General features: G+C 61.9%; 38 protein-coding genes and 1 tRNA gene. 19 read left to right on the top strand and 20 right to left on the bottom strand.

The genetic code is table 11. The features are described from left to right. Positions 1-238 precede the first annotated feature (238 nt). Positions 239-418, top strand: a complete 180-nt coding sequence (locus PP1Y_RS25570) for a DUF1289 domain-containing protein (protein WP_232512752.1) — start codon at positions 239-241, stop codon at positions 416-418. Positions 419-456: 38 nt separating this feature from the next. Here PP1Y_RS25570 and PP1Y_RS24135 read toward each other — a convergent pair whose 3' ends face one another. Together PP1Y_RS24135 and PP1Y_RS24130 are read right to left on the bottom strand one after the other, a co-directional pair. Beyond that, the gene (locus PP1Y_RS24135; protein WP_013834504.1) at positions 457-957 is read right to left on the bottom strand and encodes an MmcB family DNA repair protein; all 501 of its coding nucleotides are present in this window, start codon (positions 955-957) and stop codon (positions 457-459) included. Between the two features lie 62 nt (positions 958-1,019). Next, a complete protein-coding gene (locus tag PP1Y_RS24130; protein WP_013834503.1) occupies positions 1,020-1,460 on the bottom strand; it encodes a hypothetical protein in 441 nt (146 codons plus the stop codon). Positions 1,461-1,636: 176 nt separating this feature from the next. Here PP1Y_RS24130 and PP1Y_RS24125 point away from each other — a divergent pair. The 3 genes from PP1Y_RS24125 to PP1Y_RS24110 all read left to right on the top strand — a co-directional run bounded on the left by PP1Y_RS24125 (position 1,637) and on the right by PP1Y_RS24110 (position 6,735). Next, positions 1,637-1,713: transfer RNA gene (locus PP1Y_RS24125), tRNA-Arg, on the top strand. A 141-nt stretch (positions 1,714-1,854) separates the two neighbouring features. Further along, entirely contained in the window at positions 1,855-2,799 is a 945-nt protein-coding gene (locus tag PP1Y_RS24120; protein WP_041559157.1) for an AtpZ/AtpI family protein, read from the top strand. A gap of 780 nt (positions 2,800-3,579) precedes the next feature. Beyond that, on the top strand, positions 3,580-6,735 hold the full coding sequence (locus PP1Y_RS24110) for a type ISP restriction/modification enzyme (protein ID WP_013834501.1): 3,156 nt from the start codon (positions 3,580-3,582) through the stop codon (positions 6,733-6,735). 23 nt (positions 6,736-6,758) lie between these two features. Here PP1Y_RS24110 and PP1Y_RS24105 read toward each other — a convergent pair whose 3' ends face one another. The 5 genes from PP1Y_RS24105 to PP1Y_RS24085 form a co-directional block, all read right to left on the bottom strand. Then, positions 6,759-8,210, bottom strand: coding sequence for a hypothetical protein (locus PP1Y_RS24105; protein ID WP_013834500.1), 1,452 nt, complete (start codon positions 8,208-8,210; stop codon positions 6,759-6,761). A gap of 180 nt (positions 8,211-8,390) precedes the next feature. Continuing rightward, complete coding sequence (locus tag PP1Y_RS24815; protein WP_148275065.1) at positions 8,391-8,780, bottom strand: hypothetical protein; 390 nt, start codon at positions 8,778-8,780, stop codon at positions 8,391-8,393. A gap of 609 nt (positions 8,781-9,389) precedes the next feature. Then, complete coding sequence (locus tag PP1Y_RS24090) at positions 9,390-9,581, bottom strand: AlpA family transcriptional regulator (protein WP_158511875.1); 192 nt, start codon at positions 9,579-9,581, stop codon at positions 9,390-9,392. Between the two features lie 87 nt (positions 9,582-9,668). Continuing rightward, positions 9,669-10,787 carry a hypothetical protein gene (locus PP1Y_RS25925; RefSeq protein ID WP_013834496.1) on the bottom strand — a complete coding sequence of 373 codons (1,119 nt, stop codon included), beginning with the start codon at positions 10,785-10,787 and terminating at the stop codon, positions 9,669-9,671. Then, positions 10,784-11,944, bottom strand: coding sequence for a tyrosine-type recombinase/integrase (locus PP1Y_RS24085; protein ID WP_041559524.1), 1,161 nt, complete (start codon positions 11,942-11,944; stop codon positions 10,784-10,786). The genes PP1Y_RS25925 and PP1Y_RS24085 overlap by 4 nt, the downstream gene beginning before the upstream one ends. Positions 11,945-12,577: 633 nt before the next feature. Here PP1Y_RS24085 and PP1Y_RS24075 point away from each other — a divergent pair. After that, complete coding sequence (locus PP1Y_RS24075; RefSeq protein ID WP_013834494.1) at positions 12,578-13,321, top strand: enoyl-CoA hydratase-related protein; 744 nt, start codon at positions 12,578-12,580, stop codon at positions 13,319-13,321. Between the two features lie 4 nt (positions 13,322-13,325). Here the strand turns inward: PP1Y_RS24075 and PP1Y_RS24070 are convergent, their stop codons facing one another. The 11 genes from PP1Y_RS24070 to PP1Y_RS24020 form a co-directional block, all read right to left on the bottom strand. Continuing rightward, the gene (locus PP1Y_RS24070) at positions 13,326-14,066 is read right to left on the bottom strand and encodes a helix-turn-helix transcriptional regulator (protein WP_232512556.1); all 741 of its coding nucleotides are present in this window, start codon (positions 14,064-14,066) and stop codon (positions 13,326-13,328) included. Positions 14,067-14,172: 106 nt separating this feature from the next. Beyond that, positions 14,173-15,075 (bottom strand): nuclear transport factor 2 family protein, encoded by a 903-nt coding sequence (locus PP1Y_RS24065; protein WP_013834492.1) that lies wholly within the window; start codon positions 15,073-15,075, stop codon positions 14,173-14,175. An 8-nt stretch (positions 15,076-15,083) separates the two neighbouring features. Next, entirely contained in the window at positions 15,084-17,483 is a 2,400-nt protein-coding gene (locus tag PP1Y_RS24060; protein WP_158511874.1) for a TonB-dependent receptor, read from the bottom strand. Positions 17,484-17,969: 486 nt separating this feature from the next. Next, positions 17,970-18,428: a nuclear transport factor 2 family protein gene (locus tag PP1Y_RS24055; RefSeq protein ID WP_013834490.1), complete on the bottom strand. Its 459-nt coding sequence runs from the start codon at positions 18,426-18,428 to the stop codon at positions 17,970-17,972. Between the two features lie 47 nt (positions 18,429-18,475). Further along, positions 18,476-19,267 carry an SDR family NAD(P)-dependent oxidoreductase gene (locus tag PP1Y_RS24050; RefSeq protein ID WP_041559155.1) on the bottom strand — a complete coding sequence of 264 codons (792 nt, stop codon included), beginning with the start codon at positions 19,265-19,267 and terminating at the stop codon, positions 18,476-18,478. Next, entirely contained in the window at positions 19,264-20,031 is a 768-nt protein-coding gene (locus PP1Y_RS24045) for a ThuA domain-containing protein (protein WP_083835247.1), read from the bottom strand. Before PP1Y_RS24045 ends, PP1Y_RS24050 begins: the two co-directional genes overlap by 4 nt. Positions 20,032-20,054: 23 nt before the next feature. Further along, positions 20,055-21,392 carry an aromatic ring-hydroxylating dioxygenase subunit alpha gene (locus PP1Y_RS24040; protein ID WP_013834488.1) on the bottom strand — a complete coding sequence of 446 codons (1,338 nt, stop codon included), beginning with the start codon at positions 21,390-21,392 and terminating at the stop codon, positions 20,055-20,057. A gap of 127 nt (positions 21,393-21,519) precedes the next feature. Further along, the gene (locus PP1Y_RS24035; protein WP_041559154.1) at positions 21,520-23,955 is read right to left on the bottom strand and encodes a LuxR C-terminal-related transcriptional regulator; all 2,436 of its coding nucleotides are present in this window, start codon (positions 23,953-23,955) and stop codon (positions 21,520-21,522) included. A 973-nt stretch (positions 23,956-24,928) separates the two neighbouring features. Next, the gene (locus PP1Y_RS24030) at positions 24,929-25,840 is read right to left on the bottom strand and encodes an ROK family protein (RefSeq protein WP_013834486.1); all 912 of its coding nucleotides are present in this window, start codon (positions 25,838-25,840) and stop codon (positions 24,929-24,931) included. Further along, a complete protein-coding gene (locus PP1Y_RS24025) occupies positions 25,837-26,970 on the bottom strand; it encodes a glycoside hydrolase family 68 protein (RefSeq protein ID WP_013834485.1) in 1,134 nt (377 codons plus the stop codon). Before PP1Y_RS24025 ends, PP1Y_RS24030 begins: the two co-directional genes overlap by 4 nt. Positions 26,971-27,067: 97 nt before the next feature. After that, positions 27,068-29,512 carry a TonB-dependent receptor gene (locus tag PP1Y_RS24020; RefSeq protein WP_013834484.1) on the bottom strand — a complete coding sequence of 815 codons (2,445 nt, stop codon included), beginning with the start codon at positions 29,510-29,512 and terminating at the stop codon, positions 27,068-27,070. Between the two features lie 158 nt (positions 29,513-29,670). Here PP1Y_RS24020 and PP1Y_RS24015 point away from each other — a divergent pair, with 158 nt between their 5' ends. The 7 genes from PP1Y_RS24015 to PP1Y_RS23985 all read left to right on the top strand — a co-directional run bounded on the left by PP1Y_RS24015 (position 29,671) and on the right by PP1Y_RS23985 (position 39,839). Further along, positions 29,671-31,017 carry an MFS transporter gene (locus PP1Y_RS24015; RefSeq protein ID WP_013834483.1) on the top strand — a complete coding sequence of 449 codons (1,347 nt, stop codon included), beginning with the start codon at positions 29,671-29,673 and terminating at the stop codon, positions 31,015-31,017. 44 nt (positions 31,018-31,061) lie between these two features. Beyond that, positions 31,062-32,129 (top strand): LacI family DNA-binding transcriptional regulator, encoded by a 1,068-nt coding sequence (locus PP1Y_RS24010; protein ID WP_013834482.1) that lies wholly within the window; start codon positions 31,062-31,064, stop codon positions 32,127-32,129. A gap of 242 nt (positions 32,130-32,371) precedes the next feature. Further along, complete coding sequence (locus PP1Y_RS24005) at positions 32,372-32,884, top strand: RNA polymerase sigma factor (protein WP_013834481.1); 513 nt, start codon at positions 32,372-32,374, stop codon at positions 32,882-32,884. Next, positions 32,878-33,921 carry a FecR domain-containing protein gene (locus PP1Y_RS24000; RefSeq protein ID WP_013834480.1) on the top strand — a complete coding sequence of 348 codons (1,044 nt, stop codon included), beginning with the start codon at positions 32,878-32,880 and terminating at the stop codon, positions 33,919-33,921. The genes PP1Y_RS24005 and PP1Y_RS24000 overlap by 7 nt, the downstream gene beginning before the upstream one ends. Positions 33,922-34,055: 134 nt before the next feature. Further along, positions 34,056-36,932 carry a TonB-dependent receptor gene (locus PP1Y_RS23995; RefSeq protein ID WP_013834479.1) on the top strand — a complete coding sequence of 959 codons (2,877 nt, stop codon included), beginning with the start codon at positions 34,056-34,058 and terminating at the stop codon, positions 36,930-36,932. A 107-nt stretch (positions 36,933-37,039) separates the two neighbouring features. Then, the gene (locus PP1Y_RS23990) at positions 37,040-38,479 is read left to right on the top strand and encodes a phosphoesterase (RefSeq protein ID WP_013834478.1); all 1,440 of its coding nucleotides are present in this window, start codon (positions 37,040-37,042) and stop codon (positions 38,477-38,479) included. A 202-nt stretch (positions 38,480-38,681) separates the two neighbouring features. Continuing rightward, the gene (locus tag PP1Y_RS23985) at positions 38,682-39,839 is read left to right on the top strand and encodes a glycoside hydrolase family 6 protein (protein WP_232512555.1); all 1,158 of its coding nucleotides are present in this window, start codon (positions 38,682-38,684) and stop codon (positions 39,837-39,839) included. 26 nt (positions 39,840-39,865) lie between these two features. On the opposite strand, the gene PP1Y_RS23980 is transcribed toward PP1Y_RS23985, so the two are convergent. Further along, positions 39,866-40,843 carry a LacI family DNA-binding transcriptional regulator gene (locus PP1Y_RS23980; RefSeq protein WP_065762440.1) on the bottom strand — a complete coding sequence of 326 codons (978 nt, stop codon included), beginning with the start codon at positions 40,841-40,843 and terminating at the stop codon, positions 39,866-39,868. A gap of 200 nt (positions 40,844-41,043) precedes the next feature. On the opposite strand from PP1Y_RS23980, the gene PP1Y_RS23975 reads away from it, so the two are divergent. From PP1Y_RS23975 to PP1Y_RS23945, 7 genes are all read left to right on the top strand, one after another. Next, positions 41,044-43,557 (top strand): exo 1,3/1,4-beta-D-glucan glucohydrolase, encoded by a 2,514-nt coding sequence (locus PP1Y_RS23975; RefSeq protein ID WP_013834475.1) that lies wholly within the window; start codon positions 41,044-41,046, stop codon positions 43,555-43,557. A 20-nt stretch (positions 43,558-43,577) separates the two neighbouring features. Continuing rightward, positions 43,578-46,205: a TonB-dependent receptor gene (locus PP1Y_RS23970; RefSeq protein ID WP_013834474.1), complete on the top strand. Its 2,628-nt coding sequence runs from the start codon at positions 43,578-43,580 to the stop codon at positions 46,203-46,205. A gap of 556 nt (positions 46,206-46,761) precedes the next feature. Then, entirely contained in the window at positions 46,762-48,006 is a 1,245-nt protein-coding gene (locus PP1Y_RS23965; RefSeq protein ID WP_232512553.1) for a TolC family protein, read from the top strand. Next, positions 47,999-49,180, top strand: a complete 1,182-nt coding sequence (locus PP1Y_RS23960; RefSeq protein ID WP_013834472.1) for an efflux RND transporter periplasmic adaptor subunit — start codon at positions 47,999-48,001, stop codon at positions 49,178-49,180. Before PP1Y_RS23965 ends, PP1Y_RS23960 begins: the two co-directional genes overlap by 8 nt. A gap of 200 nt (positions 49,181-49,380) precedes the next feature. After that, a complete protein-coding gene (locus tag PP1Y_RS23955; protein ID WP_013834471.1) occupies positions 49,381-50,814 on the top strand; it encodes a glucan biosynthesis protein in 1,434 nt (477 codons plus the stop codon). Then, positions 50,811-52,643 (top strand): glucans biosynthesis glucosyltransferase MdoH, encoded by a 1,833-nt coding sequence (gene mdoH, locus PP1Y_RS23950; protein WP_013834470.1) that lies wholly within the window; start codon positions 50,811-50,813, stop codon positions 52,641-52,643. The genes PP1Y_RS23955 and mdoH overlap by 4 nt, the downstream gene beginning before the upstream one ends. 113 nt (positions 52,644-52,756) lie before the next feature. Next, a complete protein-coding gene (locus PP1Y_RS23945; RefSeq protein WP_013834469.1) occupies positions 52,757-54,784 on the top strand; it encodes a M3 family metallopeptidase in 2,028 nt (675 codons plus the stop codon). 85 nt (positions 54,785-54,869) lie between these two features. Here PP1Y_RS23945 and PP1Y_RS23940 read toward each other — a convergent pair whose 3' ends face one another. Further along, on the bottom strand, positions 54,870-57,341 hold the full coding sequence (locus PP1Y_RS23940) for a PhoX family phosphatase (protein WP_013834468.1): 2,472 nt from the start codon (positions 57,339-57,341) through the stop codon (positions 54,870-54,872). Between the last annotated feature and the right edge of the window lie 330 nt (positions 57,342-57,671).

Raw genomic sequence — 57,671 nt, 5'->3', positions numbered from 1 at the left:
GAACACAGCAAGGGTTCGTTTCGGGCGACCCTGCGTGAAGAAGGAAGCTTGGTTCAAAGGCAACCGCTCGGCCGGGGCTGGTCTTCGCGCGGTAGACGCGCAACGACCTCACGCTGCTCTCGGACTGCGGCGGGATTGGTCCCGCGCGCCGGTTACGGCGGGTCCTTTAGGGTGCATTGCAACAAATCGCAAGAAAATTGCGCTTGCCGCTTATCGCGCCACCTGCTCAAGCGCACCCATGACTTGCGTGCCATCCCCTTGCACCGGTGTGTGTCGGCTCGATCCGGGCTCCGGCCTGTGCCTTGGGTGCAAGCGCACGATGGAGGAAATCGCAGACTGGCCGATGCTGCCGGTCAAAGGCAAGCGGGCGATTATTGCGCGGCTCGCGGGCAGGGCGGTTCCTCCGATAAGACATTGATCTAATTACATTTCACCCTTTAGCAGGGCTGGCGGCGATCACCCGCCCCACTGCGAGGTATGCGTGTCGCCGATGTTGACCAGCCGGCGCAGCGATGCGCGAGCCAGGCGCTCGACTTCCACCTTGCGGCGCGCGGCGGCAAGCTGGCGCAAGGGGGCTGGCCGAAGGATTTCTGCGTCGTAGCCGTCGGCGACGATGACCCCGCACTTGTCGGGCAGGAAGGCTTCCCCTTCCAGCGGCGAGCGATCGAGCGATGGGGGCAGGCCCCAGTAGAATCGGTCGCAGTAGTCGAGATAGTCGGTCCACTTGCCGTCGCCCAGCAGGTCAGCCCGACTGACCTTGATCTCGACGATCACGACATGCCCCTTGGCGTCTATGCCCATGAGGTCGGCCCGCCGCCCGCAGCGCAGCGGCATTTCGGTCAGGCACCAGATATCGTTGCGGGCAAAGAGACGCCCGATGCCGCGAACGACATCGGGGGCGGCGAAGGAACCGGGGTCTGATTGCGGGATCACCCCGGATGAATCGGTATTGGCCATCCGACAATAATAGGAACATAATAAGAACTGGCAAGCCGGACAGAACCGGGTCCGGATCGGTCTCAGGCCGTGCGGCGTCCCATGTGCCGGTTGGGCGGCAGGAGTTCGAGAAGGGCATTGCGCGCCTCGATGTACTCATTCCACAGCGCGAGTGCCGCAGCCTGTGGGTTCGCCCCGCGCGCCAGGGCTGCAAGCAGTGCGGTCAGTCCCGGTTCCATGATCGAGGTCAGGTCCTCGATCCCCTGCTCGGCATGCCGGAGCCGCCACCCGCCTGCCTCGCGGATGGCCAGCGGGAAATGCCTGACTTCCTCGACGGCTATTTCGGGCGCTCCGCCAGCAATCGTGGCCACCGCGTTCGCGGCATCTTGCAGCGCCGCCCATTTCAGACCGAGCGTGTTGCCGGTGCTCTTGCCGAAATTCGATCGACCGGGCCGCAGCTTCTGTCTGCCTTGCGCGCCGCCATTCGTACCGTCGATGCCGCGCGCGTTGGAAGTCCTGTCCATTTCCGGCCTAATACCGCTTCGCCGCTTGCCAATTTCCTAACCTGCGATCCAGATCCAGGATGCCTGCTAATCCGGCATCGCCGGCAAGCGAATAGGGGATAGAGTACCATGGTCCCGCCAAATTCGTGATTTGGCGCTGGAAACCGCCTGCGGCCTCTGCTACTCGCCCGTCCACTGCACCCGTAGCTCAGCTGGATAGAGCGCTGCCCTCCGAAGGCAGAGGCCACAGGTTCGAATCCTGTCGGGTGCGCCAGCTTTTCAATGACTTAGCGAAGTGCTGTTCGTTCCGTATGGAATGAGTATGGAAAACATGGGTCTTAATTCTCCTCTCAATAATGCCTGACATTGGCCAAGCAGCCTTGGCAAATTCTGCTCGTTGCGGTTTGAGTGGGCGATGAGCAAAGCCGATTCCGATTCAAATAAAGATCAGTCACCGCTCGCGACCGAGGCCAAGTTCCGGCGCGCAGTTCAGTCGCAAAATCGCTTGGTCAATTTCTTAGCGATCCTAGCAGGCCCAACTGCACTTGCAGTGTGGCTTGGCGTCTTCGATGCCACAAAAGTCGGCACCGGCTGGTTTTGGACCGTCACTTGCCTAATCGTCGCCTTCCAGGCGGCCCTGTATTACGTGACCACCCGATACTCTGAGACGGTCCCCGCACTTCATCTTTCAAATTCGGTTTTGGCGGAGGCTTACGAAGACGCGCTCAACGATCTGGACATTCTCGTTGAAGAAAGGACTTGGCTACAAACCGCCAATCGACTCGGCTCCTACTGGTCAACTTTTCAGGGTCTCATCGAGGAGAAGGCGCCCACGAATGATGAGGATTTCGCAGAGTCCTGTGGCCTCGCTATAAAGCCCATGATCGATGCTGCGGGCATTCTCTTCGGTTTTGGTTTTGACGACATCTGGTCTGTGACCGTTTACTCTTATGATAGAGATACCGAACGACTGATACCAATTTGGTATAAGCGAACAGAAGACCATCCTTCCACAGGGGCGCCGCGAGCCTGGAGGCAGGGGGATGGCCACGTAGGATCCGCGTTCATGCAAAACCGAATTCTCTACACCATTGATATGGCTGATGGTGATGCATCGATGCTTTTGCAGCCGAGCGCAGAGAATGGCCGAGAATATGACGAGAACGTCTATCGGTCTTTCGTGTCAGCACCGATAACATTGGACCTTAATTCTGGACCGGCTCAGTTTGGCGTGCTGGTCGTGACAAGCAATGTCATCGGTCGGTTTGATGATGAGAATCGCGGGATCGTAGGCCACGCCGCCCAAGTCCTCGCGCATCTTTTTGACTGGCGATCCCGCTTGCAGCCGGAATCCAAGTAGATTACATTCTCCACATGAGCAGAGCGAGAACCCATCTAAGCCGCTCCAGCAAGTCTGGCCGCATCGTCGAAGTGCATGTCACCTCTAGCGAACGGCTGCTGCCGAAAGTGAGTTCGGCCTACATCTTGAAGGGCGGTACGGGACAGTCGGCTTATGCCTTAGCCCAAGCTATCGAGCGCCCCGCGCATGTTGCCAAGACCGAACAACGCGGCAAGATAACTCAGAAGGCTTCCTGACTGATCAGGCTTTTGTTGGCCAACCTCCAATGTCACATTCGCGGGTCCTACCCACCGAATGCACCTGCATGAAGCGCTAGCTGACCGCTTTTTCTCCGACTGAGATGCTTTCAGGCAATAGGTTCAGTTAGAAGTTACAGTTTGAGCGAGGGCGGCTGGGCTACTTGAGCTGGGCGAATTCCATGGATCGCAGACAACTCGCGCACATCGGCGATTTTCAATATCCGTTTCAGAGCCTTATGTCTGCGTGAGTTGGCTACGGCTCGGTGCAAACCCGCTCAACTCGTAGGCGGGTGACTTTCGCCCAAACCACTATTCTTCAAAGTTTAGAGAGACTTATGTCCCGAAATCGCGGGGTACGGTGTGCTTGTCAAATTCCCAGATTGCGAGGTGTAGACCGGGGTGACCGCGCTGTTGATCTATAGAGCCCAACATCATGGTTATCAGTGGAGCGTGAGCAACCTTCATCCTGCAAGTCCAAGATACTTGGCGCTGTATCTGGTTGTCGCTAAGTCTCGCGAAGGCAGTAGGGGCGCAAGCGCAAATGGACGTTCAAGGTTATCTATCTGAAATTCGTGCGCTCTACGCCAGTGGCCAGACAACCGAACACAGTTTCCGCCCAGCCTTGGCGAAGCTGTTCGCATCGATCGATCCCGCCATTACTGTCATCAATGAGCCCAAGCATATTACCGATGTCGGCGCGCCTGATTTCGTGTTCCAGCGCGGGGATGTCGCCATCGGCTGGTGCGAGGCGAAGGACATCGGCAAGGACGTTCGAAAGTTCGCCGCCAATGACTACAGCAAGGGCCAGAAGGAGCGATACCGCAAGGGTCTGCCCAATCTGATCTACACGAACGGGCTGGACTTCGAATTCATTCGGCATGGCGAGGCGGTGGATTTCATCACCATTGCCGACCTGATCCCGACCATGCCCGCAAGGCCGGACAGCTTTGCGCTCTTGGAAAACCGGTTACGCGACTTTGCTCACGTTACGCCACTCAGCATCACGTCATCCAAGCGGCTGGCGGAAATGATGGCGGGCAAGGCTGCCATCATCAAAGACATCATGGGCCGCGCTCTGGTGGCCGATATGAAGGCAAAGGAGGCAGGCCAGCCAGCTTCCGACCTGATTGGGCAATATGAGGCATTCAAGGCAAACCTGATCCACGACATCACGGTTGATGAGTTTGCAGACATCTACGCCGAGACAATTGCCTATGGGCTTTTCGCGGCGCGCTTACATGATGACACGCCGGCCACGTTCACACGAGGCGAAGCGCTGGATCTCTTGCCCAAGTCCAACCCGTTCCTGCGCGAACTGTTTATCTACATCGCGGGGCCGAATCTGGACGAGCGCCTGCGCCGTGTGATCGATGAACTGTGCGACGTCTTCTGCGCCACGAACATGGAGCAAGTGCTTCGCCACTTCGGGAAGGTGACGGCGCGGCAAGACCCGTTCTTGCATTTCTACGAAGTGTTCCTGGCCGAATACAATCCGGCCAAGCGCAAGGCACGAGGCGTTTGGTACACGCCTGAGCCGGTCGTGAATTTCATCGTTCGTGCGGTCGACGAAGTGCTGAAATCTGAGTTTGGTCTAGCGGACGGGCTTGCCGATACCAGCCGCATTTCGATTGATTGGGACACAGGCCAAGCGGACAAGAAGGGCAAGCCTGCAACCATCAAGAAAGAGGTGCATCGCGTCCAGATTCTCGACCCGGCGACCGGCACCGGCACCTTTCTTGCCGAAGTCGTGAAGCTCGTTTCTGAGCGGGTAAAGGGCATCGCGCCTGGCCAATGGTCGAACTATGTCGAGCAAGACCTGATCCCGCGCATTCACGGCTTCGAATTGCTCATGGCAAGCTATGCCATGTGCCACATGAAGCTGGACATGATCCTGACCGGGTTAGGTTACAAGCCATCGAACAAGCCGCCCCGGCTGGGCGTCTATCTCACCAATTCGTTGGAAGAAGGCGAGCGTGTGGATCAAACGCTTTTCGGCCTATCTCGCGCCATTGCCGAGGAAGCGAAAGCCGCAAGCGACATCAAACGCCAAGCGCCAATCATGTGCGTGATCGGCAACCCGCCGTATTCTAGCTCCTCACAGAACATGAGTCCCTTCGCTCGCGGACTAGTTGAACCTTACAAGCGCGGGTTGTCAGAGCGAAAAATCAATTTGGATGATGACTACATCAAATTCGTCAGACTAGCTGAGACCTTTATCGTGAGAAATGGACTAGGTATCGCTGCGCTAATCACGAATAATTCTTATCTCGACGGAACAACCCTGAGGGGTATGCGGCAGCACTTGCTTTCCACTTTCGATAGCGTCCACGTATTGAACCTCTTTGGCGACACGCGCTCAGGTGAATCGTCGCTTGATGAAAACGTGTTCGACATCATGCAAGGCGTTGCCATCGTGGTGATGGTTAAAGGCGGTAGCGGAAAGCGCGGATTGCATTACGGTGAGATCAAAGGCCGGAGAGCCGACAAATACGATGCCCTCGGTAAATTGGATTTAGGCTTCGCCGAAAAGCTAGAGACGAAAGCGCCTTATCATTTCTTCATCCCTAAGAATCTGGAACCGAAAGACGGAGAGCACTTTCTGATCGATGATCTTTTCGTAAGTTTGAGCAGTGGCATCCAAACCAAAAATGATTCTTTGACCATCCAATACGATAAGATTGAGCGCGACCAGATTATTGATGACTTCCTCACTCTTGAGGAGGCCGAGTTAAGCAAGCGCTATCGTTCCCAGAAGGTGTGGACAGTGGCCAAGGCACGCGCTGATTTGGCTGCTGGAGATTTCACAAAGTCCGCCATCTTGTATCGCCCATTCGACGTGCGCCATACGGTGCAGACAAAGAGGTCAGGCGGATTCCTGGGGCGGCCAAGGTTTGAGGTGATGCGCCACTTTCGCGCCAAGAACCTCGGTCTGATCGTGAATAAGAAATTTGTCGGCGAAGATTTCTCGCATGCAGGCGTGAGCGACATTCCGATCTGCCACGGCACGTTCTATCTCGGGAACCGGGGCCAGGACTTTCTTGCCCCCCTTTACCTCTATCCTGATGAGCAAGACTTAGACCAGTCGATCCGAGTCAACTACGATCACAAGCTCTACGGGAAAATCCGCAAGGCGGCTGGCCTGTCCGGCACGCCAGCCGCGCCCAACGGGGCAGATGCCTTTCGCCGCGCCACTGGCGATGCTCGCGCCGACGAGGTCAAGGTATTCGATTACATCTATGGCGTGCTGCATTGTCCGGCGTACCGCGAAACCTATGCCGAGTTCCTGCAAATTGAATTTCCGCGCATCCCTTTCCCGCCATCACCTGAGGTATTCCGCAAGGTGAGCGAGCAAGGCGAAGCGCTGCGCCGCCTTCACCTCATGGAAGACGCGGCTATCGGACAAGCCAAGTTCCCGTTCGAAGGCGAAGGCGATAGCGTCGTCGACAAGCCACGGTTTGAAGGCGGCAAGGTCTGGATCAACAAGGATCAGGGTTTCGCAGGCGTCCCTGCCATCGCATGGGATTTCCCAATCGGCGGCTACCACCCCGCGCAGAAATGGCTGAAAGACCGCAAAGGCCGCGCCCTGTCGTGGGATGACATTCGCCACTATCAAAAGATCATCAAAATCCTCGCCGAAACCGACCGGATCATGCAGGGCATTGAGTTGCCATTGAGCGCTGCGAACGCAAGCGACTGATTGGTTTGGCGGGCTTGCTCCCGTCAGAGCATCGTGTCGTTCCGTACGCTCGCAGAAGCCTTCCGGCGAGCATCGATCACGACGATTTCAGAAGTCCGCTCACCGCGTGCTTCAGCGTCCTGTTTCAGCTTTTCAATCTTGCGCAACTTTCGGCCCATGCCGCCAATATCCATGATGACGAAAATCGCTTGGGAGGTGGTCGCTGCCTTTTTGTATATTTCCAGCTGCGTCTTATAGTCATGCTCTACGCGCCCCTTGGAAAGCTTCATCTCGACAAGGACGCGCCCACGAAAGCCGGTGGAGAATTTGAAGTCTACCGGTCCGCCGCCTGAGTTAGTCTCTGGCGAGATGTCAACGTTGTTCACCGCGCACATGACGTTGGCGATTGCGAAGAAGAGCAGTTGACTGGCCCGTTCGTGCCTATGTGCGTTGCCGTGCCAGAGCAGCTCCCACAAGTTGTTGTCTTCGACCAGGCCTTGGAAAGTATCCACGATGGTCATGACCGTTTCGAGGAGCGTCGAAGCATCCTTTGTAGCGGGATTGCTTAGTGCTCCGACATAGGGGGTAGGGTCTTCACTGAGGATTCGCCGGAACTGAAAGTATCCGTCAAGGTCGGCTTTCTCATCATAGCTTTCAGCCGCGGCTCCCACGGCTTCGATCAGTTCGCGAAGTAGCGATTCCGACGAAAGTACGGCTCTCCGCAGCGCTGCCTTCTTCTGTGACAGGGTAGCCTTGGCGAGGTTCCCGAACATGCTGTTCACCGCGTCCCGGATTTCCTGAATTTCCATGACGACACGGCTGACATCCGACCAGTCAGCAGCGAGAGGCAAATCACGAAGAATATCGCGCGGCACCATGATAACGGGCTTGTCCGGTTGGAACGGATTTTCGGGCAGATTGCGATTGTCGTATTTCTTGCCGAAGGCGCGAACAGGGACCTTGTTGGCTGCACAAAATTCCTCAGTCACCTGACACAGAACGGGCAGAAGGAAATTCGTCGTCATGTCGCTAAGCGTGTCAGGGCCAACCCCCTCTTCAAAGAGAGGCATAAGCGGGATCATGCTTGGGTCTTTTACCCCAAGTGCAATAATCTCTTTGGCCGTTCGAAGGATTCCGTTTCTCAGCTTTGGCGGCCGGGAACTGCCGCTTGTTCCTGCACCACCATAGCCCAGCCCGGTCTCTGACCGTTCTGACAAGTCGAGCGCATTGAATGCCCTGCGCCAAGCGACATCGCCTTCCTTCGCTGAAATGGATAGCAAGCTGACCACGTTCTGAAAGCCGCCTTCAAGATCCTTCCGTCCCTGCTTTTTCATTCTCGTATTCTGACTCTTCGGGACGAGCAGAGGATCGATGAAGAGCTTTGTGTCGCTATTGAGCACCGGATCGAGCAACTTGGCTTTGGCGAGCGCTGTGGTGCTCACGCCGAAGTGCTTTGAGAAAAGCACCGGGTTCACGAGTGTTTTTCTGGCTGCCATGTCTCAATCCTCTGCCTGTGCGTGACCAAGGATAGTCAACAAGCGGGAATGGAGCACTACCTATGGTAGCAGCTATGTGTGCATTGGAATCCGATACGAAGAGGATTGGCTGTTTTCTGCCATTCCTGGCTCTCGCCGTGTGGCTATCCAACACGGTGATTAGTTTCAGTTCTATCAGTTTCAGCCCAATGACTTGGAATCCCGCACCGGCAAACGACCAGAGTTTCGGTCCTTCCGGTATCGTTTGAGCGCTCTCATTCCTGCTTCCATGCGCTTACGTGCTTTTGTGCCGGGCGCTGGTTCAATTCCCGCATACTCGTTGGTCGGGCCCGAATGGCCAGGGTAGGCAATCCATGTCAGTCGCCAGCAACGGGCGCGAGACGCTTCGCCCGCCTTCACGTGAAAGCTCGCGTCCTTGGTGACGGCAATGAAGCCCATTGCTTGCAGTTCATCGAAGGCGTTGCGAACGGCATTGATGTCCACCAGGCCAAGCCGGTCCGCAGCATCCCGAACACTGAGATAGAGACTCCCGTTGTTCCGTCCATTATCGAGCATTGCCAATTCGATCATCAGGGCGCGCGCGGTAGGGCTCAGGGCGCGAAAGGCTGGTTGGTCGAGTAGGTCATGGCCTAGCCTGACAAATCGACGCCATGGCTGGTTATCATTCCGGCCCGTCTTGTTGGGCTTGTTTCTGTTTCGCATGCGCACGGAGAGAACCTCCCTTCCGAGGGATGAAATCGGTGGGCGAAAGCAAGGCGACCGATTCCAGCCGCCCTGCTAGGTTCGCCAGTTCAACCTTTGATGATCTCTCGGATTTCGATGGGTGAGAGGATGAAGTATCGCGCATGAAATCCGCCAAGGTGCGGCTCTAGCGTCGATTGAATCTCCAACCCGTGCCTCTCGCGAAGTTCCGAGACATGAGATGGGAGATACCCCTCCCAGCCCGACATGTCTGATCGCGTAAAGCCTTCGTGCCTCTTTTGAACCAAGCCGATGAGCGCGCGCGCATTCTTCCCTCTGACAGTGCGGAGTCTACCGTCAGGCCAGACATAAATGACTGCCATCGGCTTGAGTGGTAGCTGATTTGCGTGATAGTCGGCCCTTGGTCGAGGGCTTGCTAGGTTGTCGACGTTCGCCCCCAGAGCCGCTGCAACGGCGCTGGGGGCATCTTTCTTGCGGTCATCCATTGGAAGCCCCCCCGCCTTGTGTCGGAAGGCTTGAGGCCCAAGCTTCTGCGTCGGCGACTGCGATACGAGTTGCGCGGCCGATTTTCTTGATGGGAATGCGATTTGTGGCAACAAGGCGGTAAAACGCGCTGTGGCTGATTTTGTAGCGATCCTTGAATTCCGCCACGGTCAAAAGTTCCGTCATGGTAGTTTCCATGCCCATGCACAGACGGAACGATATGCCGCCGTGCTTCAGGGCATGGCCGGGAATGAGTGCTTGGAATTTCGCGGTCTATTTTGGCGGATATTTCGCGGTCGCTTTGCCGCCGATTGGCTTCGGTCCGCGCTTTCGGGGACCAGCCAAGGTCCGAACCCTATCGCGACTGATTTGATGCGAAGGGAAGGCGTTCTGTGCTTGCTTCCATAATTCTTCGATTGGCACTGCCTCGACTTCATCTTGCTCAGTCCACCAGCGCCGCAAATCTGCTTCAGGCAATCGCGGTCTATCCGCTCGCCGATTGCTCACTTGCGTTGGCAGTGAGGGCCACAGCCGTTCAAGGTCGACCCGGCGAAATACGACAGCTCCTGGGTGTCGCGGAGCAGACAACGTAAAGCGTTTACAATCAAGCTCGAAGCCGGGCACCTCGCCAGTCTCAATCGGTGCCTCCGATAGCTTATCGTATGCTGCAAGATTTCCGTCGTTCACGGCATCCCAAAGCTTCTCGAATGCCGAAATGGTGCATTTGCAATTTTCCCATGCTTCTTGCTCGACGTTGGAATGCGCTCCGCAGGCGCAATGGTGGAGAGAGACGAATCTGATTAGCCAACCGATCGATGCGCGCTGTTTGAATTCTTCAAACACGCGCTGGCCGTTCCAAGCCTCTTCGCCATCGATCCTTCGCCATGCGCCATCGCAACCGATTTGAGCGACCTGCTCGTATTCTCCAGTCGCCACCCAAGCCAAGGCTTCAGGCAGATTCCAGTTAGTGATTAGCCCCTTTGACTTGGCAACGAGGGCAGGTGTGACCTTTTCCCAAGAACGGGGGCCATCAAGCGCTTCAACGTCCTCCCTTCGGACAACTAAGCCGCCATTGAACAGGAATTCATGCCATTCCTGCCGCCTATCAGTCATGCCTTGAACGATTGCCCTTTCACGATCCCGGTCCCGGTCAAACCAAGTCACGTCATCTGTAACCTGGTCCCACTCCGGCAATTCATGTGGTGGTGACCGGCGGGTAGCCTTCACTCGCACTTGGTTGTCACGAAGCGCGTGGGTCACGCGTTCCTGCGCTACATCAAATCCACCGGATCCCGGTTCGAGGATTTTTGCCGCTCTGGCGATAGTTAGCCAAACCTGCACCGTCATTCCCACGGTAGGGTCATTTCCATGGTAGGGGTGCTCCTCGCTCAAAGGGCCAGTTCCCCGAGCGCCTTGACCGCTGCATCGCTGGCAAGGTGCCCGTAGTGGCGCTCGATCATTTCGGCGCTCGTGCCGGAAATCTGCGCGATGGTGAGCAGTGGCAGGCCCGCGCTTACTAGGTCGGTGATGGTGCTATGCCGCAAGGTGTAGGCCGTGGCATCGGCTGGCAGTTCAGCAGCAGTCACGGCGGTTGCAATGGGCCGCTTCCAGCTATCCTTGTCCCATGCCTTGCCGTTAGCGCGCATGAAGAGCGGAGCGCCTGGTAGCTTGTTCTTGGCCTGCTTGGCGAGCAGTTGCGCTGCCTCTTGCGGCAACTGAATGCGACGCGGTTTGCCAGTCTTGTCCTTTCCGATTGTCAGTTCCGAAGTGCGCTTGTCGAAGTCGCCTGCCGTGAGCGCTGCCATGGCACCGGGACGGAGTGGCAAGAGGCACAGGGCGCGGACAAACGCCGCTGCCTCTGCATCGGTGCTTTCGATCAGTTTCTTGCGCTGCTTACGATCAAGATAGAGCGTACGGCGTCCATTGGCGTTGGGAATCGCCTTCAAGGCTTCCTGCCATGCCGCTTCGCTATTCGGTGCGCCGGGCGACAAGACCTTGCTCAATGCCGCTCGCAGCACGGCCATGTCGCGATTGACGGTAGATGGTGCCCGCTCGCGCTCGACCGGCTCGCCCTTCTTGCGTCGGCTCACCAGTGCAGGTTGTGCTTCCAGCCGCTCACGCCATTCTTTGACGTGACGGCGGCGTAGCTTGTCCAGCTTCACCTTGGCGATAGAGTCCTCGTAGACGTATCGCCTGAAGCGCTGTTCGGCTTCTGGCCGCTCTTGGGCATACTCACGGCAGGCATCGGCGACCGTCTCGATCTTGGCGCGGATTTCGCCGCCCGATTCCACAAGCTCGGCCAGCTTCTCAGCTTCCTTCTTGGCCGCTGCGAACATCTCGTTTCCGGGGAGAGTGCCGAAATCGCCAAGGGATTTCACTTGGTAGCGGCTGGCGTCCTCGTCATAGACGCGGGCAATCCATGTCCCCTTGCCTCCGCGCTTGGAGGGCCTGAAGCCGAGAAAGCAACCGGCACGGAGCCTTTGCCAATGCGGCTCGCGTTGAACTTTCAATCGCTCCCGGTTGCCGACTTTGCTCAGGTCCAATGCCACTGCCAATTCCCTCATTCCGTTTTGTATGGAATGCGTATGGAATACATGCAGGGATTATCAGAAACAAGGAGAGATAGAAAATAACGCTATTTCAGGGCCTTCGGTGTTCCAGGTTGTCCCGCATTGTACGGAAACTCTGCACTCAGAAGGCAGAGGCCACAGGTTCGAATCCTGTCGGGTGCGCCATGACCGTTCAGTTCTGGGCACCAGGTTCGGCGCCTTCCCAGACGCTGCATGTCGATGTCCGCCAAGACGGCGGAGGCCCGCTCTTTGCTGCGGCTGCCGCAGACGTCGAAAGCGATGGTTCGGCAATGCTGTCCTAAAATGCACACCGGTCTTGCCGTGGCATCCAGGTGTTCGTGCCGCCGCGCCCCGAGAACAAGATCTGCGCCGGCCCGGAAACGGCCTGCGCGAAATGTCGTCCCAAACCGCTCGACCCACTCGTCACCGTGGCCTTGTGACCTTGAAGGTCAAACATACCTTCAAACGTTCCCAATCCTCTCCGTTGAGGCCCTTTCGTATCGTGCATGATATCACAACTCACCTTATGGTGCGTTTAGCCAAGCGGAGTGATCGCGGTAGGCGCAAGTAATGGATGCAACGAACCACATACCTTGCGTAACCAGTGAGAAGATGGATGCCGTCACGCTTGTGCGGATCAATCGACCGGAAGTTCGCAATGCGCTGAACGGGGATGTCATGTGCGCATTGGTGGATGCCTTCAGTGGCTTCGACGCGGACCCGAACCAGTCATGCCTCATTCTCACGGGAAATGAAGCTGCATTTGCCGCGGGTGCTGATATCACCGAGTTGGAATCACGCGGCTTTGCCGAGGCATTCGGTGACGATCCCTATGCGCCATTTGAAAAGCTCACTCGCGTTCGCAAGCCCTGGATCGCCGCGGTCTCGGGCTACGCACTTGGCGGTGGCTGCGAACTGGCGATGATGGCCGACATGATCCTGGCTGGCGCAAGTGCGCGGTTTGGGCAGCCCGAGATTCGCATGGGGATATCTCCGGGGATGGGTGGCTCGCAGCGACTGGCACGCGCAGTTGGCAAGTGGAAGGCGATGGAAATGTGCCTCACGGGCCGGACGATGAGCGCCACCGAAGCAGAGCGCTCTAATCTGGTGACGCGGGTCGTGCCAGATGACGAACTTCTAGATGCGGCGCTGGAACTGGCCCAAACTGTCGCGGCAATGCCGCCGTTGGCAGTTTTGGCGAACAAAGAACTGGTGAACCATGCATTTGAAACCCATCTGTCGGCAGGGCTATTGTTCGAGCGTCGCACCTTCGCAGGGTTATGTGCGACACGCGACAAGGAAGAGGGGGTCGCAGCCTTTCGCGAGCGTCGGCCCGCGTCTTGGCAGGGGCATTGAAGGGCTAGCGCCAGCTCGGCAAGTAGCCGAGCTGCGCGGCCTTGAAGATCGTCTGGTCACGGTTGACCGCGACCAGCTTGCGGGCAGCATTGGCGATGTGGAAGCGGATGGTGGCCCTGCTAAGGCCGAGGATCATTCCCGTTTCCTCATTGGTCTTGCCTACTGAGGCCCAGTGCAGGCATTCGACCTCGCGACGCGAAAGTCCGGCCGCGCCGGCCATGCGCGATGGGCCTTGCATCGCTTCAACATAGGTCGAGACAAATTGTCCTGCCCAAGTTGCCAATGTCTGCGAATGGCGATCGAACGGTTCCCGCAGATCTTCGCAGAAAGCGTCTGGCGACAGGATGCTGACGACGCCGAGTTGGCCGAGTGGCAGGTGTACCGGAACTACAATGGCCGAATGGGTGAGAGCACGCGCCGCGAAATTCTCAAGGTTGATTTCGGGCAGGATCTGGCGTCCCCCATAGTCGTAAATCCCGGCAGCGTTGCACCAGAACGGCGCGGCGCGCACGCGGCTTGCCGCGATGAGGGGGGAACGCAGGGCAAGTCCTCCATCCAACCACCATCGATCAGGGCCTGCTGCGCTGAAGACACTAGCGGCCAGAGCAGTGCCAGCGTCGCAGACCATCGGCCGGGTACCGGAGATGTCGTGGCTCGCGGTTACGTGCAACTCGCATGTCGCCCAGATTGCATCGCGCAGCGCCTTGGCAGCGGGAAGCACATCTTTCGGTTCACGTATTGTCACTCCTTCGACCACTGATTGCTTAATGGTGTGGATCGGAGCAGCACCGAACTCTGGCATTGGGAAGGTCCTTTGCCAGTGGCCTTCGCTCACGAATTGCCCCGCTCGTTCACGGCAAGGCCGAAAAGGCTAGCGCCACGTCGAATGGAGGCTTGATGGATCTGGATGAGCCTCCAACAATCGGGTTGTCGAAGGCCGACAATTCGGCCGCTACGGTGTCGAGGAACACCGAGACGCAACCGATCCGACCTTCGCGGGCTTCGAGGAGCACTCCGTACTGCTGATTGCCGTTGGGGCTCTTTGCGAGCCCTGCCGCTCCGCCGGCATCGGCTGCAACGATACCTTGCCAATCGAGCCCCTCCGAGAAGATCGAGCCCAGCACGCAAGGCTCGCCCCAAGTTCCCGACCATGGGGTCGAACCGATGATCCGTATCTCGGCGTCGTTGCAGAGCGTTGCCTTGAGCCGCCCCATGTCCGCTTCAGCAACTGCGGTCAGGAAATCCTCGGCGAGTGCAACCATTGCGCTCCGGTCAGCCAGTGGTTCACGGATCGGTTCGTCGAGAATGAAGGGCCGGTCGGGGGATGTGCGACCTGTCACTAGCGAGTGCTTCATCAACGCTGTCTCGACCATAACGGTATCGAACATTTCAACGATCTCCCGGATCAGCCCATTCTCGAACCGGAATATCTGGAGATAGAACTGGTCGTAGCGACCGACGCCCTTCGCGGGCAGCCCGCCGTGAAGCAGGCCTACAACGAAAGGGCCATCACTCAGGACGAGCCGCGATCCCTTTACGTAATCTTCGGTGCCGACGATGAGCGATCCCAGAACATGCTCACCCATGTGGGCGTAAAGGGGTTCACGCTGTTCGAACCGGCCGGACACCAAGCTCGTGCCCGACATCCAGCAGGTGACTTCTGGATCGTGAAGGGAGACGACGTGCGCGAAGTCTCCCTCTTCCATGGCGCGATAATAGTCGCGAATGACGTCGGCATTACTGGCGTCTGGCATGGGCGTCCTCAGAACTTGTAGCCGACCTGGATCATGATCTCTCTCGGGCGCTCGATGTAGCCGATGATGTCCGCGTCCGTCGACGCGTTGGTTCCCGCGCCTGCACCGGTCGCCGGTCGATCGCTGCCGCCGGCAATGACGTACTTGTCAGTGAGGTTCTTGCCAATCAGTGCGAACGTCCACCCTTTGTCGGGCTGATAGAAGCGGATCGCCGCGTCCATCTTGACGAAGCCCTTCTGGAGGGTGCCGGGTCCTTCGGTCTCGCTGAAGAAATACTTGGAAGTGCCGTTGACGTCTCCGGACAGCGAGATGTTGAAACGGTCGGTCACCGGTGCGTCATAGGTAGCACCGAAGTTGCCTGACCAGTCGGGCGCGCGAACCAGCGGTGCACCACTGAGATCCTGCCGGGTGAAGACACCGTTGCCATCGGGCTGCAAGTTGCAACCGTCCGCAATTGTCTGTCCGGCATAGCAGGCCGAGAGGAAGTCGCGATAGCGCGCCTTGTTGTAGCCGAGGCCAGCGCGCAGCGAGAATTCCTTGCTGGCCTTGTAGCGCAGGTTGACTTCGGCGCCTTTGGTGCGCGCCGAACCGGCATTGAACACCTGGTAGGTGATCTTCGTACCATCGAAGATGTCGACCTGGAGGCCCTTGTAGTCATAGAGATAGATCGCGCTGTTGAGAGAGAGCGCGCCGCCCATGAATTCTCCCTTGAACCCGATTTCTCCGCCTTTCACCTTCTCGGGGCCGAAAGTGAAGTCTGATGCTACCGTGCCGACCGAAAGGATGGCCGGAAGACCGAAGCCACCCGACTTGTAGCCAGTCTTGTAGGCGGCATAGAGTGTAGAGTTGGGCGATGGGTGCCAGGTGAGGGTGGCTTCGGGCGACACATTGTCGTCCTTGAATGTGCCATCGAACTCGGTGAGCGGGAAAAGCGATGACAGAAGCGGGTGGACGTAAATGTTGCGCTGCGCGACGGTCTTCTTTTCCTTCGTCCATCGCAGGCCGCCCGCCAGTTCAAGATTCTCGAGGATGTCGAAGGTCAGTTGTCCGAAGGCGGAATAGGTCTTGCCGTCGAGCGTGCCGGTCTTGGAAATGCTGGAATAGTATCCGGTCGCCGGATCCTGCGGCAAGGCAGCGATCCGGAAGGTCTGGCCATTTTCCAGTGAAGTGTCCTGGTAATACAGTCCGACCATGCCATTAAGTGGACCGTCGAATGTAGTAAGTGCGCGGAATTCTTGGGAGAACGATTTGTACTTTTCGAGTTGCGAGCCGAGATTGTAGGCGAAGCTCGATTTCTCGAAGCCGTTCTGAAGATAGCCGAGACGATAGCGGTAATATCCGGTGACCGAGGTAAGGGCGACGGCGTCCGATTTCCAGTTAGCAGTCAGCGAGGCCAGCAGCGGCTTGTAGTTTGAATAGGGCAGGCCGTCCTTGCCGGCGATATAGCCGTTCGTCAGTTCAGGGGGTGTATAGGCGGAGACGACTTTGCGATTCTTCTTGCAGTCGGCATAGGGATCGACGAGCCCGTTGACCGGACCGCCGCCGCAATAGACGATTTCGCCGTTCGTACCTTCGCCGTTGTCCTTCGAGACACCGGCTGTGACCTTCAGGTTGAGATCGAAATTGGGCGAAGGCGCATACTTGAGTGTCACGCGACCGATGATCTCGCGCTGCTTGGGGCCCCACTTGTCAGCCGCAAGCATGTCGAGGCCAGTGGCGGGCTCACCTCCCGCAATCGGTGCGGCCGGGATGCTCTCCATCCAGCCGCGCATCCGGCGCGCCTGGAATGCGACGCGCAAGCCCAGAGTGTCAGTCAGGGGAGCCGACACGAAGCCGTTGCCAACCCACTCGTGCGCCTTGAACTCGTAGCCGACGTTGACGCCGGCGGACAATTCATCCGTTGGATCGGCCGAGCGCATCGAGATTACGCCGGCTGGGCTGTTCTTGCCGAAAAAGAGCGCTTGTGGACCCTTGAGTACCTCGACCTGCTGGATATCGAAGTAACTTTGCTGGAGCGACCGACCGCGGCCAGTCTGGACCCCATCGACGTTGATGGCCACCGACTGATCGAACCCGGTGTCGAGTGTGGAAGAGCCGATGCCCCGAATAACGAATGAAGAACCGCCGCCACTCGCTTGCTGGGCCACGCGGACTTGAGGAGCCATTTGCGCGATATCGCCGAGGCTATTTGAATTGTAGCGCGCAAGGTCCTTCTGGCTCATCGCCGTTACGGCAACAGGAACGTCAATCAGGCGTTCGCTGCGCTGTCGAGCGGTGACGACGATTTCGTCCCGGGTTACAGTCTCGTCCTGCGCAGTTTCCATCTCCTGCGCATGGGCCTGCGAGGCCGATAGCGCGCAAGCCGCCGCTGAAGCAAAAAGTCCCGTCCTGAGCGTGAGCCCGTGCATCGTATTCTCCCCGTTTTTTATTGACGGGTATAGTGGATAGCGGCCCACCCTGCGTCTCATACCACCTGACCCAACGGGTGGGTGGCTGCATGCCGGTACCCACCTGCGGAAGGATCCCAAGAAAAAGGCATCTTGAGACATCGAACATGGCGAAGGGGGCGGAAAACGGGGATGTGCTGCTCGGACGCTTCCATGACGATTTTTGACCAGCCCGATATCCTTGTCGACGGTGCTGGCATCGCATCGATGGGGGAACCCTCGAAACCCCGCTCGACGAGTCTTTTGGATCAGCCAATTTTGTTCGCAGCTTTCTGCCCCGGTGCCACTTGGGCTGGCTCATCCGCCAACGCTCCGGGGGGCTCTTGGCGGTTGTCGGTCATGACCGTGGTCGCGCCCTTCGCAGCAAAGGCCATGACGATGGCTCCGCCGATCCCCCGCGTCGCCCTGCTGACGAGATACACGCGGTCCTCAGCTTTCCCATCGGGCTCAGTAGTCCATGCGCGCCGAACCCGGCTCGCGCGGTTCCTTGAGAGGATTGCCGAATAGCGCACGTTCGGCGAGGGCGGTGTCAAAGAAAGCGTGCATTTCGATGACCTTGCCGTGCTTGAAACGGAAGATCTCGCAATACGTCTGGTCGTAGTTGTCGCCAGTCCTTGTCGGCCCGCCTCCCTCCATGATGGCGACGACGCGCTCGTCGTCCGCGCACATGATCTTCCAACGCCTGGCGAAAGTGATGCGCTCGGGAACGAGTGCGCCGTGAACCTTTTCCGCAATCAGGTCGTCGGTTACCACTTTCTTCCCTTCGAGCAGTCCGGAGGCCGGAGTCGTTCCGAGCATGTGGATGACCACGTCATCGTGATACATGGCTTCCACCGCTTCCCAATCTCCATCGTGCATGAGTTGGAAATAGCGGTTCAGGAGATCGATGTTCTGCTGTCTCGACAATTCTGGTCCTCTCGTCGTTCGCGTCCCGCGCAATCAGCCGGACCGGATCAGGTTGCGGCAGTGAGCGCCATGGCAGCCAGGATCTGTTGCTTTGTCGGATTGCTGCGTAGCATGAGCCCGCCACTGACGTGCAGGTTCTCGCCCGTCATGAAGCAGTCGTCCTCGGCCAGCCAGACCGCGGCGGCGGCAATCTCGTCGACTGTCGCGGTGCGCCCCAGGGGAGACGTGCGGTCGAATTCGGCAACCACTCCGGGGTGAGCCCAGACTTCGGCGGTCATCGGCGTGCGCACCGCTCCAGGGCTGATCGAGTTGACCCTGATCCCTTGCGAGCCAAACTCGTCAGCGACACTACGCGCGACTTGGTCCATCGCCGCCTTCGTACCCCGATAAGCCGCATAGTCGTCCAGCATGATCGTGGACGCGGCCGAACTGATGCGGATGATAGAGCCGCCATGGTCCATCGCCTCGACCATGACCTGCATGAACTGAAACGGCCCCCTGAATTGAAGGTCGAACAGGTCCTGCAATTGCTCGCCAGTAGTTTCGAGAAAGGGCATGGCAAAGTTGGCGCCGGTGCAATCCACCGCAATGTCGATCCGGCCGAGCGTTGCGCGCGCCTCGTCCGCCAGTGCTTCGATTGAACTTTTCGAGCGTATGTCGCAAGTCACCGCCGTTCCGGCGAGTTCCGTTGCAAGGTTCTCGATTGCGGCAGTGCTGCGGGCACTGACTACCAATTTCGCGCCCTCACGCGCGAAGCGCCGCGCGATGGCTTGGCCCATGTTGCCCTGCCCGCCGGCCCCCAGTATGAGGGCGCCCTTGCCCGTCAGACGCCCGCTCACTGGGCGACGACCCAGCGCAATGCGCGTGACACGATCTCGCGAAACGGGGGAGAGTCCCATGGCCCCCTAGTAACAGGCCCCTCATCCATAAGTGGTCGAAAGTCATATTTGCCGCTGCTGTGACCGAGGGCCAGATAGAGGACCGCGCCTGCCCCATGCTCGCGCAGGTACATTTGCGGATGCAATACCGGGTCAGGCCAATCCGATAGGACATAGCCGGGATTGCTGCCGCTGAAGCGCGAGCCGAGTAGCACGCGGGCCGGACCTGTGAGTTCGAGGATGTACGGTTCGTCCTCCACTGTGAAAGGATCGATACTCGCGACCAGGGGATCGTCTGGTTCTGTCACCTCGACACTCATCTGCTGCAAAAGCAGGTGCGCGAGGAAGCGGCTGCCGAGCAGGTTGGTGAACCGTGGATTTGTGTCGGTCGTATCGACCTGCCCCGGGATCTCGATTCCCTGTGCCACTATCGGCGGACCGTCGGTGAATCGGATCAGGGCATTGCTGGCGTGCATGGCGAACATGCGTCCGCCCCGTTCGAGGAAGGCCTCAAGAGTGTCGATTTGCGCGTCGTCGGGCGAGACGTTGCAAGTGTAGACGACAAGGGCATCTGCCTGCGCAATCCGGTCGAGCGCGGAGAAGTCCTCGCTCACGCTGACCCACAGACTGTCGTCACCGGCAAGTTCCTCCAGCAGTCGCAGGCGTACGAAATTAGTGTCGTGCGTGGGGGCTCCGCACACCAGATGCAGCCGTTTCATGGTCATGTCGAATCCTCTCAGCCGTGCGATCAGGTGCCGTCGTGCGCATCAGCCTCGACAGGATTCGTCGCGATCAGGTCGCGCAAAGAATAGCCCCGGATAAGCTCGTCGATGTTGTGATGAAAATGCTCGATGCGTCGTTCGTCACTGCTGAGTATCGCATCCGTAAAGCTGCGCGAACGCTGCCCCTTCTGAACATGTTCGACGAGCTCGACATCTTGGCCTAGCACTTCGTTTACGATCGGGTGCTTGCGTACGCCCCACTTGAGCACGTCCTCAACCGATTCCTCACCGCCACGCACCACCCGATGTTGATATGGCGCTACCGTTTCTCCGTCCTCCAATGGCGCGCACATGATGAAGTCGAAGTACATCTTCTCCGGATCGCCGTCAGGGTGTGGGCGATAGCGCAAAGTGACGTAGAATTCTGGGAACAGATTGAAGTGCGTACTCGGGAAGAGCATGTAGTGGTAGGCGTCGCTGAGCTGACTGTCGCTCAGGTTCTCGTAAGGGAAGACGACTTGGCCCTGTTTAGCGCGCTTGGCCACTTGCACCGAACGGCGCACTTCGGTCGCCTTGCCGGTGAAGGTTGTCGGGTCAATGCCATTGGCCGTGAGCAGGCTCTCGAGCGCGGGATTCAGGGCTTCCTGTTCACTGTAGAGTTTGCTGGGCCGGCCATACTCGTTGACCATGTAGCTGTGTATCCCGAGGAGCGTAATTGGCGCATCCTCGTTGCCCCAGGCAAGGATTTCCGAGTGCAGCGTCTGGAAATGATAGCTTTCGTTGAAAGCGTCGAACGTCGTTTTCCAATTGCAGCCGAATTCAAAAGTCTTGTAGTCGACGATCGTTGCCTTCTCCATCCGATAGGCATCGAGCCGCGAGGCGAGGGGACCGAGATATTCGCGCAACGAGGGAGCTTCGTCGTCCAGCGTGTACCAGACCCAGCCAGCGAAACGCTCCGTGCGGAAAGTGCGCAGGGAAGTGCACGCGGGATCGGAGATTACCTTCTGGTCGAAGCGCTCCCGATAGGGAACGTGTGAAAGGCTGCCGTCGAGTTCGTAGGTCCATCCGTGGAAAGCGCAGGTGAACTTCGGCGCAAAGGATGGCCCGTCCTCGCCCAGAAGCAGGCGATTGCCCCTGTGGCGGCACACGTTGTAGTAGCCGCAGATCTCATCGTCCCCGACTCTCGCGAAAAGCAGGCTTTCGCGGCCCAGTGTGTGGATGAATACATCGCCTTCTTCCGGGATTTCCTCTTCGCGCGGCCCCATGTGCCAGACGCGGGTCCAAAGATGCTCCCACTCCTGTTCGGCTCGTTCGGGAGACCAGAACCACTCGGGATTGATCCGGAAGGGTTGCGTCTCGATCATTGCATTACTCTCCCCGTAGCACTCGCATGCCATGTACCTTGTAACGCCGTTTGTGGACGTGTGCGGGGCGCGAGGACACCACCCTGCATGCAGGGTGGTGTCATGGGTAGGTACCGTTGTGGATGTGTCAGGCCAGATCGATGTTGGTCAGGTCCGCGCGCCTGCGCACATTGACCTTTTCGAACACGTTCTTGAGGTGCCACTTCACCGTGTTCTCGCTCACGTCCAGTTGCTCGGCAATCTGACGGTTTGTAAGCCCTGCGCGTACGAAGTGGACCAGTTCGATTTCTCGTTCGGTCAGCGCGTTTCCCGGCTGGGCGAGTGAATTCTTCTCATCGAATTCGGGTTCCGCCAGACTAGGGTCAAAGGTCTCGCGCAGCTGCTGGACCAGCATCGCCTCGCGGCGCCCTCTCGGGGCCATGCCGCGTGCATGCATCATGTCGAGTACTGCTTGGATCGCGTGGCCGCCATCGACGAACGTGCGAACGATGCCGTTGCCTGCGGCTTGGCGAATGAGCCGACGCAACAGGCGGATTGCCAGGTCGGTGCGGCCCAATGCGTTGAGAGCGCTCACCCCGAGCACCGCCCAGTGTAATGCGCGCAGGTTCCAGCCATCCGATAGATCGAGCCGTGCCGCGCGCCGCAATAACTCGAGTGCGCGCTCGGGCGCTCCCAAAGCAATGTACAGGTGGGCCTGGGAACCGTGCACCGCTGCCTCGAGATAAGGCGCCAGTCGGTCGTCGTCGGTTATGGTTCCGGACAACTCCGAAAGTGCGCGCACATAGGCCGCAGCCATGCGAGTATCGTGATGCATTACCGAGATGACGACTTTTTCACACAGGACGTCGACACGCACGCGAGGCAGCCGCACTGCCGGGCCGGCGTCGAGCACGTTTTCGAGCACAGTGATGGCCGCGCGATACTGGCCGTTGTTGGAGAGGTTGCGGGCCTTTGCGCGGTAAGCTTGGAAGCGCGCGTCGGTGAATAGGTGGGCGTGCAGCGACCAGGCATACGATTCGATCAGTTGAGTGACCTTCCCGGTTTCGTTGCGCTCGTAGAGAGCACCGGCCAGCAAGCCTGCGGCCATGACGGTGCCGGTTGACTGGGCGCTCATGTCCCTTTCGGCATGTTTGAGCGCCCAGTTGAAATGGGTCTCGGCATGGCGGACCTGTCCGTCACGCAAGTCGATAAGGCCCAGGATGCAGCGCCCGTAGAGCGCGCCATAGGGGCTCGTTTCATAATAACTTGGTAAATAAGCCCTCTCAAGCGCCATCCGGCCCTCGATCGGCGCACCTTCGTGAGCAAGGCAAAACGCCAGCGAATTGTCGACGACGTTGCTAAACCAGTCGTGGGATTCAGGCCAACGCCGCTTCCAGCTTCGACCTAGCGCGCTACCTTGACGAAAGTCGTCGCGCATCGAGGCGATCATGATCCGCAGAGCCGTTAGGTTCCTCTCGTGCCCAGCGAAATTCGCGAGATCGCATTTGAACGTTGTGTCGAGCGCGGTGAGCAGCTTCTCGGCCTCGTCGAGCCGGTAGAGCAGCGCCAGTGCCCAAGCGACTGCCAGAAGGGCGGTCGGATGCGGCTGAAGATCCGAAATCGAGAAGCGATCTAGCCAAGCCTGTAAGCGCAGGACCTCTCCGCGGCTGATCATGTCAAAGCCGCACCGCTCGATCAGGGCAACAGCCCGCTGACTGTCGCCGCTGTCCATAGCGTGCGAGGCCGCCAGGGCAAAGTTGCCCCGCTTTTCGAACCATCCGCACGACCGCCGATGTAGCGAAGCCCTCTCCTCGGTGTCGACAAAGCTCTTCACTGCCACGACGTCGAGCAAAAGTGGGACGGTCGTATAGGTCACTTCGGGGCCGAAGGGATTGCGCTTGAGCAGCCCGTGCATGAGGTATTCTTGAATGTGGAGCGGCGCCTGGGGGTCCGCTGATAGTTCGAGCATCAAGCCGTGCTCGAGACGATTTGGGATCAGCATGACGTCGAGCGCGCCACGCGCCTCGTCGCTCAGTCCCGACAGTAGCTCCTCCTCGAAGTACTCCTGCAGGTCGCGCCCGATGATCGCGAAAGCGCCGGTACTGCCGCTCGTTCGGTTAGGGGGAGGGCGGTTTCGCACGAGCAGGCGTACCGCTGCGACCCAACCACCTGATCGGCTCCAGAGGTCACGCGCCTCGGCAAGCGACAGAGCGGGGACCGAAAGTTCCGCCACCATTTCGTTGAGTTGCTTGAAGCTGATGGCGAGCGCAGCGTCGTCCACTTCGAGGACCGCATCTGCATTTCGCAGGCGTGCCAAGTGAAGCCGCGTTGGTCCTCGAGCGGCAATTACGAGACGTAGGTTGTTGGGCGCATTGTCGATGATTCGCTGCAGTTCGGCGATGCCCGTTTCTGTGAGAACATGAATGTCATCTAGGAAAAGGGCGACCTCGCCATCGCGAGCTGCGATCTCGTTAAGCGCCACCGCAATAACGGTATCCGGTGCGATCGCGTGAGCGGTCAGCAAGGCCGCCGTGGCGCTGCGCTCGCCAAGAACGCGGGAGACCAAAACCGCTGCCACGTCCATAAAGAGCGATCCCGACGTGTCCCTGCCTCGCTGGAGCCGCAACCAACAGCAAGAATAGAGAAATGACTGCAGGTTGGTGTGGATGCGCTGCATTAGACGCGTCTTGCCGCTGCCGGGGGCTGCGGTGATCAGAACGACACTATGAGTGGTTAACTTTTCCGCAAGTCGCGCAATGCCCGGTGGGGCAATCCACTTGCCTTTGAACCGGGGCGTTTCAGTCGCCCCTGGCATTAATGGACTTTCTCCCATGGCATTCTCGCGTGTCTTTTTCGATTCTTATGGTTAGCCCATCGAACACCGATGCCCAAGTCTGCGGTATCGGGTCACGGCGGCGAGGTTCCTCCTGCCGCTGCCTTGGCTCGGAGCACGTCCTTGTGCACCTTGCCAGCTCCGGTTTGCGCGAAATCCTCGCGACAATCCAAGGAATCTGGAACTTTCTGCTTGGCAGGCCAACTAGCCACCATGTGCTTCACCAGGTTTGCAGTCAGAGGGGCTTTTCGCCTGCCACTCTGAGAGGCGATCGGTATGCGAGGCGTGGCTAGCTGAAAGTTGCGCGGCACGTTTGGGCATCGGATAGGCATGCCGGTTGGCGCATAACGAGCCAACTGACCTAAGTGTCAAACAGTCAGCCTTATGCGAGACCCTGTAATCTAAGTAGGTCTCGATCGCGAGGTCTGGCCACTTTCAGGATAGATCTCTGCTTCGAATCCGTCCGCTGCCGGGCGAACAAGTTTGGCCCCGCCATTGCCGCAAACATTCGCCGTAAGCGTGGACGAACCGCTCAGCTCGATCGGATGCCCCCCGGCGACCTAGGTCAACGTCGATGTAGCGCGCATACGCGACGCCGAGTTGGGCCAAAGCTTGGGAAGCATGTTCAACTTCACGGTGACGGCCTTTGGTAATGGCGGCGATTGCCGCTTTTGCGCCAGTCTCGGCGTCCCCATGGTGAGTCTTCCAGCCGATTTATCGCGATTCAGGCACCCTCGTTAATCAGTACATTGCGCGCCAGCAGCAGTGAACCGACCGGCCCGGCGTTGGCGCCGAGTGCCGGGAGGCAGATCATGGTTTCGATGGCTGCAATGTCCAGATCGGGCAGGTAGCCGGCGAGTATCGCGGGCAGCCGGTTTCGTGCCCGCTCGATGAGGTGCGGCTGGCGGGTGGCGACGCCGCCGCCGATGACGATCCGCTGCGGGGAAAGCGCGAGGAGCAGCGTGGACAGGAGTTCGGACAGGTCATCCCCGACTTCGTCCCAAGCAGGCGAGGCGGGATCGAGCTTGCCCGGATGCACCGGCAGGCGGGCTTCCAGGGCGGGGCCGCTGATAAGGCCTTCGATGCAGTCCCCATGAAAGGGGCAGGTGCCTGCAAAGGTTGCGCCCGGCGCGCGGCGGGTGCGGATGTGGCCGAGTTCGGGGTGGAGAAAGCCATGCACCGGCCGGCCATCGATCACGATTCCTGCGCCAAGGCCGGTGCCGATCGTGATGTAGACGAGGCTGGAACAGCCTTGAGCCGCCCCGAAGGCATGCTCAGCAAGCGCCGCCGCATTGACGTCGGTATCGACGGCGATCGGGCAGGCGAAGCGTGCCTGCACCATTTCCAGCACACCGGTGTTGCTCCAGCCGGGCTTCGGGGTGGCCAGGATGGTGCCGTAATCAGGCGCATCCGGCGTCACCCGGATGGGGCCGAAACTGGCGATCCCGATGGCGGCGAGGGGGGATGCGGCCTGCCATGCCGAGAGATGGGCGTGGGCAGCCTCCAGCGTTTCATCGGGGGTGGTGGTTGGCAGGGCATGGCTTTCGAGGATGCGGGTGCCATCGCCCAGGGTGACGATGGTCTTGGTGCCGCCCAGTTCTATGCCGGCAAGGCGCGGAGGGGACGCCTGTGTCATGTGAGCGCGGCGCTCTCGCCCGAAAGCGAAAGCTTCAGGAAGGGAGCGAAAGTGCCGCCGAAGTGGGTGCGTCCCTCCGGCTTTTGCGTAGCCGTGGCATCGTCGATGCCCCAGTAGTCGGCGAAGCTGGTGACGGAAAGGTCAGGCAGGACCCACCAGCTATAGGCCTGAAAGGGCTCGCTTTCTGGATTGGCAAAGACGAGACCGTGGCCGTTGAGCAGGCGCCAGGGGCCTTCGATGCGCTCGGCAGTCGCGCCGTAAAGCCCCGTCGGCGCGGTGATCCCGGGGGCGAAGACTTTCGCCTGGGTCGACCAGAACAGATAGAGGCGGCCCGCATGTTCGACGATGTGCGGCCTTTCAAGTTCGTTGTTGGCATCGGTCGCATCGACCAGCGGAGCGAGCGGACGATAGGTGCCGCTGGTATCGTCCAGGCGCGCCAGTCCGACAAGCCCGTTGAAGGCGCGGGGCGCCGCGGCTGCCGAACCGGTGAAGAGGAGGTACTCGGCTCCGTCCGGCGCACGCCAGGGAAAGGGATCTCGGAAGGCCTTGATCTCGCCGATCCGGCCTTCTGTTTCCTCGGCGGCCATGTAAGGGCCTGCCGGTTCCAGGACCTCGCGCGGATCTGACCACTGGCCGAACGGGGCGTCCGGGTCCTCTGCCAAGCTGCAGCGGGTCACGAACAGGCGCTGGCGAAAGGTGGTGGCGCTCTCGCCGCGCTCGCCGACGACCGTGAAGTAGAGGGCCAGATGCGCGCCCTCGACCCGCGCCGCGCCCGACCATTCGCGGCTTCCGGCGGTGAATCCCTCGGGAAGGGTTTGGCCGAGGTGCCGGAAACTGTCGCCCTCGCGGAAGAAGTGATGGATGCGGGCAAGGCCATGCCGGCTTTCCGGATCGTCGGCCCTGGGCGCGGTCAGGGCAAACCAGAGTTCGCCGCCGTTCCAGGGGACGGGCTTGCCGCTCGCGTCGGCAAGTGGCCAGGCATCCCAGACGTCGATGTCATCTGCAACGCGGCGCACGTCCTTTTGACCGAGAACGGGCGCGCGGCTGCAGGCTGCAAGGTCAAGGCCGGCCAGGTCCCCGGCTGTCCAGGACAGTTTTCCGTCATCCGTCTTGGCCGGATCGGTGTTCATGCGTTCGTTTTCCTTGCGTTGCATCGGGGCTGAGGTCGAGGGGGGCGGACATGGCCGGGCGGAGGAGAATGTCCAGCCATGTCTGCTGGCTCCAAGGTCAGAACTCGTAGCGAAGCGAGGCGGAGATCGTGCGCCCGTTGATCGACCTTGCCCTGACGTAGTTGTCCACGCCCGGGGTGATGGATCCTTCCTCGGCTTCGGTAATGCCGGTTGCGTTGAAAAGATTGTTTGCGTTGAGAGAGACCTCGATCTTGTCCATCGGACGGAAGTTCACGAAGGCGTTGACCTGCGTGTAGGCAGGGAACACCAGTTCGTTGCTGTCCTGGGCATAGGCCTTGGTGGTGCCCACGATGTTGAGACCGGCCCGAACCACGTCGAAGTCCACGGCGGGCGTGATCTGGTAGATCAGCTTGGCCTGGCGGCGCGGCGTGTTGCCCTCGTTGGCGGGCGTGATGGCGTCTTTGGCGATCTTGGCGTCGGTGTAGGTGGCACCGGCACGCAGGTCGAAGATGCCCGAGCGATAAGCCGCTTCAATCTCGACGCCGGTGGCCTTGTAGCTGCGGTCGAGGAAGCGCTGGGTGGTCGCCTCGAAGTTCTGCTCCTGCGTCTTGGCGTGGAAGCCGGTTACGAAGAGGCCGAACGGTCCCGAGCGATACTTCACGCCCAGTTCGTACTGGTCGACGAAGTCGATGGCATCTTGCTTGCGGACCGAGCCGTCGGCCTGGACCACGCCGAACAGCAGGCGGTCGGCATTGGCGCGTCCACCTCGACTGATGCGGGCGAAGCCGGCAATGTCCGAGGTGAACATGTAGTTCGCACCGATCGACCAGGACCAGTAGCCGACTGAGTAGCGGACCGGGCTCGGGCTGCCGTTGTCGATCAGCGAGACGCTGCGCTCGACCGGCTGGATCGTGCCGTCCCCGTTGACATCGAAGTTCGCGGTCTGGAGCGTGCCGGCGTAGTTGCCGCGCGCCTTGACATGGTCGTAGCGCACGCTCGCGTCGATGGTCAGGCCACCGGTTTCAAAGGTGCCGGCCAGGTAGGGCGCGTCGATGTCGTAGCGCACGTCATAGCTGCGCTGGCAGCAGTTGCCCCAGAAGGGTACGCCATAGGCATAGAGCCCACCGCGCGTGAGGACGCTACCCGCGCCGTCGGTGACGTCGAGGAGCGCGGCGTTGTGCCCGTCCACTGCCATCAGGTAGGAATTCCAGACCCAGTCCATGTCGATGTTCTGGCGAGCCTTGTAGTAGCCGGCGGTGATCGAGCCCGGACCGAAGTCCTTGGTCAGCTTGAGGTCGTTGGTGAAGCTCGAGAAGTCGTTGATGTCGACGTTGAAGAGATGCGTGCGCATGACGAGAGCGTTGCCCGCCAGGGCCTGTCCGGCGCTGGGACCGTTGGCATAGACCAGTCCGTAAGTGCCGGCGGCCCCCGTCAGCAGTTCGCCTACCGAGTTCGCGATCCCCTGGCCCGCGCCAACTTCGGCGGGGAAGGGCGAGACGAAGCGGCCATGGACGTCCGAGTAACGGAATCGTTCCTCGAGCTTCAGGCCGTCGGCCACGTCGAACACGGCTTCGAGGCCGACCGAGGTGACCACCGGGTGCATGCCGTCCTTGATGTCGGTGGTGTGGAGCGCATTGTTGCCGTCCAGGCCGATATCGGTGGTGAAGTACTTCGAGTGCGGCGTCTGCGACTTAATGTCGAAGCCGGGGAGCGAGCCGAAGTGCGGGTTGGCATTGGTGCCGGTCACCAGTGTCGGCATCGGCAGATAGCCGATCGCCCGGTCGTCGAGGCGCTTGAGATAGAGGCGCACGTAGCCGCTGTCGAAGTCCTGCGTGAGATTCGCTTTGACCTGATAGCCCTTGTTGCCGGTATAGCCTGCGTCGCGCGGCCCTTCGCCCTGGCGCCAGAAGCCGCCGATGTTGAAGCGCGTCTTTTCTGCCAGGTGGCCGCCGTAGTTGAAGTCGAGGCGGTAATCCTCGTAGTCGAGGCCGACGGTCGCCATGACCACGCCGCCCTCGTCCTTGCCATCCTTCGAGATGAAGTTGATGACGCCGCCGGGCGAATTGGACGCCAGCGTCGAGGCCGAGCCGCCGCGTACCGCCTGGATGGAGGCGATCGTCTGGTCGGCGCGCAGGAAGATGTCTGCATTGCCGAAGGCGATGTCTCCGAACTGCATGACCGGCATGCCGTCTTCCTGCAATTGCAGGAACTTGGCGCCGCCCGAGGCGACCGGCAGGCCGCGCACGGCGATGTTGGCATTGCCGTCGCCGCCGGTGGATTCAGAGCGGATGCCCGGGATCTGGCGGAAGATCTCTGCGGTGGTGCGCGGTGCCGCTTCGGCGATCGCGGTTTCGTCTAGCGCGCTGACCGAGATCGAGCTTTCCAGCCGATTGGTGGGGCGCGCCGAAGCCGTGACGATGATCTCGTCAAGCCCGAGTGCATCCTGAGAGCTTTCGTCAGCGGCGGTATCCTGAGCGTGGAGGCTGGCAGGCAAAGTCGTGACCGCGGCCACACTAACCGCAAGCAGTGTGCGAAATTTCATCGATCCTCATCCCATTACGTTGTGTTTGTGCCAGTCCGTCATACCCCTCATTCAATCGATTGCAATATATTTCTGCAATCGATTGAATTTTTGTCGCGCAACCGCTACCAAGGCGCCTGGCCAGCGTGAAAAGCGCGGCTGATGAGAGGATTGCGGGCATGATTGAATCGCAGAAACCAAGGCTCTCCCTGATTCGGATCGTCGAGATGAATCTGGGCTTTTTCGGCCTGCAGTTCAGCTTCGGGCTGCAGCAGGCGAACATGGGGCCGATATACGGCTATCTTGGCGCAAACGAAGCAACGATGCCACTGTTATGGCTTGCAGGCCCGGTCACCGGCCTGGTCATCCAGCCGATCGTCGGCGCCATGAGCGACCGCACGCATTCGCGCCTGGGCCGCCGGACGCCTTACTTCCTGGTTGGGGCCATCCTCTGTTCGGCCTGCCTGTTCCTGATGCCCTTTTCCTCGGCCCTGTGGATGGCGGCCTCGCTGCTATGGCTCCTCGATGCGGGCAATAACATCACCATGGAACCCTACCGCGCTTATGTCGCGGATCGTCTTGCGAGCGAGCAGCACTCGGTCGGATTCCTGACGCAGAGCGCTTTCACCGGCCTTGCCCAGACGCTGTCCTACCTTGCCCCGTCGCTCCTCGCCGCAGTGATCGACCGCAACCTCCTCGATCCCAATGGTATTCCCGTCATCGTGCGGATGGCCTTCCTGATCGGTGCGGTCCTCTCGATCTCGACCATCCTGTGGTCGATCCTGAGGGTGCGCGAACTGCCGCTCAGCCCCGCGGAGCGCGCCAAGCTCGACGCAAGTCCCCTGACGGCAGGCGCCACATTGCGCGAAATCGGCGATGCCATCCGCGAGATGCCGGCCCCGATGCGTCAGCTCGCGCTTGCCATGCTGTGCCAGTGGTATGCGATGTTCACCTACTGGCAGTTCATCGTTTTTGCCGTCGCACGCGCGCTTTACGGGACCCATGATGCCTCGTCGGCAGGATTTCGCGATGCCACGCTGACGGCGCAGCAGGCCGGTGCCTTCTACAATGGCATTGCCTTCGTTGCCGCGCTTGCTCTCATCCCGCTGGTTCGTCGATTTGGCGCCCGCGCGGTGCACGTCGTTTGCCTGAGCGCCTCGGGGGCCGCGATGCTGGCCATCCCCGGTGTCGATAGCACCGCGTTCCTATTCGCCGCGATGATCGGCATCGGGTTGGGCTGGGCAGGCATGATGGGCAACACCTATGTCATGCTGGCAGGTTCGATCCCGCCCGAGCGCACGGGCATCTACATGGGCATATTCAACATGTTCATCGTGATTCCCATGCTGATCGAGAGCCTCACCATGCCGCTGCTCTACGGCCCGCTCCTGGGCAGCGACCCGCGCAATACGCTTTATCTTTCCGGCGGGCTGATGCTGTTGGGGGCAATCGCGACGCTGCGCATCCGCCTGCCGCGTTCCGGCGAGGCGGCGGGCGCCACTTCTCAAGAGCATGGCGGGGGATGAATTTTGGTTCCCCTCGCAGGCCTCGTGGGCCTATGTCCTCGGTCATGAGCCCAGGTAGCACACCAGATGTAGATCCGGACCCGAAAGAAGGCGCCGAAACCGCGAAGGTGAAGACGCTGGCGGATCTCGGCAAGATCGCCGGGGTGACGGCGGGGACCGTTTCGCGAGCGCTGGCGGGCTCGGAGCTTGTCAACAAGCGTACGCGCGAGCGCATCCTCGCACTGGCCCACGAGCACGGATTCCAGCTCAACCAGATCGCCAGCAAGCTGCGATCGAAGCGCACGGGAATGATCGGGGTCGTCATTCCGCTGGGACACGAACGCAACCAGCACATTTCCGATCCGTTCTTCATGACCCTGCTTGGCCATCTTGCCGACGAGATCACCGAGCGTGGCTACAGCATCGTACTTGAGCGCGCGATACCGGAGGAGAAGCCCGACTGGCTGGATCGCATCTGCGGTTCGGGCATGGTCGATGGCGTCATCCTGATCGGCCAGTCCGACCAGTTCGAGACGATCGAGCGGGTTGCCGAGGCTTATGGTCCGCTGGTTGCATGGGGGAGTCACCGTGAGGGGCAACTTCACTGCGCAGTCGGCACCGACAACCGCGCAGGCGGAGAGATCGCAGCACGGCGACTGCTGGCAGGCGGGGCGACGCGCCTAGCATTCCTGGGCGAGACGACCGGCGTCGAAATCGCCGAGCGCTTCGCGGGCGTGAAGGACGTGGCGGATCAGGTCGGGGTCTCGCTGGTCCACTTGCCGTGCCACATGTCGTTCGAACTCATGACCGGCGAACTGGAAAGTCTGATGGCCCGACGGGGCGCGGACTTCGACGGCATCATTGCAGCGTCGGACCTCATCGCCATGACCGCCCTCAAGGTCCTTTACGGTCAGGGCAGGCGGGTCCCAGCCGACGTACAGGTGATAGGCTACGACGACCTGCCGCTGGCCGGGCAGACAATGCCCCCCCTGACCACGATCCATCAGGACATTTCCGGCGGCGCAAGGGAGATCGTCCAGCGCTTGCAGTCAGCCATTGCCGGCAAGGATAGCGCCTCGCTGGTCATGGCTCCCCGATTGATCGAACGCGAGACAACCCGCCGGCCCGCTTGAAGCGCCGTCACCCGTTGCAGCGGCAAGTCGCGCTGTCGTCATCAATGCGAAACAAAACTCGTGACGGGGGTGCTCCCGGCCCCGGCACGACTTCATTCGGAATGTCCGGTCCAACCCGTCTCGCTTGTCTGAGCATCGGGTACCGCTTCGCTTTTGGGCCGCCGTGTGGAGTTGATTGTGACCAGGAACAGACCACGCGCTCCGGGATTGCCGACAGATTCGTGCACTGGCGGCCCTTCGGCATGACCGCAAACACCTTGCCATTCGGGATCGGTGCCGGCGAGCGGCGGGCACTGGTCGCCTTCCTCGTGCGCAAGGCGGGCAGCGAGATGCTCGCCGAAGACATCGCGCACGATGCGATCATCCGCCTCGTTGAGTTCCAGAGGCGCGAGAAAGTGCGCAACAGCAAGGCGCTCCTGTTCAAGATCGCGGTTAACCTGCTCATCAATCACCAGCGGCGCGAAAATCGTACGGTGGAAGGCGTGACCGACGAATTCGTCGACGATCGCCCGACCCAGGATCGCACTGCGCTCGACAGCGACAGGCTTGCCCAACTGCAGCGCGCGATCGACGCCCTGCCACCCCTGCGGCGCGAAGTGCTGGTCCGCCGCCGTCTGGAAAACCAGTCTTACGAAGAGATCGGGCGGGCGCTCAATCTTTCGTCTGCGGCCGTAGAGAAACACGTGGTACGCGCACTCGCATCCTTGCGCGCGTACCAGGACAAGCACGTGTTCGAGGGAGTATCGCCATGGTGATCCGCATTGGAGCCTTCCGTCATTACGAGGAGCGGATCGACGAGATCCAGGCGCAGGCGGCGTTCTGGGTGGCGCGCGAGAACAGCGGACGAATCCGCGAGGCCGAGCGCATCGAACTGCGCGAATGGCTGGCCCGCAGTCCGGCGCACGAGCTGGAATATACCCTGGCCGACAGTCTATACGCCGACGAAACCCTGATAGCTGCCCTACGGACGGCGCCGCGCCTTGCCGCGCAGCGCAGGGCAACGCCGGTCGAGGGTGCGCTCGATCGGGTGAAGCGGGGCCTTGCGGCAATCGCGTGGCCCAAACTCGTCGCGGCGAGCTTGTGTATCGCGCTTTGCTTCGCGTCCGCCAGGGTGCTCTTCCAGCCGAAACCTGACGCTCCGAGTGAAGATTCCCGACTGGCCGGGGGCATGGTGCTGGAAACCAGGCCCGGTGAACGTCTGCTGGTCCAGCTTCCCGACGGCAGCCGTGTCGAACTGGGCGGTGATGCCAGCGCGGAAGCGCGTTTCACGCCTGCGGAGCGTCACTTTGCGCTGCGCCGGGGCGATGCGCATTTCGATGTTGCCCATGACAAATCGCGGCCTTTCCTGATCCAGACAAGGCGGGCCGGGGTGCGCGTGGTGGGTACGCGCTTCCTGATCAGCCAGTTGCGCGACGATACCCGCGTCGACGTCTATGACGGCACGGTCGAAGTCCGACCCGACCGCGACGAGACTTCGAAGCTTCTGCTCAAGCGTGGCTCGCGGGTCACGATAGGCCGCGACGTCACGCTCACCCACTTTGACGCAAGCGACGAGAACGATTGGCGAAATGGGTGGGTCGATGAAGCGCAGATCTCGCTCGGCGAACTGGCCGAGCTTGTAGAGCGGCGTAGCGGCGAACGTATTGTTGTAGATCAGGGGCTTTCACACTTAAAAATTTCGGGTCGTTTTCGGATAAACAGGCCGGACGAAATCTTCGATAAACTCGGTAGAGTCTATGGATTTAAGAGTTATCATAAGGGTGATGCATATTATTTGATCAAAGTTGATTAGTGTAATAAAAATGAAGCAATAAGTACTTGAAACTTTAATAAAAAATATTGTCCGGATCCTCTGTCGAGCGCTGTCTTGTCAGTCGAACAAGCACTAGCTGTTGTTGCGGAGGAATTGTGTTCAAGACTTTACGAATGTCCTTGCTTGCCTCGAGCATTCTGCTCGCGGGAACTTCCGGCGTCGCGCAGGCTCAGGACCGGGGGCAGGCTGCGGCCACCTATCAGGTGAAGCTGACGGCCCAGCCGCTTTCCGAAGCCCTGCGTGCGCTCTCGCGCCAGACCGGACTTGAAATCGTCTTTCGTCCTGAACTCGTGCGTGGGCGTAACGCTCGCGCCGTTTCCGGAAAGTTCAGCGCGCAGAACGCGCTCGACCGCCTGCTTCTGAACAGCGGACTGATCGTCCGCTACGCCAATGGCACTGCAATTCTCGAGCGCGCTCCGGCACAGCGGCAGCCTGCCGCGCTCGTCGCCCCGGCGAGCGCCGCTGCCACCGTCGGCGCGAGCGAGGACAACACGTCCGAAATCGTCGTGACCGGCACATACTCGGCCTCGATTTCGGACGCGCTCGATCGCAAGCGTTCAGCGAACAATGTCGTTGATTCCATCGAGGCGGTCGACATTGCCAGCTTCCCTTCGCAGAACCTCGCCGAAGCCCTGCAGCGCCTGCCGGGCGTCACCATCGAGCGTGACCGCGGTGAAGGTCTCTTCGTCAAGGTTCGCGGCCTCGGTGCCAATTTCCAGGTGACCCTGCTGAACGGCCAGTCGATCGCGGTGAACGAGAACGTGCGCGATAGCGGCCAGAGCGGCCGCCAGTTCCGCTTCGACACGATTCCGGCTGAACTCGTTGCCGGCGTCGACGTCGTGAAAAGCCCCTCGGCCAATCTCGAGGAAGGCGCCATCGGTGGCATCGTCAACATTCGCACCTTCAAGCCGCTCGATCTGGATTCGGGCAAGCTCGTCGTCAGCGCCGCAGGCAGCTATGCCGAGAAAGCGGATCGCGTCGATCCCAACTTCTCGACGCTTGCCAGCTGGAAGAACGACAGCGAGACTTTCGGCGCGCTCATCGCGGCGACCTATTCGAAGCGCTCGACCCGCCAGGACCGCCTTACCGGCATCAGCTGGGGCGTCGATGAGCTCGATCTGGACGGCGATGGCACCGGCGATGGCGAATATCTCCACCCCTGGTCGCTGCGCCCGACGCTCGAGCAGGAAGACCGTGAGCGCTATGCTGTCAACGCTGCAGTGCAATTCGCACCGAGCGACGCCGTCAATCTCGCGCTCGAAGGCTTCTACACGCGCCTCAACGACTACTACGACGAACTGACTTATTCGGTCGGTTTTGATCCCGAGACGCTCGAGGCGGGCAGCGCGGTCGTCAAGGACGGTGTTGTCGTGGGTGGCATCAGCCAGTCGGACTCGCAGATCAGTCGCGATATCTCGGACATGGTCCACCAGAACTGGTTCGTCGGTCTGAGCGGTGACATCAGGGCCGGCGGCTGGACCTTCCATCCCAAGGCCTACATCACGCGGGCTCTGTCCGATACGGCCGGGCCGATTACCCGTACGCGCCTGAGCGGACCGATCGGGCGTGTCCGCTTTACGATGCCGAAAGCCGAATCCGGCGCGATGCCGACGGTCGAACTGCTCGACAGCAATCTCGACCAGGCGAGCCTGTTGCCGTTCCGCCGGATCGAATGGCGTCCGCTCAAGTCGATCGACAAGGAACACGCCTACGGGCTGAGCGTCGACCGCCCGGTCGATTTCGGTCCCTTCGTCTCGGTCGACTTCGGCGCCAAGTACCGCAGCCGCAGCCGAGACTACGACCGCCGAGACCTCAAGATCGAGACGCTGAAGGGGCAGCACTTCGACGGCACCTACTTCAACCAGTTCCCATACAGCGACTTCCTGTCCGACATGCAGGGCAGCCTGCCGACGAGCTGGGTGCAGCCGCGTCCGGATCCGTTCTGGAACGAGTCGGATACCAGTGCCGTCGCCAACCCGGAGCGTACCCGCGCCGACTTGCGCAATTCCTACCAGATCGATGAGCAGATCACTTCGGTCTACGGCATGGCGAATTTCGATTCATTCGTCGGCGCGCTGCCGTTCCGTGGCAACATCGGCATGCGCTATGCACATACCCGCCAGACCTCATCGGGCCATGCGGAGACCGGCACCGAGGCGCTGCCGGTCAGTTTCACGAGCACCTATGACGACTTCCTTCCGTCGGCCAATCTGGTGGTGGAACCGGTGCGCGACGTCGTCCTGCGCTTCGCGGCTGCCCGCGTGATCACGCGCCCGTCGCTGGCCGACCTCGCGCCGCGCCTGACGCTCAACTCCTCGGGTCTGATCTTCGAAGCCAATGGCGGCAATCCGCAGCTCAAGCGCTTCCAGGCATGGCAGTACGATGCCGGCGTCGAATACTATTTCGCGCCGCGCAGCGCCCTGATCGCAAGTGTCTTCTACAAGGACATCGGCACCTTCGTGTACAATCAGGTGACCGACTTCACCGTCGACGGCAACGTCTATGCACTGACCGCACCGACCAATGGCGGCGAAGCATGGGTCAAGGGCCTCGAGCTGGCTTTCCAGCACCAGTTCACCTTCCTGCCAGCGCCGTTCGACGGTCTCGGCCTCCAGGCGAACTACACGGTCACCGACAGCCAGGCGAGCTATAACGCCACACTCAAGGACGATCTCGCCGGCATCGCCAAGCACAGCTACAACATCACCGGCTTCTACGAGAACGGACCGTTCGAAGCATGGCTGAGCTATAGCTGGCGTGGCAACGTCCTGCAGTCGGTCGGCACCAACGATCGCCTGTCCACGAACTCCAAGGCGTTCGGCAGCATGGACGGCAGCATCAGCCTGCGGGTAACCGACTACGCGCAGATCTCGTTGCAGGGCATCAACATCCTGAACGCGAAGCAGCTCGACTACGTCGATGACAACTGGCTTGGCGGATACACCGACTATGGCCGCACCGTGCGCCTTTCGGCACGCGTGAGCCTCTGAGTTTGAGCCTCTGAGTTACTGACGCGCGGGCACCCGGTTCTTTCCTGAAAGGAAGAGGGCCGGGTGCCCCTCGTTCCGGGTTTCCCGGAGAGGTTGGAGGAACACCCATGCGTAAAGGCATCTTCGTCAGCCCGCTGCTCGCCATTGCCGCGCTCATCCTCGCCACTGCCGCAAGCGGCCCGCAAGTGAGCGGCGTCGGAGCAAGCCGCAAGGGCGGTGCGCGCGAGTGGCTTGCCGGGGATCATCACGTCCATTCCGAATTCAGCGCAGGCTGGCAGCTCGACCCGGCGCATCCCGAGGCCCCGCCCAAACCGGTCCTGGGCGGGGACAGCCGCCATACCGGATTGCAGAACGCGCAGATGGCACGCCGCTTCGGTCTCGACTGGATGGTCGCGACCGATCACGGCGGTCCACGCCACTCCGAACTGAACTATCGCATCGCCTGGCCGGTGATCGAGGATGTGCGCAAGGCGGTTCCCGATCTTATCGTGTTTTACGGGCTTGAGTTCGATACGCCCGGCGGTGAGCATGCGACGCTCATCATGCCGCGCGATCCCTCCGAGCGCGAGAACCTGCGCTGGATCGAGGCCGGCTATGCCGAGCGCGACGCCTGGCCAGCCGACCCGTCGCGCGATACGAAGCCCAGAATGCTGGAGGCCCTGCGCATGATGGAGGGTTTGACACCCCGGCCCGTTCTGCTTGCCAACCATCCCTCGCGCACGGCCACAGGCCTGGGCCTCTGGGGCCTTCATGACCCGCAGGAATTCCGCCGATGGATGGATGCGGCACCCCATGTCGCAGTAGGCATGGAAGGCATTCCGGGCCATCAGGCTGCAATGCCGGAAAATGGCAACGACGCCGCCCATGGTTCTCGCGGCCTTTACGGTGGCTACCCGACGATGGGCGGCTTCGATCAGATGACAGCGACTCTGGGCGGCGCATGGGACGCAATGCTGTCCGAAGGGCTCCACTGGTGGATAACGGCGGGGTCGGACTCACATGGTCACGTCAGCGAAGGCGGGGCGGATTTCTGGCCCGGCGAATATGCGAAGACGTGGGTTCACGCGCAGCGCGATCCGGCTGATATCCTCGATGGTTTGCGCAAGGGGCGCGTCTTCGTGAGCACCGGAAATCTGGTGACGGGGGTTTCGCTCTCTGTCGCCGGAAAGCCGGTCGAACTGGGCTCGACGACTGCGCTGCCTGCGAATGTGCCCGCGGTGCTGACGATCGAGCTTGCCGGGGCTGCTGGCGAGTCGGGGATGGCGGCGGATGATGTGCTCGATCATGTCGATGTCATCGTCGGCTCCGTGGGCGCAGCAGGTAGGACCGATACTCAGGTTGCCCGCCGATTCTCGTTATCCAGGGCCCGCGGCAAGAGCGGCAATGTCACGCTGGATTACCGGATTCCGGATTTCACGGGAAAAATCTATCTGCGCCTTCGCGGCACCAATACCCGGCAAGGCGAGCCGGACGTCGACGTTCCGGGTGAAGACCCGCGCGCCGACCTGTGGTTTTACACCAACCCGATCTTTCTTGCCCGGGAATGACGCCTCGCCGCTTCGATCGCGGGGCCGGCAAACACAGCTGCGGCTGGGCCTCGCCGCCGGAGGGCATTTGGCCTTCTCGTTCAACATTGTAATCCTCCCATTCTTCCCTGCTGGATAGGGATTTGATAATCCGCAAGTTTCACGGAGGAATCTGAAGCTTGTGATCCGTTTGATGCTCACGCTCATGTTATGCGCGTGCCCCTTGTCTGCGCAGGCAAACGAGGTGGAGGGGCGCAGGCTGTTCGTCGATCCCAAAAGCACGACGGCCAGGGTGGCGGAACGCCTGACAGGCCAGGCACGCCGCGATGCCCTTTCGATGGCGCGTATTCCTTCGGCATCCTGGTTTACCGACGGGACGCCCGAAGGGGTCGAACGCAAGGTTCGTGCCCTCGTGGATCGCGCTGCCGCGCGGCGCGAGGTGCCGGTGCTCGTGGCTTACAACATCCCCTATCGCGACTGCGCGCTCTATTCTGCCGGGGGCGCGAAGGACGGCGCAGCCTATCGTGCCTGGATTCGGGGATTTGCCAAGGGTATCGGCGATCGTGAGGCGATCGTCATTCTCGAGCCGGACGGGCTGGGCGTTATTCCCTGGCACCGGACGCTTTCGGGAGAGCTTGAGAATTGTCGACCCGACGGCATCGACGAACGTGCCGCCGATACGCGCTTTGAACTGTTGCGCGATGCGGTTCTGGTTCTGTCCACTCTGCCGAATGTCGGCCTCTACCTGGATGGTACGGGGAGCGGCTGGCTGTCTCCTGCGGAAGCGTCAAGCCGGCTGATACGCGCCGACGTAGCGCGGGCGGATGGCTTTTTCCTCAATGTCTCGAATTACGAAAGCAATGCCCGTCTGGTCCCTTACGCGCGATGGATCAGCGATTGCATCGCGCTGGTGAATCGGGGCGGGCTGGAGCCTCGCCAGTGTCCCGCGCATGAAAAAGGGGTGGACGACGATAATCTCGCCGCCGCCTCGGCACGAACCGCCGCTGCCTACAACCAGTTGTTCGGGCAACTGGGAGTCGCTCGCGATCCGGCGCTTCAGAAGCGGGCGGTGATCGACACCAGCCGCAACGGGCGTGGCGGTTGGTTGCCTCCGCAGGGCAAGTACCGGGATGCGGAGGTCTGGTGCAATCCGCCCGGGCGCGGGCTGGGGCGGCGACCGACGCTGGAGAGCGATGAGGCCTATGTCGATGCCTATCTCTGGATCAAGATCCCCGGTGAATCGGACGGCGAATGTCTGCGCGGGCGGGGCGGTCCAGCCGACCCCGAGCGTGGTGTAGTCGCGCCGCCTGCGGGGTCCTGGTTCGCAGCTCAGGCGCGGGAACTCGTCGAACTTGCAGATCCGCCACTGATCGCGAAGTAGTCTGTTGGGGCAACGGGCAGGCGCTTTCAGGCCGGCGGCGGAACGGTCGAAGCGCGGATGAGAAGTTCGTGGGGGTGATCGCGGCGGCGCGGTTCCTGCACCTCGCTGTCGCCGTCGAGCGCGGCGATAAGCCGGTCGGCCGCGTCCCACGCCATTTCGCGTACGGGCTGGTTCACCGTGGTCAACTGCGGCCAGGCGGTGCGCGACACTTCGGAATTGTCGAAGCCGGCGACGGACACCTCCTGCGGAATTGCAAGCCCCAGCTCGCGCGCCGCGGCCATCGCGGCGACGGCCATGTCGTCGTTCTGCGCCAGGATCGCGGTAGGCCGGGGCGAGCGGCGCAGCAGCTCCAGCGCGACCCGGTAGCCGACATCGAACGTGAAGTCGCCGGTGACCACGAGGTCCTGATCGATGGCAATGCCTGCTTTTTCGAAAGCGCGGCGATAGCCGTCCATTCGCCCGATGCTCGCGGCGTGGGAGGGATCGCCCAGAATGATCGCCATGCGCCTGTGTCCAAGCGTCAGGAGATGTGCGGCGACCGCTTCGCCCGCCGCTACTTCGTCCATTGCGACGACGAGGCCGCGATCGAGCTCGCTGTGCGGAGTGATTCGCGCATAGGGCAGCTTCTGGCGGTCGAGCATGTCGAGCAGCAGCGATTGGTCGCAGGCCGGAGGCGCCAAGAGTACCCCGTCGAGACCGGCGCGCAGGAGCAGCTTGCCGAGTTCTTCCTGGCGGCTCGTCACCTGGCTGAAAGGCAGTACGACGAGGCGGTAGCGCCCGGTTTCCAGACGGCTGAGTGCGCCGTTCTGCAGCTCGACGACGTAGCTGGGGCTGGGCCGCTCGTACGTCAGGCCGATCAGGTAGGAACGCCGTGCGATCAGGCTCTGCGCGGCGATATTGGGATGATAGTCGAGCGCCTCCGCGGCTTCCTTGACCTTCTGGCGGACTTTCTCGCTGACGTGAGGAGCATCGTTCAGTGCGCGCGAAACGGTCTTGGGCGTCACGCCAGCGACCCGCGCAATATCGACGATCGTTGGTCGCTTTGAAATTGTGCCCTCCAATCAGCTATTTAGGCGATTTCCCGGATCGCCGCCCCCAAGCGTGAAACCTTCTTAACGGCTCTATTGACTTCTGTCGACAATCGACAGTAAACGTTGACCGCAAGGCCGGTAAACGTTGACAATTTTGTAAGGTGGGAGGGGAAATGAAACTGCCGCGCAGCGCCGCATTGGCGTTTGGTACGACGTCGCTGGTGGCCATGGCTTCCGTTTGCTTCGCGAATCTCGCCGTGGCGCAGGGATCCGGTCCGGATGCGGGCGCCGGTCAGGCGCATTCCCAGGAATGGCCCGCCCGACAGGCGACGATCGCCCTCGATCCCGCCGTCGAAAGCCGCATCGACAGGCTGATCGCTGCCATGTCGCTGGAGCAGAAGGTCGGACAGATCATCCAGGCCGACGTCGGCAGCGTGACGCCCGAAGATGTCTATCGTTACCACCTCGGTTCAGTGCTCAATGGCGGCAACACAACGCCAGATGGCAACTACAATACGCCGGCCAGGAAATGGCTGGCGGCGGCGGATGCCTTTTACGCTGCGTCGATGAAGCCGAGCGGAAAGCTCCCCCGCATCCCGATCATCTGGGGCAGCGACGCTGTCCATGGCCATAACAATATCGTCGGCGCAACGCTGTTCCCCCACAACATCGGCCTTGGCGCAACGCGCGATCCGGAACTGATCCGCCGCATCGGCGAAGTAACCGCGATAGAAATGCGCGTCACGGGTCTCGACTGGACCTTTGCGCCGACGCTCGCCGTTGTGCGGGACGATCGCTGGGGGCGTACTTACGAGGGCTTTGGCGAGACGCCCGAGATCGGCGCCAGCTTTGCCGCGCCGCTGATCGAAGGCCTGCAGGGCAAGCTGGGCGACAAGGACTGGCTGCGCGGGCCGCATATCGTCGCCACGGCCAAGCACTTTCTTGGCGATGGCGGCACCAGCGGGGGCAAGGACCAGGGCGACACACAGATGTCGGAAGATCGCCTGCGCGACCTGTTCAGCCCGCCATACATTCCGGCGCTGAACGCGGGCGTACAATCGATCATGGTCAGCTTCTCTAGCTGGAACGGTGCCAAGATGCACGGCAACCGCTCGATGATGACCGATCTCATCAAGGATCGCTGGAACTTCGACGGCTTCCTGGTCGGCGACTGGAACGGTCACGGCCAGGTCGATGGCTGCACCGCGACCGATTGTCCCCAGGCAGTCGCGGCCGGTCTCGACATGTATATGGCGCCCGACAGCTGGAAGGGCCTTTACCAAACGACGCTGGCGCATGCCAAGGACGGTACGCTGCCGCTGGCCCGCCTGGACGACGCGGTGCGCCGCATCCTGCGGGTCAAGATCCGTGCCGGTCTGTTCGAGGCGGGCAAGCCTTCATCCCGGCCCTATGGCGGGCGCTTCGAGCTGCTCGGCAGCAAGGAACACCGGGCGGTGGCGCGCCGCGCGGTGCGCGAATCGCTTGTCCTGCTCAAGAATGCCGGCAGCGTACTCCCGCTCAAGGCTTCGGCTAACGTGCTGGTGGCCGGAGACGGCGCCGACAACATGGCGAAACAGGCTGGCGGCTGGACGCTGAGCTGGCAGGGAACCGGCACCACGCGCGCCGATTTCCCCAATGCCCAGACCATCTGGGAAGGGATCGATGAAGCGGTCGAGGCTGCGGGCGGCAAGGCGACCTTGTCGGTGGACGGCAGCTACGCGCAAAAGCCCGATGTCGCGATCGTCGTCTTCGGCGAAGATCCCTATGCCGAATTTCAGGGCGACCGTCCCGATGTCGCCTTCGACGATGCGAAGAACCTCGCGCTCTTGCGCGCGCTCAAGGCCAAAGGCGTTCCCACGGTTGCCGTGTTTCTTTCCGGACGCGCGATGTGGGTCAATCCGTTTCTCAATGCCGCTGACGCGTTCGTCGCTGCCTGGCTGCCCGGTTCCGAAGGCGGCGGCGTAGCAGATGTCCTGTTCGGCAAGGCCGACTTCCACGGCAAGCTTCCCTACAGTTGGCCGAAGTCGAGCGACCAGACCGCGGTCAACTTCGGCGACAAGGACTACGATCCCCTCTTTCCCTATGGCTTCGGGCTGACGTTCACCGACAATGGCGCACTGCCGACGCTGTCCGAGCAGCGCGCAAGCGCGGCGGTTGCCGACCCGGGAATTCTCTTTGCCGCGGGCCGGCCGGGCAACGGCCGTAGACTGTTGCTGGGCGCACCGGGGTCACTCTCGACGAACCCGGGGCCCTCGCTGATCGAAGCGCGTGCGGTCGATCGCTCGGCACAAGAGGACTCGGTTCGACTGAGCTGGACCGGCGCGGGCAATGCCATGGCCGCTATCGTTCAGGACCAGCCGGTGGATCTGTCGCGCGAGGCGAATGGCGAACTCGCCCTCGAGCTGGAATTCAAGGTCAACTCCGCTCCGAGCGCCGATGTCAGCCTGCTGATGACCTGCGGGGACAAGTGCGTCGGAGGTTTCCCGATCCGCAACATGCTCGCGCAGGCTGCGGCCACGCAGAAGTGGACGCGCCTGGCGATCCCGCTGCGCTGCTTCGAGAAGGCCGGCGTCGACATGAGCCGCGTGGACAGGCCGCTTTCGATCGCGACGGCCGGCCGTCTCGACCTGACGCTCTCCTCGGCGCGCATTCTCGCGCCGTCGGGCCCGCAACTTGCTTGTAAATGAAATCCAACAGGGAGGATGAAATGACTCGGCGTAATTTCCGGCGTACCGCGCTGCTTGCATTGCTATCGTCGGTGGCGGCCTTTCCGGCCCACGCGCAGGAGCGCGCGACCACAGACACGGTGAGCGACGACAGCGAAGCGATCATCGTTACGACAAACCGCCGCGCCGAGAATCTGCAGGACGTCTCGGGTGTCGTTCAGGCGCTCGGCTCCGAACAACTGCGCCAGGACGGCATTTCCGAACTGCGCCAGTTGCAGGTTGCGGTTCCGGGGCTCAGCATTGCCAATCAGGAAGGCAATATCGAGATCTTCATCCGCGGCGTCGGCTCGGCCAACAATACGGAACTGGGAGATCCGGGTGCAGCGCCGCACCTGAACGGAACATACATTCCGCGGCCGCGGGGCCTGGGCCTGATGTTCTATGACCTTGACCGCGTCGAGGTGAACAAGGGCCCGCAGGGTACACTCTATGGCCGCAATGCGCTGGCCGGAACGCTCAATATCATCACCGCGAAGCCGCGCCTTGGCCAGTTCAGCGGTTATCTGCAAGCCGAAGCCGGCAACCGCTCTTCCAATGCCGCAGAAGGCGCGATCAACATTCCGGTGGGCGACACCTTCGCGCTGCGCGCGGCGGGCTATTACATCAACCGCGACTACGGCTTCAGGAACGCTTCCACCGGTGAGCCCGCGCGCGGTCTCAAGCCGGCCGGTCTCGAGGAAAACTACGCAGGCCGTCTGTCGATGCTTTGGGAGCCGACCGACAAGCTGAGCGTCTCGTTCGTCGGTGACTACGGCAAGGAAACCGGCACCGGCTATCCCGGCGCGAATATCTACAGCGCAGTCGTCGCAACCGGCCTGCGCCCGGAAGATCTGGACCTCAAGGACGTCGTCTATCGCGGTCTCCAGGGCGACATGACGAACGAGCTCTGGGGCGTCCAGGGCAAGATCAACTATGATTTCGGAACCTTCAGCGCCGAGCTGACAGGCAGCTATCGTTCGGTCGACTTCTACCAGATCAACGCGTCGAGCGACGGCATCAATTATCCGGGCCGCGATCTCTCGGCGGTCCAGTACGACAATTTCTCCGGCAACTTATGGCAGGCCAAGTCCAAGAGCCAGGTTTATGAAATGCGCCTCTTCGCCAATGACGACCAGCGCCTGCGCTGGAACGTTGGCGGGTTCTATTTCAAGGAAGACCAGGCCGTGGGCTATCTCGCGCTCTCGGATCGCGGCTACTGCTGCTATTCGGCGACCGAATTCGTGATGCCTGACGTGAACGGCGAAAGCTACGCCTTCTACGGTGACGGCACTTACGACGTGACCGATCGCCTGCGCGTCATCGGCGGCCTTCGCTACACCAAGGAGAAGAAGTCGCGCTATGGCATCGGCGGGAACTGGGCACTCACGCTCGGCGGTGAAGACTATACCTGCTGCTTTGCGACGCGTATCGGCACCGAGGGTTTCCGTCCGGCGCTGCTCGACCGGCCCAACTTCGACGTCAGCGGCATCACCTCGAACCAGGACATGGCGCAGTTCCTGATCGAAGGTACCATGACCCCTGGCCTGCGCGACACGCTGATTGCGCAGATCGGCGCCATTGCCGATGGCAGCAACCCGAACGGCACCTGCATCGATCGTCCCGACATCGACAATGGTTTCGTCGATTGCCCCACCAACAACCCTTCGGATCGCAATGGCGGCTTCAGCTATGCCAACCTGACAATTCCCGGCCAGCAGGTGGGTAGTTCGAAGTTCAACTTCGTCGACTGGCGCCTGGGCGTCGAATACGACCTCAGCGACGACAACATGGTCTATGCCAAGGTATCGACAGGTCACAAGTCGGGCGGCTTCAACGACAGCTTCAACGGGTCGCTCATCCCCGAGACCTACAGCCCCGAGAAGCTGATCGTCTATGAAGTCGGCAGCCGCAACAGCTTCGATTTCCTGGGGCGCAGGGCAGTCTTCAACCTGACCGGCTTCTACTACGATTACTCGAACCAGGTGTTCCAGGACCTGACCTGCATCAACCTCGACACGAGCCAGACTCCCGCCGTCTGTAACGGGTACTCGCTGGTCAACCGCAACATCGGAGCTTCGCGCATCTACGGTGCGGAGGCCGAACTGCGCTTCAAACTGCCGGCTCACTTCGGTGTCGACGTGAACGCCGCCTATCTCAATACCAAGATCACCAAGGGCACGGTCGCGGACGTGCGCGCCAAGGACGACGAGGCGGGCGGCATCTCGCCGCTCATCAGCCTGGTGGGTAACCGCTTGCCCCTGGCATCGAAGATGAACGTCAGTGCGCGGCTGTCCCAGTGGTTCGACATCGGGTCGGCTCGCTTCGACTGGCAGGCCCTGCTCAACTACCGTTCGTCGTATTTCCTGAGCCAGTTCAACGAAAGCGACATCGTTTTCCTGGACGGGACCCGCCAGAATGCCTTCGAAGCCGGTTTCCCCGACCGTCAGAAGGGCTTTGCGACGGTGAACCTCGGAGCTGGCCTGACCATCGACAACCTGCGCCTCGAAGCTTGGGCAAGCAACCTCTTCGACAAGGAAGTGTCGCAGAAGTCGCTGGTCGGTTCGGCGCTCAACATCCGCTTCCTCAACGATGCGCGCAGCTATGGTCTGCGTGCGCGGATAGACTTCTAAGTGGGGCTCAAGCCGCCTGCAGCGCCGAATCGCGCTGCAGGCGACTGCGTCCCAGGATAACAGGCCACGAATCAACTCACTGGCACCCCTCGGTCAGGGGTGCCGCACGCCGCAATCGTGAGATGCGGCATTTTTTCGGCGTTCGCGCAAGGCACGGTCACCGTCTCGCTTCTCTGGACCGCCTGGTCGCAGCCGAGCCGCTGTTTCGTCCGCCGCTGCGATCTCCCAACGACCGATTCCGCCGACGAACCGCCCGTGCCGGTAGGCCGACCTCCCGGCGACGTGCCTGACCGATGGCTCAACGCGCCGGCCTACTGTCTCGCGAAACGTCGGGCGGATCGCTATCGAGGGCGCTGGCAAAGGGGGCGGGGGCAACTCGCGTGAACTAACGCGCCTTGCGTGGCTGGCAGCCGCAATCGATCTGCGGCTGGTCCCGTTTCCCAATCGTTTCAGCCGGTTCCTTGCAGCTGCGGACAGATGCGGGCCGTTGTCGACGCGCGGTCATCTCCACCTTGTTGCAATTGCCTCTCGCGGTTTAGCTGCTATGCGAAATTCCGTGTCGGACCTCCCTTCATACCGTTCCACCCTTGCGGCCATGGCGCTGGCGCTGCTGCTGGCGGGATGCACCGCGAACCCGGCCGAGCTGGGAGGATTGCAACCGGCCGCCGAGCCGGTCGAGGCGGGAAGCGAAGCCGCGGCGGCAGAGAGCGGGGAGTGGATGCCGCTATGGTGGCAGACCGCAGGCGATCCGGTTCTGGCCGATCTTGTCGAAAGGGGCCTGAAGGCCAATCCATCCCTCGTCTGCGACAGCCTCAGCCTGCAGGCCAGGGAACTCCAGGCCGATGCGGCGGCAAGAAAGTTGGGATCGCGCATCCAGCGCCTGTTCAATGCCAGCGCGAAGAATGCCGACGAAGCGGCCAGCCAGGCCCGAGCCTATCGCCATGCCGATCGCCGGGCCCATGTCGCGGCGGACATCGCTGCCGCCTATTTCGAAGTGCGTCGGCTGCAGGAAACCTTCGGCCTGCGCGCAAAGATGCTCGAGCAGTTCAACGACAATGCGGAAATCGCCGGCTTTCGTCGCGAGGCGGGACTGGCGCCGGGCCTCGATTCGGGGTTGGCCGGTTCCTTGGTTTCGGTGACGCAAAGCGATCTCGATGCCTCCCGCGAGAAGCTCGAGGCCGCCAAGCGCGAATTGGCGCGGCTTACCGGCATGGAACTCGAAGGGCTCGCGGCCACGCTCGGCGATGACGGGAAGGTTCCCGATATCGCCGCGAACGTGGCGGGGACGACTCGTCTTTCGGCGGCGCACCGGGCGGACCTGCTGGCACTGGAGAACAGCCTGATCGCGGACATGACGCGCCAGAAGGTCACGCAGGAGGATCTCGATGCCGTACTCTCCGGCGATACCGAGACGGCACCAGCGGATTCGCCCGCCGCCCTGGCGATCGCCAAGTATCGCGAAGCCCAGCGCGATGCCTTTGCCGAGATGACGCGCGACCGCGAGGCGGTTGCGGCAGCGGCCGTGCGACAGGCGAAGCTGGAGAACAGCGGGCGCGGCGCCCGTATGACGGCGAAGGATGCGCGCCTTGCCTATCGCTCGGGAACCGGGGACTTCTCGACGGTTTACGTGGCGGAGGCAGCGGCGCTCGCCGTCGAGGAAGCGAGGATCAGGGCGCGGGCGGATCTCGCCGCGGCTTCGATCCGCCTGTGGACGGCGCAGGGCCGCGGCTGGAGCGAGGCAGACCTTGCGGCCCCTGCTCCGGGTGTGGGCGTCTTGCCCGAGGTGACGGTCTGTGAGTGACAACGCGCATCATTCCCCGCTCGATATCTTCCTGGGCAAGACGCCGAAGCGCGCCCGGCGGCATCTGCTCAGCCTTTTCTTCCTGACGCTGGCGGCGATCGCCGTGGGCGTGCTGCTGGTGCGGTTCCTGACCGGGACGGACAGCCCCTATTATTCCGCACCGGTCGAGGTGGGGAACTTCGTTCCCCTGCTGGCTGAGCGCGGGACGATCCGGGGGCAGAAGAACATCACTATCAAGGCGCGGCTGGACGGCATCGTTGCGGCCGTGCCCGGACCCGCCAAGGGCAAGGTCAGCTTTGGGCAGGTTCTAGCGCGCATCGACGCCGATCCGGTCAGGCAGTCGCTGGAGATTGCCAGGGCCGATGTCGCTGCTGCGCAGGCCTCACTCGATGCGGCGCAGGTATCGGTGCGGGAAACCGCATCGCGGCTCGCCCGCTTCGAGAGTGTGTGGCGCCGGTCGAACAAGCGCGTTCCCTCGCTCAACGAACTGGAAACGGCACGGGCCGACGCAAGCAGGGCGCGGCAGGAGGAGGCCGCCGCCCGTGCGCGGCTGGACGCGGCGCGCTTGCGGGTAAAGGAAGGCGCCGGCGAACTGAAGGCTGCGGTCGTGCGCGCGCCGATCGACGGTTGGGTGGTTGCCCGTTATGTCGAGCAGGGCCGCCGCGTGCGCGAAGGCGTGCCGCTGTTCGCGCTGAGCTCCGGTCTGGAGCAACTCTCGATCACGGTCCCGGTCGCCGGCAACGAAGTCGCGGAACTGCAGCCGGGAGCCAAGGCGAGCGTGCGGCTGGAAGATAACCCCGAGGAAGAGCTTTCCGCGAGACTGGAGCGGATCGAATCCGGTGCCGGTGGGCGCCGGGCGGTGTTCGTGATCGAACATTCCGCCCATCGGGTCACGCCCGGTTCGGCGGCATCGCTGGAAATCGAGCTTCCTGAGCGTAGCGACGTCTTGTTGGTGCCCAATTCCGCCCTCGAATTCGCACCCGAAGGCTCGGTTGGTCGCGATCGTGACCGCATCTATCTCCTGAGCGATGACGGCGAACCGCGCCGTGTCTACGTAACCAAAGGCGGCAGCGACGGCCGGCGCACGGAGATATTTGCAAAGGGTGTGGAGCCCGGCATGCAGGTCATCACCGGCTGGCGCGATGCGCCTGCGCAGGACGGCGAGCCGAAGTGACCGACCGATGCCGTCGCCACGGCGGCCCAATGCGAAACAAACGGTCGTCCCGCGCGTATTGCTGCCCGAGCTTGCGATAACAGCGAAGGTTGAGTGCCCTGTCTGACCAGTCCGGTGCCCAAGCACCTCATCATGTGCCCGCAGAAGGCTATTCGCTGACCCGTCGCGGCGCGTCCGGCCTGATCATGACTCTTCTTGGAATGGCCCTGCTGCCCGCGGGAGCGCTCGCGGCGCGCGGCAGGCTCGGCCCGGCGCGCCCCTTTTCGCACGAGGCGCTGGCTTCGCGCGCCCGTGCACTGGCGGCGCGGCCTTACGTCGCCCCGCCCGCCTCGCCAAATGCCGTTTCCGACTACGACGAGATGGTCAAGCTGACTTACGGCGAGGCGGAGGCTATCGCCGGGCATGTCCGCCTGTTCCCGGCCAGCAAGGCGATCGCGCCTCATGCCGTCATCATGCATATCCTCGAAGCGGGCATGGCGCGCGAGATCGTCGATACCTCGCGGCTGTTTCGCGGCGGCAAGGATGCCGATGCCTCGGGCTTCCGGGTGATGGATGCCGGCGGCCATTCCGACTGGATGGCCTATATCGGCGCATCCTATTTCCGTTCTTCGGGTTCGCGCGACCAGTATGGACTTTCCGCGCGCGGCATCGCCGTCGATACGGGGCTGCCGACCGGAGAGGAGTTTCCCGCTTTCCGCGAGTTCTGGATCGAGCAGCTTGGCGAGACGCGGCTGCGGATTCATGCATTGCTGGATGGTCCGAGCCTTACGGGGGCTTATGTCTTCGATTGCTTGAAGGGCGATCGGGGCGTCGTTCAGGACGTGACGGCCTCGCTGTTCTTCCGGCGCGACATCAGGCAACTGGGCATCGCCCCGGCCTCCAGCATGTTTTGGTACGACCAGTCCGGCCGGCGTGGCGACTGGCGGCCCGAGATCCACGATTCGGATGGGCTGGCGATCCAGTCCGGCAATGGCGAGCGGGTCTGGCGGCCCTTGGAGAACCCGGACGGGGCCACGCTCAGCGCCTTTCGCGCTGACGACTGCCGGGGTTTCGGCCTGATCCAGCGCGACCAGAACTTCGACCACTACCAGGACGACGGTGTGTTCTACGACCGCCGCCCTTCGCTCTGGGTCGAGCCTCGGGGCGACTGGGGCGCCGGCGCGGTCATGCTCTACGAGATGCCGACCGACGGAGAGACGCTCGACAATATCGCGATGTTCTGGTGCGGAGACGAACCGGCGAAGGCGGGCGGCAGCCGCGATGTGGCCTATCGCCTGACCTGGACCTCGAACGATCCCAGCGCCGATGCTGCCGCGCGCTGCGTCGACCTGTTCGAAGGACCGGCGGGCATTCCCGGAGCTGCGGCTATCGAGGGCGGACGCAAGTTCGTGTTCGACTTTGTCGGGCCCGGTCTGGCCGGGCTGGATCGTTCCAGCGGCGTGGAAGCGGCGACCAACCTGCCTGCCGAGGCGCTGATTTCCGCGCATGCCTACCCCGTGGTCGGCCAGGAGAACCGCTGGCGGGCGATGCTGGACGTGCGCCCCGGCGCAACAGCCCAGAAGGAATTCCGGCTCTACCTCAAGCACGGCGATGCCGCGCTCAGCGAGACTGTGATAAAGGTGCTGAAGTCATGACGTCATCCTTGCGCGAGCTTCCCGAGGAAGCGCCGCTGGAAATGCCGGTCCAGCGGCTGCACGGCAATCCTCCCGGCTCGATCGAGGTCGAAACCCGTCCGCATGGGCTGGTCGTCAAGCGTCTGCTCCTGATTGCACTGACCGGGGTCATCGGCCTCGCCGCATCGAGCGAACTGCGCTTCACCTTCTCGCGCGACGGTCTCGATCCGTTCGAGATCGTGCTGCTGCTGTTCTTCGTGCCGCTGTTCTGCTGGATCGCTTTCGGCTTCGTCAGCTCGGCATTCGGCTTTCTCAAGCTGATCAGCGGCGAGCATCCCGGCTTCACCGCGATTCCCAGCCCGGCATCCTCGCTTCGCCACCGCACCGCCGTGCTCATGCCGGTCTACAACGAAAGCGTCGAGGCGACGTTCGGCCGGGTACGGGCCATGGCACAGTCGATTCACGAGGCCGGCGGGGGCAAGTGGATCGACTTCTTCGTGCTCAGCGATTCGAACGAACTGCACGGCAAGCGCGAGCTGGCCGTGTGGCGCGAAGTGGCGGCCGAGGCGCAGATCAAGGTCTATTACCGCAGGCGCGAGAAGAACATCGCGCGCAAGCCGGGCAATATCGCCGAATGGGTCCAGCGCTTCGGCGCGGCCTATGAGAACATGCTCATCCTCGACGCGGATTCGCTGATGAGCGGCGATGCCATCGTCGGCATGGCCGCGATCATGGAGGAACGGCCATCGATCGGCCTGCTCCAGACCGTGCCGATGATCATCAATGCCCGAACCCTGTTCCAGCGCTGGATGCAGTTCGCCAGCGAGGCCTATGGTCCGATTTCGTCGGCCGGCCTGCTCTGGTGGTCGGGATCGGAGGCGAACTTCTGGGGCCACAACGCCATCGTTCGCACCCGCGCCTTTGCCGAGAGTTGCGGCTTGCCTGAGTTGCCCGGCAAGCCTCCCTTCGGCGGTCACATCCTCAGCCACGACATGGTGGAATCGGCGCTATTGCGGCGGCGCGGGTGGGCCGTGCACATGGTCATGATCGGCGGCAGCTACGAGGAATTCCCGCCGACCGTCGTCGACCATGCCATTCGCGACCGGCGCTGGATGCAGGGCAACCTGCAGCACCTGCGCCTGCTCGACGCTTCGGGCCTCAACTGGGCGAGCCGCCTCCACCTGCTGATCGGCGCTTCGGCCTATCTTACCTCGCCCGGCTGGTTCCTGCTGATTCTTACCGCCATCGCCCAGGCGGCCTCGCGCGGGACCGACGGCTTTGTCGGCGCCGCTCCGCCCAGCGTGCTGTGGCTCACGGTGCTGCTGCTGTTCGGGCCAAAGCTGATGGGCACGATCTGGATGCTGTCCGATGCCGGGCGGCGCAAGGCATTCGGCGGTGTCGGCGGAATCCTCAAGTCCGTGGCGCTTGAAGTTCCGCTGGCGATCCTGATGGCGCCGGTGACGATGGTGACGCAGACCAAGGCGGTTCTCGGCCTCCTGCTCGGCATTCCTTCGGGCTGGACCACCCAGGCCCGCGAAGCGCGCCGCATCCCGGTGCGCGAGGTGATCCTCGACTTGCGCGAGCATATCGGCCTCGGACTGCTTTTCGCTGCAACCGCGCTTATCGATCCGGTGACGGCGCTGTGGCTCTCGCCGCTGACTCTCGGACTGCTGGCCTCGCCCTGGCTCGTCAGCCTCACCTCCAGCGAGCGGCTCGGCACGCAGGCGCTGGACCGCGGCTACTTCCGCGTGCCGGAGTGCGAAATTGCGCTGCCCGAGGAGCAGGCGCCGGACGATCCGGCCGATGCACCCGGCGCGGACAGGCCCGGGATCGGCTTGGGCCACCCCTGACCGTTGCAACTGCGGGCAAGTCTGCACATCTAGGCAGGGCAAGGCCCCCTGCGTTCTGCGCGGGGCCGATCTCGCCACACCTGTTCGCCGAAACGGCGAAGGAGCCCAATGCAATGTCCGATCCTGCCAATCCCCTGCTGCCCACCGCCGAACTGCCGCGCTTCTCGCAAGTTCGCCCAGAGCAGGTCGGCCCGGCGGTAGAGCAGGCGATCGCCGATCACACGGCGGCAATGGCAGCGATCAAGGCCGAACCTTCGCCCGATTTCCAGAACGTGTTCATGGCGCGCGAACTGGCCGATGCCGCGCTCGACCATGTCTGGGGCATCGTATCCCATCTCAAGATGGTGGCCGAGACGCCCGAACTGCGCGAAGCCCATGCCAAGGCGGAGCCGGTCGTTGTCAGCTATGCCATGGCCCTGGGTCAGGATGCGGATCTCTACCGTGCGATTGCCACCCCTTCGGTACGCGAATCCGCGCCTGACGATGCCGGTTGCCGCGCCGTCGACATAGCCCTGCGCAAGTTCGAGCTGGCCGGCGTCGCGCTGGAAGGCGAGGCCCGCCAGCGCTTCGCCGAGATCGGTGTCGAGCAGAGCCGCCTGTCCAGCGCCTTTCGCGACGCGGTGATGGACGCAACCCGCAGCTGGACCCGCGAACTGAGCGAAGCCGAACTGACAGGTCTGCCCGAAGTCGAGCGTTCGATCCTTGCCGGTGCCGCGGCGGCGCAGTACAAGAGCGGCTGGCTTGTCACGCTGGATGCGCCCGCCGTCCTTGCCATCCTGACCCACGCCGATGACCGCGCCTTGCGCGCAGAGGTCTATCGGGCCTTCAACACCCGCGCTTCCGACCAGGGGCCTGACGCCGGCAAGTTCGACAACAGCGAAACCATGCTGAAGCTGCTTGAACTGCGGCAGGAGCAAGCGAAACTGCTGGGCTTTCCCGACTACGTCGCCTGTTCGCTGGCCCTCAAGATGGCCGAGAGCGCACAGGAGGTGGAGGATTTCCTCACCGGCCTCGCCGATCGCTGCAAGCCCAATGGTGCGCAGGAGCTGTCCGAACTCGCCGCGTTCGCCAAGGAGCTCGGGATCGAAGACCTCCAGCCCTGGGACGTGGGCTGGGCGAGCGAGAAACTGCGCAAGGCGCGCCACGATCTCGACGAAGGGGAGATCCGGCGCTTCTTTCCTCTCGACCGTGTGGTCGACGGCCTGCTCGAACTCGTCGCCGAGACGTTCGGAATCGAGGGCCGCGTCGTCTCGGGCGTCGACAGCTGGCACGAAAGCGTCGAGTACCTCGAGTTCACCGACAAGGGCGTGCCGGTCGCGGGTCTCTACTGCGATTACTTCGCGCGGCCCGGCAAGAGCGGCGGCGCGTGGATGAATGGCTTCCGGCCGCTGCTGCGCCGTGCGGGGGAACGGCAGAACCCCATTGCCTTCCTCACCTGCAATTTCGCCGCGGCGGAAAAGGGCAAGCCCTCGCTGCTCACGCATAGCGATGTCGTCACCCTGTTTCACGAGATGGGGCACGTCCTGCATCACCTGCTCAATGAGATCGACGTGCCCTCGCTCGGCGGCGTCGCTGGCGTCGAATGGGATGCGGTCGAACTGCCGAGCCAGCTCATGGAGAACTTTGCGTGGGAGCCGGCGGTGCTGCGCCGCATTTCGCGCCATGTCGATACCGGTGCGCCGCTGGGCGATGCCCTTATCGATCGCATGCTGGGTGCCCGCCAGTTCCAGAGCGCGCTCAAGCTCGCCCGCCAGCTGGAGTTCGCGCTGTTCGACCTGTGGATGCATCGCGAGACGAAGCCGGCAGCGGATACCGTGGCGCGCTCGCTCGAAGCGGCCCGCGCGCGTGCGGCCCTCGTGATACCGCCGGAATGGCACCGTTTCGGCCATGCCTTCCAGCACGTTTTCGCCGGCGGCTATGCCTCCGGCTACTACAGCTACCTGTGGGCGGAACTGCTTTCGGCCGATGCTTACGAGCAGTTCACCGAGATCGGGAAGCCTGCCGAGGCCGGGGCGCAGTTCCGCCGCGAAGTCCTCGCCACCGGGGGCAGCCGCCCCGCGCTGGAGAACTTCGAGGCCTTTCGCGGCCGCGCGCCCACGCCCGATGCGCTTCTGCGCCAGAAGGGCCTGCTCGCGGCCTGAGCAAAAAAGAGGGAGGAGGCGCGTGCTGCGCCCCCTCCCGGCATTGTCTGCATACCGCAAGGGCCTGCAGTCTTGAGGGTACCTGTCAGAGCGCGATCACGCCGCCGTCGTCCTTGGTGATGGCGATCACGGCCGAACGCGGGCGCACCGTGGCCGCTGCCGAACCGGCCTGGCTGTCGGGCCAGTGGCTGGTCGGAGCAGCCGGAGTGCCGTCTTCGCCCGGGTGCTGGATGCCGACGAAGAGCGTGCGGCCGTCCGGGGTCATGTCGATGCCGGTGATCTCGCATTCGACCGGGCCGGTCAGGAAGCGGCGCAGGTTCGCGGCGCTTGCCGCCGCGCCAACGACAGTGGCCTGCTGCGCGGTCGAGCCGTCCGAGGCCTTGTTGGTGATCGTCTTCGCGCCGCCGTCCCCGACCGTGCCCGGCATCGCGGCCAGCAGCATGCAGTTGGTGCGGTCGGTCATTGCGCCGTCGTCGGTCTCGATCCACAGGAGCGGATTGACCTGGCCTGCCGGATTGGTCTTGCGCGAGAAGTAGAGGCCGTCCGGGCTCGAGAAGTCGTTGTCGTTGGTCAGGCCCGAGATGTTGACGTTGGTCGGATCGGCGTCGGTCGAATCCGCGCCGAAGAGATAGATGTCCCAGGCGAAGGTCGTGGCCGCCGTGGTGTCGCCGTCCTCGCGCAGGCGAATGATGTGGCCGTTGGGGTTGCCGTAGCTGACCGAGCCCGAAAGTTTCGGATCGCCGTAGTGGCGCGGGTTGGCCGCATCGGTGCCGTTGAGCGGACGGTTCGAGGCGTTGTTGTTGGTGAGGGTGAGATAGATCTCGCCGGTCATCGGATTGCCGGCGGTCCATTCCGGACGGTCCATCGGCGTGGCGCCCAGTGCGTCCGCGGCAAGGCGGGCGTTGATCAGGATGTCGGCCTGATCGGCGAAGACGTACTCGGGAGCCGAACCCGTGGCGGGACGGTTGGGTACCTGGCCGAAGACCAGCGGCAGCCATTCACCGGTGCCGTCGGCATCGAAGCGCGCAACATAGAGCGTGCCGTTATCGAGATACTTGTCGCCTACGGCGAGACGGTCGCTGGCATTGCCGTCGGCCGCATCCCAGCTGGCGTTCGATACGTACTTGTAGAGGTACTCACGGCGGGAATCGTCGCCCATGTAGACGCCGACAGGCTGACCTGTGGCGATCTGCACGAAGGCGCCTTCATGGCCGAAGCGGCCCAGCGCCGTCCGCTTGCGCGGCGTCGATGCCGGATCGTAGGGATCGATTTCGACGACCCAGCCATACTGGTTCGGCTCATTGCGATAGTCCTGTGCAGCGCTCGCGCCCAGGATCGTCGCGTTCCACTTGGCGAACATGTCGTCACTCGGCGTTGCCTTAGACCACGAGAAGTTGCCGCTGGTGCTGGTCACGCCATAGCGGGAAAGGGCCGTCAGCTCGCGGGGCGTGCGTGCGGTGGCGTCACTGGCGTCGCGGCGGAAGTAGAAGGCCCAGTTCTCTTCGCAGGTGAGGTTGGTCGCCCAACCGCTGATGCCGTTGGCGCAGTTGTTGATCGTGCCGCGACCGGCCGTGCCGTCGGACGAGTACTTGGTGACCAGCATCGCCGAACCTGCGGCGGGCCCATGCAGGCTCATCGGCGTGTTGGGCGTGATGCGGCGGTTGAAGCTGCTGTCCTGTACATAGCTCCAGGTCCGGTCGCCCGCGTCCTTGTACTCGGAAACGCTGACGCCGTGTGCTTCGATTTCCTTCTTCGCTTCCGCAGCCGGACGCGATCCGTCGCCATTGGTCGTCGGACCGTTGGGGTGCAGGTATTGCACGTTCAGGTTTTCGTGGTTCTGGACCATGAGGCCACGCGTCGAGCTGGTATCGTCGCGCGATCCGGCTGCATTGAGGCCGAAGAAGTGCAGTGCGTCGCCGTGATCGCCGATGCGCTGGGCGAAGTTGTCGTCCGATCCGTCGTTGGCATAAGCCGAAACGCCGGCGGCCAGAGGATCGCCAAGGCGCGTCATCACTGTAACCGAGTAACCTTCCGGCACTGTCACGATGTCGTTGAGGTTCTTGGCAACGGCGGCAAAGCCGAGCACGGCCGGAGACACGCGGACCGTGGTCGATGCCGTCTTGCTGACGCCGAAGAGATTGGTCGCCTGATAAGTGAAGACGAAATCGGTCGCGGCTTCCACGGCGGGGGCGATGAACGTCACTTCGTCCCCGCTTCCCATGATCTCGACGCTCGGGCCGCTGCTCTGGGACCAGCCTGAGGACTTCAGACCTTTGATACCGGTGGCGTTGCCGGTCAGTGTCACAATGCGTCCGGCGCTTGTCGCGGCATTGTCGCCGGCGCTGACCACCGGGCCCTCGCCGTTGCTGTCATCCGAGTTGCACGCTGCAAGCATGGCGGTGCCGAACAGGGCCAGGCTCGACGCCTTGGCGCCGCCGAAAATGGTCTGGCGACGCGAAAAGCGCTCGTTTGCCAGACTTTCCAGCGACGGGGTGCGGCTGTCGTTGGTATCGACATCGCCATCCGAATAGGGGGAGGGAGGAAGCAGGTCGGTCATGGTTGCCCCGATGTAGTTGATCGAAGCCGGTTTCCTATGTTCCGATTGTGACATCCCGGGGCCAGTTCCGCGACCGCCAGGCGACGGCACGATGACATTTTTGGGAAAGGGTAAGCCTTCGCCTGCAGGTAATGTCCGGTACGCAGCCCTTGAATCGGCTTCGGAAGGTCCCATCTTGTTGAAGGGCCTGTTGAAGGCTCGGTCTTTTCGGCCACATCCACGCTTCATGAAACTTTTTTGAAAAAAGGGTTTGACCGAATCGGGGGTGGGACTTAGAGGGCCTCTCACCGCGGCGGAACACACGGTTTTCTGCTACGGTCGCCAACACAG

The organism is Novosphingobium sp. PP1Y, from assembly GCF_000253255.1.
GTDB lineage: Bacteria > Pseudomonadota > Alphaproteobacteria > Sphingomonadales > Sphingomonadaceae > Novosphingobium.
The sequence above is the reverse complement of the archived record's forward strand: the minus strand, read 5'-3'. Positions and strand labels throughout refer to the sequence as shown.

Coding starts and splice junctions, on each gene's coding strand:
- PP1Y_RS25570 (WP_232512752.1), top strand. CDS start 239: ATGACTTGCGTGCCATCCCCTTGCACCGGTGTGTGTCGGCTCGATCCG.
- PP1Y_RS24135 (WP_013834504.1), bottom strand. CDS start 957: ATGGCCAATACCGATTCATCCGGGGTGATCCCGCAATCAGACCCCGGT.
- PP1Y_RS24130 (WP_013834503.1), bottom strand. CDS start 1,460: ATGGACAGGACTTCCAACGCGCGCGGCATCGACGGTACGAATGGCGGC.
- PP1Y_RS24120 (WP_041559157.1), top strand. CDS start 1,855: ATGAGCAAAGCCGATTCCGATTCAAATAAAGATCAGTCACCGCTCGCG.
- PP1Y_RS24110 (WP_013834501.1), top strand. CDS start 3,580: ATGGACGTTCAAGGTTATCTATCTGAAATTCGTGCGCTCTACGCCAGT.
- PP1Y_RS24105 (WP_013834500.1), bottom strand. CDS start 8,210: ATGGCAGCCAGAAAAACACTCGTGAACCCGGTGCTTTTCTCAAAGCAC.
- PP1Y_RS24815 (WP_148275065.1), bottom strand. CDS start 8,780: ATGATCGAATTGGCAATGCTCGATAATGGACGGAACAACGGGAGTCTC.
- PP1Y_RS24090 (WP_158511875.1), bottom strand. CDS start 9,581: ATGACGGAACTTTTGACCGTGGCGGAATTCAAGGATCGCTACAAAATC.
- PP1Y_RS24075 (WP_013834494.1), top strand. CDS start 12,578: ATGGATGCCGTCACGCTTGTGCGGATCAATCGACCGGAAGTTCGCAAT.
- PP1Y_RS24065 (WP_013834492.1), bottom strand. CDS start 15,075: ATGCCAGACGCCAGTAATGCCGACGTCATTCGCGACTATTATCGCGCC.
- PP1Y_RS24060 (WP_158511874.1), bottom strand. CDS start 17,483: ATGCACGGGCTCACGCTCAGGACGGGACTTTTTGCTTCAGCGGCGGCT.
- PP1Y_RS24045 (WP_083835247.1), bottom strand. CDS start 20,031: ATGACCATGAAACGGCTGCATCTGGTGTGCGGAGCCCCCACGCACGAC.
- PP1Y_RS24040 (WP_013834488.1), bottom strand. CDS start 21,392: ATGATCGAGACGCAACCCTTCCGGATCAATCCCGAGTGGTTCTGGTCT.
- PP1Y_RS24035 (WP_041559154.1), bottom strand. CDS start 23,955: ATGGACGTGGCAGCGGTTTTGGTCTCCCGCGTTCTTGGCGAGCGCAGC.
- PP1Y_RS24030 (WP_013834486.1), bottom strand. CDS start 25,840: ATGACACAGGCGTCCCCTCCGCGCCTTGCCGGCATAGAACTGGGCGGC.
- PP1Y_RS24025 (WP_013834485.1), bottom strand. CDS start 26,970: ATGAACACCGATCCGGCCAAGACGGATGACGGAAAACTGTCCTGGACA.
- PP1Y_RS24020 (WP_013834484.1), bottom strand. CDS start 29,512: ATGAAATTTCGCACACTGCTTGCGGTTAGTGTGGCCGCGGTCACGACT.
- PP1Y_RS24015 (WP_013834483.1), top strand. CDS start 29,671: ATGATTGAATCGCAGAAACCAAGGCTCTCCCTGATTCGGATCGTCGAG.
- PP1Y_RS24010 (WP_013834482.1), top strand. CDS start 31,062: ATGAGCCCAGGTAGCACACCAGATGTAGATCCGGACCCGAAAGAAGGC.
- PP1Y_RS24005 (WP_013834481.1), top strand. CDS start 32,372: ATGACCGCAAACACCTTGCCATTCGGGATCGGTGCCGGCGAGCGGCGG.
- PP1Y_RS24000 (WP_013834480.1), top strand. CDS start 32,878: ATGGTGATCCGCATTGGAGCCTTCCGTCATTACGAGGAGCGGATCGAC.
- PP1Y_RS23995 (WP_013834479.1), top strand. CDS start 34,056: ATGTCCTTGCTTGCCTCGAGCATTCTGCTCGCGGGAACTTCCGGCGTC.
- PP1Y_RS23990 (WP_013834478.1), top strand. CDS start 37,040: ATGCGTAAAGGCATCTTCGTCAGCCCGCTGCTCGCCATTGCCGCGCTC.
- PP1Y_RS23975 (WP_013834475.1), top strand. CDS start 41,044: ATGAAACTGCCGCGCAGCGCCGCATTGGCGTTTGGTACGACGTCGCTG.
- PP1Y_RS23970 (WP_013834474.1), top strand. CDS start 43,578: ATGACTCGGCGTAATTTCCGGCGTACCGCGCTGCTTGCATTGCTATCG.
- PP1Y_RS23955 (WP_013834471.1), top strand. CDS start 49,381: ATGGCCCTGCTGCCCGCGGGAGCGCTCGCGGCGCGCGGCAGGCTCGGC.
- mdoH (WP_013834470.1), top strand. CDS start 50,811: ATGACGTCATCCTTGCGCGAGCTTCCCGAGGAAGCGCCGCTGGAAATG.
- PP1Y_RS23945 (WP_013834469.1), top strand. CDS start 52,757: ATGTCCGATCCTGCCAATCCCCTGCTGCCCACCGCCGAACTGCCGCGC.
- PP1Y_RS23940 (WP_013834468.1), bottom strand. CDS start 57,341: ATGACCGACCTGCTTCCTCCCTCCCCCTATTCGGATGGCGATGTCGAT.